At 50.3% G+C, this 50,302-nt stretch carries 47 protein-coding genes and 1 pseudogene; 29 read left to right on the top strand and 19 right to left on the bottom strand.

What is annotated here, in order from left to right; translation table 11 throughout:
• Window positions 1–1,567: acetolactate synthase large subunit (locus ACY430_RS00675; protein ID WP_462136985.1), on the bottom strand; the 1,567-nt coding region annotated here is incomplete at its 3' end.
• A 24-nt stretch (window positions 1,568–1,591) separates the two neighbouring features.
• On the opposite strand from ACY430_RS00675, the gene ACY430_RS00670 reads away from it, so the two are divergent.
• From ACY430_RS00670 to ACY430_RS00655, 4 genes are read left to right on the top strand one after another with little or no spacing between them, the layout of a single operon-like run.
• A complete protein-coding gene (locus tag ACY430_RS00670; protein WP_462136984.1) occupies window positions 1,592–2,461 on the top strand; it encodes a DUF547 domain-containing protein in 870 nt (289 codons plus the stop codon).
• A complete protein-coding gene (locus ACY430_RS00665) occupies window positions 2,461–2,913 on the top strand; it encodes a hypothetical protein (RefSeq protein ID WP_462136983.1) in 453 nt (150 codons plus the stop codon). Before ACY430_RS00670 ends, ACY430_RS00665 begins: the two co-directional genes overlap by 1 nt.
• A 58-nt stretch (window positions 2,914–2,971) precedes the next feature.
• Window positions 2,972–3,958 (top strand): beta-ketoacyl-ACP synthase III, encoded by a 987-nt coding sequence (locus ACY430_RS00660; RefSeq protein ID WP_462136982.1) that lies wholly within the window; start codon window positions 2,972–2,974, stop codon window positions 3,956–3,958.
• Window positions 3,958–4,869, top strand: coding sequence for an AEC family transporter (locus ACY430_RS00655; RefSeq protein ID WP_462136981.1), 912 nt, complete (start codon window positions 3,958–3,960; stop codon window positions 4,867–4,869). The genes ACY430_RS00660 and ACY430_RS00655 overlap by 1 nt, the downstream gene beginning before the upstream one ends.
• 56 nt (window positions 4,870–4,925) lie before the next feature.
• Here the strand turns inward: ACY430_RS00655 and rpmB are convergent, their stop codons facing one another.
• Together rpmB and rpmG are read right to left on the bottom strand one after the other, a co-directional pair.
• Window positions 4,926–5,168, bottom strand: coding sequence for a 50S ribosomal protein L28 (gene rpmB, locus ACY430_RS00650; protein ID WP_462136980.1), 243 nt, complete (start codon window positions 5,166–5,168; stop codon window positions 4,926–4,928).
• On the bottom strand, window positions 5,168–5,329 hold the full coding sequence (gene rpmG / locus ACY430_RS00645) for a 50S ribosomal protein L33 (protein ID WP_462136979.1): 162 nt from the start codon (window positions 5,327–5,329) through the stop codon (window positions 5,168–5,170). Before rpmG ends, rpmB begins: the two co-directional genes overlap by 1 nt.
• Window positions 5,330–5,435: 106 nt before the next feature.
• Here rpmG and ACY430_RS00640 point away from each other — a divergent pair, with 106 nt between their 5' ends.
• Window positions 5,436–6,299 carry a hypothetical protein gene (locus tag ACY430_RS00640; RefSeq protein ID WP_462136978.1) on the top strand — a complete coding sequence of 288 codons (864 nt, stop codon included), beginning with the start codon at window positions 5,436–5,438 and terminating at the stop codon, window positions 6,297–6,299.
• 146 nt (window positions 6,300–6,445) lie between these two features.
• Here the strand turns inward: ACY430_RS00640 and ACY430_RS00635 are convergent, their stop codons facing one another.
• Window positions 6,446–6,880, bottom strand: a complete 435-nt coding sequence (locus ACY430_RS00635) for an Hsp20/alpha crystallin family protein (RefSeq protein ID WP_462136977.1) — start codon at window positions 6,878–6,880, stop codon at window positions 6,446–6,448.
• Window positions 6,881–7,008: 128 nt separating this feature from the next.
• On the opposite strand from ACY430_RS00635, the gene ACY430_RS00630 reads away from it, so the two are divergent.
• Both ACY430_RS00630 and ACY430_RS00625 read left to right on the top strand, forming a co-directional pair.
• Entirely contained in the window at window positions 7,009–8,712 is a 1,704-nt protein-coding gene (locus ACY430_RS00630; RefSeq protein ID WP_462136976.1) for a thiamine pyrophosphate-binding protein, read from the top strand.
• Window positions 8,709–9,719 (top strand): DUF3644 domain-containing protein, encoded by a 1,011-nt coding sequence (locus ACY430_RS00625; RefSeq protein WP_462136975.1) that lies wholly within the window; start codon window positions 8,709–8,711, stop codon window positions 9,717–9,719. Before ACY430_RS00630 ends, ACY430_RS00625 begins: the two co-directional genes overlap by 4 nt.
• On the opposite strand, the gene ACY430_RS00620 is transcribed toward ACY430_RS00625, so the two are convergent.
• Genes ACY430_RS00620 through ACY430_RS00600 form a run of 5 tightly spaced genes read right to left on the bottom strand, consistent with a single transcriptional unit; the run spans window position 9,706 to window position 15,116 of the window.
• A complete protein-coding gene (locus ACY430_RS00620) occupies window positions 9,706–10,392 on the bottom strand; it encodes an NADAR family protein (RefSeq protein ID WP_462136974.1) in 687 nt (228 codons plus the stop codon). The two genes, ACY430_RS00625 and ACY430_RS00620, sit on opposite strands and share 14 nt — an antisense overlap.
• Window positions 10,379–11,428, bottom strand: coding sequence for a phosphoribosyltransferase-like protein (locus tag ACY430_RS00615; protein WP_462136973.1), 1,050 nt, complete (start codon window positions 11,426–11,428; stop codon window positions 10,379–10,381). Before ACY430_RS00615 ends, ACY430_RS00620 begins: the two co-directional genes overlap by 14 nt.
• Window positions 11,429–11,468: 40 nt before the next feature.
• Window positions 11,469–13,262: a translation elongation factor 4 gene (lepA, locus tag ACY430_RS00610; protein ID WP_462136987.1), complete on the bottom strand. Its 1,794-nt coding sequence runs from the start codon at window positions 13,260–13,262 to the stop codon at window positions 11,469–11,471.
• A 16-nt stretch (window positions 13,263–13,278) separates the two neighbouring features.
• Window positions 13,279–14,487 carry a DUF1015 domain-containing protein gene (locus ACY430_RS00605; RefSeq protein ID WP_462136972.1) on the bottom strand — a complete coding sequence of 403 codons (1,209 nt, stop codon included), beginning with the start codon at window positions 14,485–14,487 and terminating at the stop codon, window positions 13,279–13,281.
• Window positions 14,475–15,116: an L-threonylcarbamoyladenylate synthase gene (locus tag ACY430_RS00600; protein WP_462136971.1), complete on the bottom strand. Its 642-nt coding sequence runs from the start codon at window positions 15,114–15,116 to the stop codon at window positions 14,475–14,477. Before ACY430_RS00600 ends, ACY430_RS00605 begins: the two co-directional genes overlap by 13 nt.
• A 50-nt stretch (window positions 15,117–15,166) precedes the next feature.
• Here ACY430_RS00600 and ACY430_RS00595 point away from each other — a divergent pair, with 50 nt between their 5' ends.
• Complete coding sequence (locus tag ACY430_RS00595) at window positions 15,167–15,940, top strand: DUF3891 family protein (protein ID WP_462136970.1); 774 nt, start codon at window positions 15,167–15,169, stop codon at window positions 15,938–15,940.
• A gap of 67 nt (window positions 15,941–16,007) precedes the next feature.
• On the opposite strand, the gene ACY430_RS00590 is transcribed toward ACY430_RS00595, so the two are convergent.
• Entirely contained in the window at window positions 16,008–16,283 is a 276-nt protein-coding gene (locus tag ACY430_RS00590; RefSeq protein ID WP_462136969.1) for an HU family DNA-binding protein, read from the bottom strand.
• Between the two features lie 161 nt (window positions 16,284–16,444).
• On the opposite strand from ACY430_RS00590, the gene ACY430_RS00585 reads away from it, so the two are divergent.
• Both ACY430_RS00585 and ACY430_RS00580 read left to right on the top strand, forming a co-directional pair.
• Entirely contained in the window at window positions 16,445–17,581 is a 1,137-nt protein-coding gene (locus tag ACY430_RS00585; RefSeq protein WP_462136968.1) for an efflux RND transporter periplasmic adaptor subunit, read from the top strand.
• A gap of 1 nt (window position 17,582) precedes the next feature.
• On the top strand, window positions 17,583–20,678 hold the full coding sequence (locus tag ACY430_RS00580; RefSeq protein WP_462136967.1) for an efflux RND transporter permease subunit: 3,096 nt from the start codon (window positions 17,583–17,585) through the stop codon (window positions 20,676–20,678).
• Between the two features lie 4 nt (window positions 20,679–20,682).
• Here ACY430_RS00580 and ACY430_RS00575 read toward each other — a convergent pair whose 3' ends face one another.
• Window positions 20,683–21,822: a cysteine desulfurase family protein gene (locus tag ACY430_RS00575; protein ID WP_462136966.1), complete on the bottom strand. Its 1,140-nt coding sequence runs from the start codon at window positions 21,820–21,822 to the stop codon at window positions 20,683–20,685.
• 67 nt (window positions 21,823–21,889) lie between these two features.
• Between ACY430_RS00575 and ACY430_RS00570 the strand changes: the two genes are divergently transcribed.
• Genes ACY430_RS00570 through ACY430_RS00560 form a run of 3 tightly spaced genes read left to right on the top strand, consistent with a single transcriptional unit; the run spans window position 21,890 to window position 24,258 of the window.
• The gene (locus ACY430_RS00570; RefSeq protein WP_462136965.1) at window positions 21,890–22,297 is read left to right on the top strand and encodes a hypothetical protein; all 408 of its coding nucleotides are present in this window, start codon (window positions 21,890–21,892) and stop codon (window positions 22,295–22,297) included.
• Window positions 22,298–22,331: 34 nt separating this feature from the next.
• Window positions 22,332–23,120 (top strand): coenzyme F420-0:L-glutamate ligase, encoded by a 789-nt coding sequence (gene cofE, locus ACY430_RS00565; protein ID WP_462136964.1) that lies wholly within the window; start codon window positions 22,332–22,334, stop codon window positions 23,118–23,120.
• A gap of 1 nt (window position 23,121) precedes the next feature.
• A complete protein-coding gene (locus ACY430_RS00560; RefSeq protein WP_462136963.1) occupies window positions 23,122–24,258 on the top strand; it encodes a cysteine desulfurase family protein in 1,137 nt (378 codons plus the stop codon).
• Between the two features lie 80 nt (window positions 24,259–24,338).
• Here ACY430_RS00560 and argC read toward each other — a convergent pair whose 3' ends face one another.
• Window positions 24,339–25,373 carry an N-acetyl-gamma-glutamyl-phosphate reductase gene (gene argC, locus ACY430_RS00555; protein ID WP_462136962.1) on the bottom strand — a complete coding sequence of 345 codons (1,035 nt, stop codon included), beginning with the start codon at window positions 25,371–25,373 and terminating at the stop codon, window positions 24,339–24,341.
• A gap of 114 nt (window positions 25,374–25,487) precedes the next feature.
• Between argC and gap the strand changes: the two genes are divergently transcribed.
• The 7 genes from gap to ACY430_RS00520 all read left to right on the top strand — a co-directional run bounded on the left by gap (window position 25,488) and on the right by ACY430_RS00520 (window position 32,327).
• Window positions 25,488–26,498, top strand: coding sequence for a type I glyceraldehyde-3-phosphate dehydrogenase (gap, locus tag ACY430_RS00550; protein WP_462136961.1), 1,011 nt, complete (start codon window positions 25,488–25,490; stop codon window positions 26,496–26,498).
• An 8-nt stretch (window positions 26,499–26,506) separates the two neighbouring features.
• On the top strand, window positions 26,507–27,697 hold the full coding sequence (locus tag ACY430_RS00545) for a phosphoglycerate kinase (RefSeq protein WP_462136986.1): 1,191 nt from the start codon (window positions 26,507–26,509) through the stop codon (window positions 27,695–27,697).
• A 37-nt stretch (window positions 27,698–27,734) separates the two neighbouring features.
• Entirely contained in the window at window positions 27,735–28,793 is a 1,059-nt protein-coding gene (locus tag ACY430_RS00540) for a class I fructose-bisphosphate aldolase (protein WP_462136960.1), read from the top strand.
• A 34-nt stretch (window positions 28,794–28,827) separates the two neighbouring features.
• Window positions 28,828–29,460 carry a peroxiredoxin gene (locus ACY430_RS00535; protein ID WP_462136959.1) on the top strand — a complete coding sequence of 211 codons (633 nt, stop codon included), beginning with the start codon at window positions 28,828–28,830 and terminating at the stop codon, window positions 29,458–29,460.
• Window positions 29,461–29,556: 96 nt separating this feature from the next.
• Complete coding sequence (gene msrA / locus ACY430_RS00530) at window positions 29,557–30,123, top strand: peptide-methionine (S)-S-oxide reductase MsrA (RefSeq protein ID WP_462136958.1); 567 nt, start codon at window positions 29,557–29,559, stop codon at window positions 30,121–30,123.
• A gap of 3 nt (window positions 30,124–30,126) precedes the next feature.
• Window positions 30,127–31,629: a hypothetical protein gene (locus ACY430_RS00525; protein ID WP_462136957.1), complete on the top strand. Its 1,503-nt coding sequence runs from the start codon at window positions 30,127–30,129 to the stop codon at window positions 31,627–31,629.
• A gap of 65 nt (window positions 31,630–31,694) precedes the next feature.
• Window positions 31,695–32,327, top strand: coding sequence for an MBL fold metallo-hydrolase (locus tag ACY430_RS00520; RefSeq protein ID WP_462136956.1), 633 nt, complete (start codon window positions 31,695–31,697; stop codon window positions 32,325–32,327).
• A gap of 27 nt (window positions 32,328–32,354) precedes the next feature.
• On the opposite strand, the gene gmd is transcribed toward ACY430_RS00520, so the two are convergent.
• Window positions 32,355–33,368 carry a GDP-mannose 4,6-dehydratase gene (gene gmd, locus ACY430_RS00515; protein ID WP_462136955.1) on the bottom strand — a complete coding sequence of 338 codons (1,014 nt, stop codon included), beginning with the start codon at window positions 33,366–33,368 and terminating at the stop codon, window positions 32,355–32,357.
• Window positions 33,369–33,484: 116 nt separating this feature from the next.
• On the opposite strand from gmd, the gene ACY430_RS00510 reads away from it, so the two are divergent.
• The 4 genes and pseudogenes from ACY430_RS00510 to rho form a co-directional block, all read left to right on the top strand.
• Window positions 33,485–33,817 (top strand): FtsB family cell division protein, encoded by a 333-nt coding sequence (locus ACY430_RS00510; protein WP_462136954.1) that lies wholly within the window; start codon window positions 33,485–33,487, stop codon window positions 33,815–33,817.
• 1 nt (window position 33,818) lies between these two features.
• Window positions 33,819–34,634, top strand: a complete 816-nt coding sequence (gene rsmA, locus ACY430_RS00505) for a 16S rRNA (adenine(1518)-N(6)/adenine(1519)-N(6))-dimethyltransferase RsmA (RefSeq protein ID WP_462136953.1) — start codon at window positions 33,819–33,821, stop codon at window positions 34,632–34,634.
• A 327-nt stretch (window positions 34,635–34,961) separates the two neighbouring features.
• On the top strand, window positions 34,962–36,704 hold the full coding sequence (locus ACY430_RS00500) for an autotransporter outer membrane beta-barrel domain-containing protein (protein WP_462136952.1): 1,743 nt from the start codon (window positions 34,962–34,964) through the stop codon (window positions 36,702–36,704).
• A gap of 187 nt (window positions 36,705–36,891) precedes the next feature.
• Window positions 36,892–38,217 (top strand): annotated as a pseudogene (rho, locus tag ACY430_RS00495) (transcription termination factor Rho); the annotation flags it as partial.
• Between the two features lie 17 nt (window positions 38,218–38,234).
• Here rho and ACY430_RS00490 read toward each other — a convergent pair.
• The 6 genes from ACY430_RS00490 to cofD are packed head-to-tail and all read right to left on the bottom strand — an operon-like array spanning window position 38,235 to window position 43,490.
• On the bottom strand, window positions 38,235–38,537 hold the full coding sequence (locus tag ACY430_RS00490; protein ID WP_462136951.1) for a non-heme iron oxygenase ferredoxin subunit: 303 nt from the start codon (window positions 38,535–38,537) through the stop codon (window positions 38,235–38,237).
• Between the two features lies 1 nt (window position 38,538).
• Entirely contained in the window at window positions 38,539–39,852 is a 1,314-nt protein-coding gene (gene sufD, locus ACY430_RS00485; protein ID WP_462136950.1) for a Fe-S cluster assembly protein SufD, read from the bottom strand.
• A 6-nt stretch (window positions 39,853–39,858) separates the two neighbouring features.
• Complete coding sequence (gene sufC, locus ACY430_RS00480; protein ID WP_462136949.1) at window positions 39,859–40,608, bottom strand: Fe-S cluster assembly ATPase SufC; 750 nt, start codon at window positions 40,606–40,608, stop codon at window positions 39,859–39,861.
• Window positions 40,609–40,646: 38 nt separating this feature from the next.
• Window positions 40,647–42,098 carry a Fe-S cluster assembly protein SufB gene (gene sufB / locus ACY430_RS00475; RefSeq protein ID WP_462136948.1) on the bottom strand — a complete coding sequence of 484 codons (1,452 nt, stop codon included), beginning with the start codon at window positions 42,096–42,098 and terminating at the stop codon, window positions 40,647–40,649.
• Window positions 42,095–42,505, bottom strand: coding sequence for an RrF2 family transcriptional regulator (locus tag ACY430_RS00470; protein WP_462136947.1), 411 nt, complete (start codon window positions 42,503–42,505; stop codon window positions 42,095–42,097). The genes sufB and ACY430_RS00470 overlap by 4 nt, the downstream gene beginning before the upstream one ends.
• Before the next feature lie 37 nt (window positions 42,506–42,542).
• Window positions 42,543–43,490, bottom strand: a complete 948-nt coding sequence (gene cofD / locus ACY430_RS00465) for a 2-phospho-L-lactate transferase (protein ID WP_462136946.1) — start codon at window positions 43,488–43,490, stop codon at window positions 42,543–42,545.
• 112 nt (window positions 43,491–43,602) lie between these two features.
• Here cofD and ACY430_RS00460 point away from each other — a divergent pair, with 112 nt between their 5' ends.
• The 5 genes from ACY430_RS00460 to ACY430_RS00440 all read left to right on the top strand — a co-directional run.
• Entirely contained in the window at window positions 43,603–44,571 is a 969-nt protein-coding gene (locus tag ACY430_RS00460) for a SurA N-terminal domain-containing protein (protein ID WP_462136945.1), read from the top strand.
• The gene (gene smc, locus ACY430_RS00455; RefSeq protein WP_462136944.1) at window positions 44,568–48,083 is read left to right on the top strand and encodes a chromosome segregation protein SMC; all 3,516 of its coding nucleotides are present in this window, start codon (window positions 44,568–44,570) and stop codon (window positions 48,081–48,083) included. The genes ACY430_RS00460 and smc overlap by 4 nt, the downstream gene beginning before the upstream one ends.
• Before the next feature lie 23 nt (window positions 48,084–48,106).
• Entirely contained in the window at window positions 48,107–48,295 is a 189-nt protein-coding gene (locus tag ACY430_RS00450; protein ID WP_462136943.1) for a type II toxin-antitoxin system HicA family toxin, read from the top strand.
• Complete coding sequence (locus tag ACY430_RS00445; RefSeq protein ID WP_462136942.1) at window positions 48,292–48,504, top strand: type II toxin-antitoxin system HicB family antitoxin; 213 nt, start codon at window positions 48,292–48,294, stop codon at window positions 48,502–48,504. The genes ACY430_RS00450 and ACY430_RS00445 overlap by 4 nt, the downstream gene beginning before the upstream one ends.
• Window positions 48,505–48,716: 212 nt before the next feature.
• The coding region (locus ACY430_RS00440; protein WP_462136941.1) for an HsdM family class I SAM-dependent methyltransferase at window positions 48,717–50,302 on the top strand (1,586 nt) is incomplete at its 3' end.

Raw genomic sequence — 50,302 nt, 5'->3', positions numbered from 1 at the left:
CAATAAGGTGAACGCCGGGTTCCGAGGCGCATTTTTTGACAAGCGGAGCAAACTCCGCCGCGCTTGAAACCCTGTGTCCCGCCGCGCCGTATGACTCGGCATACTTCACAAAGTCCGGATTGCCGTAGTCAAGCCCCCAGTTCGGCAGCCCCATGTTGCTCTGCTTCCACTTGATCATTCCGTAAGCGTCATCACGCAGGACTAAAACGGTGATGTTGATTCCGAGTCGCACGGCGGTTTCAAGTTCCTGAGAGTTCATCATAAACCCGCCGTCTCCGCAGACCGCAACGACCTGCCGTTGCGGAAAAATCAGTTTTGTTGCAATAGCGGATGGAAGCCCCGCGCCCATTGTCGCGAGCGCGTTGTCGAGCAGAACCGTGTTCGGCTCATGAGCGCGGTAGTTTCGCGCGAACCATATCTTGTAAACCCCGTTGTCAAGCGTGATTATGCCGTCATCGGGCATTGTTTTGCGCAGTTCGCTCACGAGAAACTGCGGATAGACCGGAAACCTCCCGTCATCGGTCCCTTCGGTCAAATGGGCGTCAACCCGTTCCTTTATCCCCATGATTTCCGAAAAATCCCAATGTTTTTGCGGCTCCAGTTTCTCCATCATCTGCCAGAAACTGTTCGCTATGTCGCCCGTAACCTCAACTTGCGGAAAATAGACCGAATCCACTTTCGCGGTTTCAAAATTGATATGGATAACCTCAAAACCCCCCTCGCGCATAAAAAACGGCGGTTTTTCCACAACATCATGCCCGGCGTTTATAATGAGGTCGGCTTTGTCTATCGCGCGGTGAACAAAATCGCCGTTTGAAAGCGCGGTGTTGCCGATAAAAAGCGGATGCCTTTCGTCAATCACTCCCTTGCCCATTTGCGTGCTTATGAAGGGAACTCCGTATTTGTCCACAAACTGGCGTAGCATTTTTGAGGTCAGTTTTCTGTTCGCGCCCGAGCCAATCAGAAGCATCGGGCTTTTCGCGGCGGCTATCATTTCCACCGCTTTGTTCACGGCTTTTTCCTCGGCAATTGCCCGCCGGAACACGCTTGAATTGATGGGCGCTCCGGTAACTTCCTCGCGGGCTATGTCTTCCGGCAGTTCAAGATGAACCGCGCCCGGCCGCTCCTCTTCGGCAAGCCGAACCGCTTCGCGCACTTTGGAAGGGACATTGTCCCCGCTCACTATCTGGTGGCTGAACTTGGTGAGCGGCTCCATCATTCTCACCACGTCAACGATTTGAAACTGCCCCTGTTTGCTGGATTTGACCGGCTTCTGACCCGTAATCATAAGCATCGGCATCGCGCCCAGTTGCGCGTAAGCGGCGGCGGTAACGAAGTTTGTCGCTCCGGGTCCCAGCGTTGACATGCAGACCCCCGCCTTGCCGGTCAGTCGCCCGTATGTTGCCGCCATAAAGCCGGCTCCCTGCTCATGCCTTGTCAAAATCAGTTTGATTTTTGAGGCGCGGATGGATTCCAGCATGTCAAGATTTTCCTCGCCCGGCACGGCGAAGATGTATTCAACGCCCTCATTTTCAAGGCATTGTATGAAAAGATCGGACGCTTTCATATTCCAAACAATACACAATCGCCCGTGTTTTCATCAAACCGGATTTGTCAATCCGTGCGGCCATCGCGCATAATTAAAGCCGTGAGAGCCAACCTGAAACTGCTTGTGGCGTTGTTTTTCCTCTGCCTGTTTCCGCTCACAGCGGACGCCCGGAGAGATATGGAGGATTTGCGCCGCGCGCACAACCCCCGCAGTTCCGAAATCGTTTCCCATAAGGCGTGGGACGATTTTCTGCGCGCTTACATCCATATCCGGCGCGGCGCGAATCTGGTTGATTACAGAGGCGTAACGCATGCGGATGCCCGTGCGCTTGACGATTACATTTCCGCTCTGGGGCGCGTGAAGGTGTCCGGCTTGAACCGCGCGGAGCAGAAGGCGTTTTGGATAAATCTCTACAACGCGCTGACCGTGCAAACGATTTTGAGGGCCTATCCGGTTTCAAGCATTCTTGATATTGACACCTCGCCCCCGGGCACGGACGGGCCGTGGGGCAAAAAGATTTTTCCCGTTGAGGGCGTGCGGCTTTCGCTTGACGACATTGAGCACGGGATTTTGCGCCCCGTGTGGAAAGACGCGCGAATTCATTACGCGGTGAACTGCGCTTCAATCGGCTGTCCCGACCTCGCGCGAGCCGCCTACACAGCCGAAAACACCGAACAACTTCTTGAAAACGGCGCGAGCGATTTTGTAAACCACCCTCGCGGGGCGGCGGTCAGGGACGGAAAACTTGTTGTTTCTTCCATATATTTCTGGTTCGCTGAAGACTTCGGCGGCAAGCGCGGCGTGCGTGAGCACATAGCAAAATACGCCGCCCCGGAACTTGCGGCGGCGATGAAACGGGCGTCCAAACTGGTTGAGGGCGATTACGACTGGTCTCTCAATGAGAAAAGGTGATGGCGGAAAGCGAAAAAATCACGCGCGCCCTGGAGATTGATTCCGAAACCGCGATGGCTCTTTCGGTTGTGGATGCGGGTTGCTTTGCGTTTTCGGGTTTGGACGGCGTTGTTTTTGCCGTCAAGGATTTAGCTCTCGCTTTTTTGTTTGAAAACGATTTTGAGCCGTCCGTGAATTTTCAGTTTGAGTTTATTGACAAGGAGGAGTTTCCCGCCGTTTGCGCGTTTGTGTTTATTGACGCGGGCGGCAGTGGATTCAGTTACGAATATTTTTTCTCTCTGCAATCGGAAGAGGATATGAAAAACCTCGCCCGCCTTGAACGGGAGCGCCGCGCCGAGATCTGGTTCACAGACCGCGATGAGCGCGTCCGCGCGGGATTAAGCGCGTTTTTTGATTCAAATGAAAAGGCGCGAATTGAGAGCGCTTACAAATCGGCTGTGAGCCGCGCGTAGCCAAAGCCGCCATCTGCAAAAGACAGGGTGTTTGACATCGCTATTTTTTGAAATGATAATGGCACAAATGAGTTTTGTCAGGATTACGGGAATCGGCTCATACTCTCCCGAGAAAGTTCTTTCCAATCAAGACATTGAAAAAATTGTTGACACCTCCGATGAGTGGATAGTTACCAGAACGGGCATAAGAGAGAGAAGAATTGCGGCGGAGGGCGAGGCTTCATCGGACATGGCAATTGTTGCCGCACGGCAGGCTCTGGAAGCGGCAAAGGTTTCACCCAAAGATGTTGACGTCATAATTGTAGCCACCGTTACTCCCGACTATCTTTTTCCGTCAACCGCGTGCATTCTGCAAAGCAAACTCAAAGCGAAAAAAGCCACCGCTTTTGACATTCTCGCGGGCTGTTCGGGCTTTTTATACGCAATTCACATAGCGCGGGACATGATAGACGCCGGGCGTTGCCAAACGGTGCTCGCCGTGGGGGTGGAAAGTCTTTCAAAAGTGGTCGATTACGAAGATCGGGCAACCTGCATTCTTTTTGGAGATGGAGCGGGCGCGGCGGTTTTACAGAAATCCGACACTCCCGGAGTGCTTTCCTCGCAGTTGGGTTCTGACGGCGACAAATGGAATCTTCTCTATATGCCGGGCGGAGGGTCCCGAATTCCCGCAACCGAACAAAGTGTTAAAGACAGAAGCCACTTCCTGAAGATGGAAGGCAACGAGGTTTTTAAAGAGGCGGTCAAGGCGATGGAGACGGCTTCCGAGCAAGCCGTGAAACTCGCCGGGATCACGCCCGAAGATATAGACCTTTTCATTCCGCATCAGGCGAATTACAGAATTATTGAGGCCACCAGAAAAAGGATGAATTTCCCTGAAGAGAAAGTTGTGGTAAACCTGGACAAATACGGAAACACCTCTTCGGCTTCCATACCGATAGCTCTACACGAAGCGATCAGGGAAGGCAGGGTTTGCGAGGGAAGCACATTGCTTCTTGCCGCCTTCGGCGCCGGCTTCGCGTGGGGTTCCTGTGTAGTGAGGTTTTAATGCCCGACCTCCATTTCCCGTTCAGGATTGAAATGGCGGACGCGGGAATTGCGCATATTATTCTGCCTGTTTTCCTGGTTGTTGCGGTTGGTTTTCTATTCGGAAAAATCAAACGCGTTGATATTTCCCCCATCAACGATCTTGTTCTTTATATTGCCGCGCCGTGTCTGATTTTCTGGTCTTTTTCCTCGCCGCCAATGGATTTTCATTTTGTGGTGCGGATTTTCGGGTTTTTCGCCGCGGTGTCCGCTCTGTGCCTTATCGCGGGGCTGTTTCTCACAAAAATCCTCAAACTTTCGCGCCCCGCATATTTGCCGACAATCATATTTGCCAACAACGGCAATATGGGGCTGCCGCTGATTTTGTTTGCGTTCGGCGAGGAGGGTTTTCAGATTGCCGTTGTGTGCATGGTGGCGATGGCTTTTATTCACTACACGGTTGGCGTCGCTCTTGTGAGTCCGCGCGGGGCGGTGTCTGAGATTTTAAAACTGCCGCTTATCTACTCCGCGATTGGCGGAATGTGGATGAACTTCGGCGGATATGAAACACCGGTTTTTCTGGACAGGGCTATTTCGCTTCTTGCGGACATCGCGGTTCCGGGAATGATGTTTGTTCTCGGATACCGGCTTTCAGAGATTTCCATTTCAAGTTTCTGGGTTTCGTCAATTTTCGGGTGCTCGCGGATTGTGCTCGGATTTTTCGCCGCTGTCGCACTGGTTCCGTTTTTCAGTGTCTCCGATCTTTCCTCCAAAGTGATGATTCTCCAGTCCACAATGCCAACGGCCGTTACGTGCCTTGTGCTTGCCGAAAAATACGGCGCCGAGCCGGAAAAAGTCGCTTCGGTAATCGCCGTTGGCACGGCGGTTTCGTTTATCGTTCTGCCGAGTATGATTTTTTATCTGATTGGGTAGCCGTCAGTATGGGATGCGAACCTTCCGAACCTTTTTGGACTGCGCCCGGGCAATCTCTAAATAATAACGTCTTTCAGCGAAAGCCCTTCGCTTTTGAGGAACGGAATAAGCCCTTTCTTGTCAATCGTGCGCAGAGCGCGGGTGGACAGTTTGATTTTCACAAACTTGTCGAGTTCGGGAACGAAAATCCTTTTGGTTTGAAGGTTGGGCAATTGACGCCGTCTGACCTTGTTGTTCGCGTGCGAAACATGATTTCCGGCCAGGGGACCTTTGCCCGTGATTGAGCATCTGCGTGCCATCACTTGGTCTCCTTGTAGAGAACGTGTTTTCTCACAACAGGATCGAACTTTTTGAGTTCAAGGCGGTCTTCAGTATTCACCTTGTTTTTTTCCGTGTAGTAGATGTGATGGCTCTCGGTGCTTTTAATTTTGACCATAAGCCGGTTTCCCTGTTTTCCCATTGTTTCACCCTTTCCCTTCTGGCGGGAACGGCAATATAACAGCAAAGCGGTGAAACTTCAAGAAATCCATCGGTTATCATAACCCCGTATGCGCGCACTGTTTTTCGTGCTTGTTTTTGCCTTCGCCGCGGCGGGTCCGCGCGCCTTCGCCGCACAGTTTGACGACTACTGGTATTCGGGCAGGGCGGAAATCACAAGTTACGAACTGAGTCAGGCGCGCTACGGCGCTAAACACCCCGGATATGCGGTTCTGATTTTTGTTACCGAAGATTTTTCGCGCTCAAAACACGTGAAACTTGATGACCCCGCCCTTGCCGGACGGGACTCCGTGAAGGTTCTCAAACTGAACCTTGTGAAGAAGTTCAACACCGGAATCTACAGGTATTCAACAATGTCATCGGTGTTTGCGCCGGTTTCAGGCGCGGATTTGCGCCCCCTCAAAGTTACGCTTTCGTCTCAGGAGTGGTGCGGGCATGTTTTCACTCAACTCAATCTCAAGGGGCGGTATTACGAGGGAAAACTTTTTTCATACTTTGAGAATGAGGGAGACGAAAACTTCAAGGTGGAAAGCGTTTTTCTTGAAGATGAAATCTGGACGCGCGCACGGATTAACCCCAAATCCCTTCCTACCGGAAGAATCTCTATCGTTCCGGGACTTCTGATAACAAGGCTTCTCCACACACCGACCGGAATTGAGCGGGCGGACGCGAAAATCTCAAGCCCGGACGCGGGAATTACACGGTACTCACTGTCTTTTCCGAAAACGGAGAGGGTTTTCGAGATGGATTTTGAAACTGATTTTCCGCATAAAATTGTCTCGTGGCGCGAGGTTTACAAAAGTGGATGGGGGGCGGGCGCGAAACGGATTGAGACTGCGGCGCGGCGGAAGAAAACAATTTTTTCAGACTACTGGAACAAAAACAGCCCGCCGGACGTGCGAATGAGAAGGGAGCTGGGCATAGAGCGGTGAAGTTCCCGGGCGGGCAACCGCTCAATCCGCCGTAAAACCGGTTTTTTTCATCTCATAGTTCCGTCTTCAAGGTTCGCCCTCAAAAAAAAGCGCGGATTCCGCTCATTCGAGGGAAACCGCGCTTTTATTTACCTCTTTGCGGGCTTCTAACTCACTTCAATCTTCAGAGGTTTTTCCTCTTCAACTTCAGTTTTTGGAAGCATCACGGTCAGGATGCCGTTTTTGCAGTCGGCTTTTATCCCTTTTTTGTCCGTGTTTTCCGGGAGACTGAAACTGCGGGAAAACTTTCCGTAGCGTCTTTCAACGGTTATGTATTCTTTCCCGTCTTCCTTCTTTTCCTCAAACTTCCTTTCGCCTGTGATGGAAAGAACATCGTCCTTTACTTCAAGGGTCAGGTCTTTCGCGTCAATGCCCGAAACTTCAAGAGAAATTTCGTATGCGTTGTCCGTCTCGGCGATGTCAGTTCTCGGAAGCAAAGCTTTTTCAGCCCTTGTCGGAGAGTTCAGGACGCCGAAATTCTTCAACGCGTCGTCAAACTCCCTGAGCATACTGAATGGTTCCCAAAGTCTTACTGTGTTCATTGCCATTTACCTCCTTTTTTGTTTTTGGCACTTTCAAGATAAAAACGGTTTTCCGCCGTTCAAGGGTTTTTTCGCGTTTTTTTTGAAAAATTCGCCTATTTGCGTGCGTTGCCAGTAAAATTATTAGCATGGCGAAGAAACAGGGCGGCTTTTTACTTGCCCAAACCTTGAAAAAAATGGGCGTGAAAGACGTGTTCACGCTTGGTGGCGGGCATATAAATCCGGTTTACAAGGCGTGTTCGGAACTCGGAATACGCCTTATTGACACTCACAACGAGCAGGGAGCGGCAATGGCGGCGGACTCCTACGCACGTTCAACGGGGGCGCCGGCGGTGTGCCTTGTAACCGCAGGACCCGGATTCACGAACACTTTGACGGCAATGGCGGTTTCTTTTCTGGCAAATTCGCCGCTGATTATTATTTCCGGCAGGTCGGGAATTGAGGAGAATGACCGGCTTTCATTGCAGGAAATTGATCAGGAGTCCATCGCACGCCCGGTGGCGAAATGGGTCAGAACGGTTTATGAAACTTCAAGAATTCCGCGTTACGTGACGGATGCGTGGCGTGCGGCAAAAACGGGAAGACCGGGACCTGTTTATCTCGGAATGTCGTATGAGGTTCTTTATCCGTTTTGTGCGGAGAGCGAAATTGAAAAAGCGGATTTTTCGGAAATTAAAAATCCCGAAGCCTCCGATGAGGATGTGAAGGAAATTGCGGAAAATATTCGCCGCGCGAAAAAACCGGTTTTTATCGCGGGAAGCGGAACGTATTATTCCGGTGCGGGCGATGAACTCGCAAAATTTTCAAAAACCGTTCGCGCTCCGTTTTTCACCCTTCACCTTGGCAGGGGAATAATTCCCGACTCCTCGCAATTCTGTTTCGGTTCCGCAGGCCCGTCTTCGCCTTTCGGTTTTTCAGATGCGACTGAAAAAGCGGATTTTATTTTGCTTGCGGGAGTTCGCATGGGCGTTTTTATGGGCTTTGGAAAAACATTTAATAAAAAAGCAAAAATAGCGCAGATTGACATAGAGCCGACCGAGATAGGCAGAAACAGAAACGTTGATATTCCCGTTGCGGCTGATGTTACGGCTGTTTTGAAAAAATTAAATCGCGAATTGAAAAAATCCCCTCCGGTTTTTGACAAATGGACGGCGCAATTAAAAAAGATTTCCGATAAAAAATCCCGCGCGTTTTTCGCGGAGAAAAACGCTTCTTCAAAAAAAGGCGCAATTCATCCGGTTTCAGTTGTTGAGGCGGTTAATAAAATTGCTCCGCCCCAAACAATTTTTGTTCCTGACGGCGGAGACTGCCAGGCGTGGACTGACGTTTCGTGCCGCGTGGAAATTCCGGGCGGATATGTAAAAGGCGGTCCGCTCGGTTGCATGGGTGTCGGGCTTCCATTTGCGCTCGGAGTGAAGGCGGCGCGTCCGAAAAATCCTGTTGTGTTAATAACCGGGGACGGCGCGCTTGGAATGAATTTTATGGAGTTTGAAACCGCCGTAAAACACAATTTGCCCTTAGTAATTGTAGTCTGTAACGATTCTTCGTGGGGAATGACGAGAAATCAAATCCGCATTACATACGGCGAAAAAGCGCCGCTTGACGGCGTTATGCTCGGAGAGGTGGATTTCCATAAAATTGCCGAAGCGATGGGCGGCAGGGGCGAGTTTGTTTCGGAATTGAGAGAACTTGAACCCGCGATTAAACGCGCTCTTAATTCCAAAAAACCGTATGTCGTGAACGTCCGCACCGATCCGGACGCGATAAGCCCCGCGACTTATTTTATTACCGAGCCGATGCGGGAGAAGATGGAAATGAGGAGGGGGAAATGAGATCTCGTTCTAGAACTTTGGCAGACAAGTCAATTAGTTCCATGATTGCAGCTATTGAAATATACAACAAACCTAGTTTTGAATATCGTGAGGAATCTTTTTCAATACTTGCCATAAATGCTTGGGAAATTCTCCTTAAGGCACGAATTCTTCTTATAGAGCAAAATCGCCTTTCATCTGTGTTTCGTCACGAGAGGCATACACTTCAAAGTGGCAAGCCTTCAAAAAAGTTGTATGTTGCAAAAAACCATTCAGGTTCAAATCAGACCATAGGACTTTTCGAATCCTTCGATCGATTGGTCAATCAGTACAGAGAGCCCATGCCTCAGGAAGTTCGTAAAAATCTGGAACTAATATACGAAATAAGGAATAATGCAGTCCATTTTATTAACAAAGGTCCAGAAATATCTAAAGTAGTTCAAGGACTCGGTGCTGCCTGTTTGAAGAACTACATGAATCTTATCCGCAAATGGTTTGGCACCGACTTGTCTATTTATAATTTTTTTATTATGCCACTATCTTTTTTTAGTCTTAATGGGGAAGCCAATTCTATCATTTTGAGTTCTGACGAGAAGAAAGTGTTTGATTTTGTCAAAAAAGAGATAAAAGATAGTGTTAGCGAAGGTGAAGAGGGTGAAGAGTACAAGCCAGAGAGTTATAACGTTTCTTTGAAAGTAGAACTGAAATTTTTTCGGTCGAAAGAAAAAAACATTGATGGTTTAGTTGTTTCCCAACAAAAATCAGGCACCCCAGTTACAGTAACGGAAGAGGATTTAAGCGAGAAATATCCTTGGAATTATCAAAACTTGACAGCCCATCTCAAGAAGAGATATTCAAATTTTATTCAGAACAAAGAATACCATCAAATTAGACAATCTCTCGAAAGCAATGAACAGTTTTGTAAAACACGCTATTTAGATATACGAAAACAACAAGGGTTAAGTAGAAAATTTTATAATTCAAACATAGTCAAAGAATTTGACAATCATTATGTTAAAAAAGAGTAGGAGAGAAACTTTCTGTTCGAGGTGTTGCGTTTGAATCTTTTCCATTTTTAACTTGATGTTCTATAATTTCCTTTTTGACCACGGTCTCTATTGGTTTTGCGAGTAAGAAGAAGTTTGAAATGTCGAGTGGTTCAGTACTTTTTAATTTTTCAAAGTTCTTTTTTTTCAGTTCTTCACGCAGTTCCATAAGCAAACGGCCAAGGACATTCATACCATGTAATATTTTGCCCTTTTCGTCTGCTTTTGCCCCCCAAAATGAATCTCTTCTGGATTGTTCAACTATAGAGGAATCTCCAGTTTTGAGTAGCAAATCGCGAAAATCATCCCAATTTTGTGCCAATTTTACGCGCAGGCACCAACTCATAATTTTAATCCGGACATTATCCCAGTCTTTTCGAGTTTCTTGTCTAAAGGGCTTGCCCAGCATTTTTGCAGTCATTGGACTATATGCATCTATGATTTTTTGTTGCAAATCTGACCTATCTGGAAAACGGCATGCTTGGTATAGTGCTTCTGATGTGCGTATGTTAATGCCATTAACTTTTAATGGAAATCCGGCTGCCATATTGGACAGACCGCCAAATTTCTCTTTGGTTTTGAGAAACACTACGCTCTTTGAGCGCTGATAAGTTCTTATATTCTTGTTTTGTTCTTTAAAACTAGAAGTTTTCAAGGACTTCTCCTGAGTCATAGGTTTTCCTTGGGAATAAAGGATACCACTTGCTGAGTGGACTATTCAATGGTTGGCTTTGATCTCCCCACCATAGCGCGAGTGGGTTGTTGTTAGGACAGTTCCTAAAAGTTACTATAGTTGAGCCAAAACCCGGACCGTTCAACGTGCTGAAGCCCAGAGGTCTCATTATTACTGAAGGGTTTTCGCACATAGAACGGATTTTGAGTCCTGCAAAGAAGAATTCTTTTTCTAGCAATTGCCTGCCTTCTTCGGATGAAAATGGCTGGCAATTCTTGGAAGATTCTTCTCTGGGCGCAAAAGGGTATTTTGAGTTTTCTAAGTACTTAGAAAACTCTTTGTCTCTGCATAGAGAATCTGTGGGCCACAATACATTTGATGAATTCTTAAATGCTTTCCTGTTTTCAAGATGGGGGTTTTTGGGGTACCAAATAAGAGCAATCTTTTTCCCAGATTTTTCTATTGTATCTTCAATTCTCTTTTCTATCCAATAACTACCAGAGTGTCGTCCTATGGTAACTATATAAAGACTTGCATGCGAAGGGGATTCGTTTTTAATCCAATGCTCTATGTCTCGTTTCGCTCTGTTGCCACTGAATATTATGTCATCAAGATAGACAAAAGTGTTTGTGCTGTCAGCACTACAATCTATGATTTCAAGTCCGCATTTTTTCTGTAATGCTTCATCAAATACTTTTAACATTTCTTTTTGACTGTTACCGCCCAGTTGAATATCAAGAAATTCTACTTTCTGCCAAAATTTTTCAGCGTCACCTTTTGTTAAATACTTATCTTTTAGCATGCTTTCAATCCATTTCGAAACTCTTGTTTTGGAGAAGTATGTTTTCTTTAAAAGACTGTCCATTTCTTTGAGCATGGGTAGTTGAACAGTTAAGTCGAACTGAGAAACCCACTTGTCAACATGTTTAGGTGTAGTTTCTCCCAAATCGCTTTTGCGGTAGTCAGAAGTGGTTTCTGCTATGGATTCTACTAAGCTGTTTCGTTCTTTTATGGACATTTCTCCATCGTTGATTTTAACGAATAGTAACTCTAACCCCTCAAGTTTTCAAAACCGCCAGAAATGCTTCCTGAGGGATTTCCACGCTGCCGACTTGCTTCATGCGTTTTTTCCCCTCTTTTTGTTTTTCAAGCAGTTTTCTTTTTCTCGTAACATCGCCGCCGTAGCATTTTGAGGTTACGTCCTTTCTCATGGCGCGGACGGTTTCCCTCGCAATTACACGACTTCCAATCGCCGCCTGTATTGCAACTTCGTATAGCTGGCGCGGAATTAATTCCTTTAATTTTTCAATCAAATCCCGTCCGCGCTCGTACGCTTTGTCTTTATGAACAATCAGGGAAAGGGCGTCAACGGGGTCGCCGTTCACGAGAATATCAAGCCGCATGAGGTTTGACTGCGCATATCCCGCGGGTTCATAGTCCATTGAGGCGTAGCCGCGTGAAACTGATTTCAGACGGTCGTAAAAATCAAAAACTATTTCCGAAAGCGGCAAACTGTATTCAAGAATAAGCCGTTCAGGCGTGATATATCTCATATTTTTCTGAACCCCGCGCCTTTTTTCACACAAATCTATAACCTGCCCCAGAGATTCCGAGGGCATGTGTATTGAAACCAGAACAAGCGGCTCTTCAACCGATATTCTTTTGTCTCCCATAGGAAAATCGGCGGGATTATCTATGAATTTTTCTTCCCCCGAAACATGAACGGTTTTATAAATCACGGTCGGTGCGGTCGTAATTAATTCAAGGTCAAACTCCCTTTCAAGGCGCTCTTTTATTATTTCCATATGAAGCAGTCCGAGAAATCCGCAACGGAAACCGAAACCGAGCGCGGCGGAGGTTTCCGGCTCGTAAACAAAAGAGGAGTCGTTAAGTATGAGTTTTTCAAGCGCCTCGCGCAATTTTTCATACTCTCCCGTATTTGTGGGATAAAGACCGCTGAAAACCATGGGTTTCATCACCTTAAAACCCTCAAGAGGCCCCGAAGCCGGATTTTCCGCGTCCGTTATCGTGTCTCCGACGTGGGCTTCGTTAATTTCCCTCACCGCAGCGGTTACAAAACCCACTTCGCCGGTTGTTAATTTTTCGGTTTCAATTAAATTCGGACTGAATACGCCGAGTTTTTTCACAGAATACTGCTTGCCGGTTGACATCAGTTTTATCCGCCCGCCAATCCGGAGTTTCCCCTCAAACACCCTGACGAGCATCGCCACGCCCTCATACGAACTGAACCAGCTGTCAAAAATCAGCGCTTTAAGAGAATTGTCGCTTTTTCCCGCCGGATGGGGAATTCTTTTTATAACCGCTTCAAGAATTTCCTTTACGCCCGTTCCGTCTTTCGCGCTCGCCCGAATCGCGCCGCTTGTGTCAATTCCCAGAACATCCTCTATTTCCGCCTCCACTCTTCCGGGCTCGGCGGAAGGAAGGTCAATTTTGTTTATCACCGGAAGAATTTCAAGCCCCGAATCCGCCGCGAGGTATGTGTGGGCGACCGTCTGCGCCTCAACTCCCTGTGAAGCGTCAACTACGAGAAGCGCCCCCTCGCACGCCATCAAGCTTCTGGAAACCTCGTAACTGAAATCAACATGTCCGGGGGTGTCTATCAAATTTAATTCGTAGGTTTCACCGTCATCGGCGGTGTAATTGATTTTGACCGCCTGAGCCTTGATTGTGATCCCGCGCTCGCGCTCAAGCTCCATTTGGTCAAGAAACTGGTCTTTTTTTTCGCGTTCGCTCAAGGTCCCCGTAAATTCAAGTATGCGGTCGGCGAGCGTGGATTTGCCGTGGTCCACATGCGCTATTATTGAGAAGTTACGGATGTTTCGCGGATCCATTTCTCCAACCGGCATTTTAGTTCCACAGGGGATTTATCGCAATCCCGGAAAGGATTTTAGGATAAAAATAGGTGGTTTTCTGCGGCATTCTGACTCCCTGTTCCGCCGCGTCCATAACGTCTTTTATCAACGGGTCGGGCATAATAAAACCCGCTTCACATTCTCCGGTTTTGACAAGTTTAAGAATTTCCCCGCGCGATTTTGCGAAAATAATTTGTGGTGCGGGAGCGTTCATTTCCTTTTTAATAATTTTTTCAATCACAATATTTTGCAAGGTTGCAACTCCCATTGTCTGATAGGTTTCGTTTCTGTTTTCAGGTGAAAAAACAAGGGCCTTTTCGCATTTGTCATAGACAAAAATAATTTGGTCGCGTTGCAGTTTTTCTTCGCTCATCGCTGATATTTCCGCGCATTCAAACTCTTTTTTCAAACTCAAAGCGAGTTCCGCTCCCGATATTCCGTTAAGGTGTTTCACCGCCCTGTGAGTTGGTCCCACGATAAGTCCGTCCCCTTCGGCGCGGCAGAGAAACATCATCACATAGTCATGCGGCCCGCTCCCCCCACGCTTGTTTCTGTAATTAATTGCGGTTTCATAGCGGTGGTGTCCGTCCGCTATAAGCAGTTTTTTGTCCGCCATTAAATCCGAAACCCGGGCGAGCGTTTTTTCATCGTTCACTTTCCGGACGGTATTTTTTATTCCCTCAAAATCTATTTCCGCGAATGGCTCCGGCGCCGAATTTTCAATTGTTTTTTCAACCAAACCTTCGGGGTCGGAATAAATTGAAAAAACCTGACTCAAGTTTGCCTCGCACGCCTCAGTCAGTTTGAGGCGGTCGTCTTTGTGTTTTTTAAAGGTTTTTTCGTGCGGAAGAATCACCTTGTTTTCAAAATCCTCTATTTTTACCGCCGCTATGAAACCCTTTCTCGTAAAGTGGCTTCCTTCAAATTCAAAGTCCTGAAAATACTGAAAAATCGCCGGGCTTTCCTCCCGTTGAAGAATTTTTTCGTTAAGCCATTTTTGAAAGGTTTCCGCCGCCGCGCTATAGCGTTTTTCACCCGATTCTTTTGAAAGAATCAACCTCACAAAATTGAGCGGATGTTTTTCATAAAGGGATTCTTGCTCTGCGGAGTCAATAACATCATACGGTGGAGCGACAATTTCGGACAAGTCGCCCGTTTTTTCAGAATTGTAGAGAATTGCGCGAAAACCTTTTACGACAGCCATTGCAGAAAATCTTTTAGTTGCTCCGGTTCAAGGTCGCCATCGCGCAGAATTTTCGGTGTTTCCTCTGCGAGACTCACTATCGCGGAGCCTTGAGACGACGGTAGATTACCGTAATCAACTATTAGTTCAACTTTGCCGCTGAAAATCCGCGCCGCTTCGGAGCCGGAGAGCGGATTTTCAGAGCCGCTTATGTTCGCGCTGGACGATATCAACGGCTCTTTGAGAATCTCAAAAAGCCGCCGCGCGAATTCTCCGCCCGATATTCTCACGGCGGTTTGCCCGTCTTTTGAAACTTCGGGCGGGAACATGCCCGCTTTTTTCTCGCGAAGCACAAGGGTCAGGGGCAGGGGCAGCATCTTCCGGTAGGCGTCCGCCTGTTTTTCCGAAATGACAAAATGGCGGCGAAGCGTTTCCATGTCGCCCACGAGAACGGAAAAAGGTTTGCCCTCCGGTCTTTGCTTGACCTCCGACACCCTTCGCGCCACGGCGCTCTTGAGGGCGAGCCCGCCGATTCCGTAAAGGGTTTCGGTCGGATAGACGATTATTCCGCCCGAAAGAACGACTTCGGCGGCTTTTCGCGCGGTGTCGGGGTCAGACGCCTTAACAATTTCGGTCTCAACACGCTCCACAGTAGCACCTATTATGCCCGCTTCGGCGCAAAGGTGCGGAAGCGTTTGTTGTGTTATCCTTGGAGGTTGTGATCCGTAAAAAAAGCGGCGGAGACTGGCTTTTATTCACACAGGACGACCACGCCCGGCTTTCCGCTGAAATAATGAGTTTGTGGGGCGGCGGTTTTTTCTTTCCCTCTCCGCCCGATGATTTGCTTTTCGCCATTTCCGAGCATGACTGCGGATGGAAAGAGGCGGACCTTTCTCCCGTTCTCAATCCGGATGGCGTGCCCGAATCCTTTACCGAAGTTCCGCCGCAAAAACAGTGTGATATATGGAGGCGGTCTTTCAACGCCCACAGTAACTCGCGCCCCGAAGCGTGCGCTCTTATCGCGCTTCATTTCAAAAAATTCAATGACAGGGTGCTGTCGCGCGGAGACAACAAGTGGTCTCCCGCCCTGGGGCGGGAGATAGATGAGTTTGTTGCCCGCGCGCTTGGTGTGGAGAGTACCGAAGCCGTTCCCGCACGTGTGGAGAGGGATTTGAGGCTGCTTCAAACCGGAGACGCGCTTTCGCTTGTTTTGTGCCACGGATGGGAAAGTTTTGAGATGAACGGCGTGCCGCTTGAAAACGGCGGAGAGGAAACAGTTCGTCTTAAAATAAAGGGTGAAAACAGTTATTCGGCAATCCCATGGCCATTCTCGCGGGACGGGGATTTGAGTTTTGAAATCGGTTTTACACGGACAAACGGGGAAAAGTTTGACTCAAACGCTCAACTGCTCAAACAGGTGAGGGGGCGCGCCAAAGAGAAGATGGTTTTCCGCCTTTCTCCTGAAAACGCCTGAAAATAAAAAAACCGGAGCATTGGAAATCTCCGGTTTTTTTCAGTCTTGTCTGATGTGGAAGCGACTGTTAGCCGACGACCGCATCTTTGCAGGCTTTCGCCACCTTAAACTTCACAACGTTCTTGGCGGGGATTTTTATTGTGGCTCCCGTTGCGGGATTGCGCCCCATGCGCGCGGCGCGTTTGCCAACAACAAACTTTCCAAGTCCCGGCAAGGTGAACTCTTTGGATTTCTTCGTTTCCTTGTAAACAACAGACGCGAGTTCATCAAGGACCTCACCGGCCGCTTTCTTGGAAATGTCACATTTCATTGCGATGTGAGACGCTATATCAGACTTTGTCATAGTAAACCTCCTGTTAACTATGGTGATTTTCGGTCATTGTATTAAAAATAAATCTTTATTTCAACCCTGCTTTATGGGTGTAGAATAATAAAATCTTCAGAGCGGTTTTGAGGTGTCTGAAGATTTGCCTGACGGGTCTCCATCTGCGTCAAAGGTTTCTTATGAGTGAAAAGAGCAGAGATTTCAGGGTTCAGTGGAAAAAATTCTTCTGGATAGTTGGGATTTTTCTCGCCCTTATGCTGTTGCTTTATTTCAGATTCACTTCGTCGCGGCAGGCGGAAGGAATTGCTGAAATCCCGCTGCCGGTAAAGGTTATCCCCATCCGTGCCGAACGGATTAAACTGTATGACACCGTTATCGGCAGGATTAAGGGGGGACAGAACGTAAAGGTTCTTTCGGGCGCGGCGGGCTTTGTTGTTGACATCAAAAAGTCGCGCGGAGACGGTGTGGAAAAGGGTGAAGTGATTATGGTTCTTGAAGACAGCGGGCGTCTTTACGAACTCAAGGAGGCGCAGGGGCGGCGCTCTCTGGCGCGTGCGGAATTTGACGAGACGCACAGAAAACACTCCCAATACAAAAGACTTTTTGACAAAGGCGTGGTTTCGCGGGACGAACTTGATTCCGCGCTCAGTGCGATGAACAGAGCGCAGGCACAACTGGAAGCGCTTGAGGCGGCATACAAAAAGACGAAATGGTATTACGACCGGCTCAAAATCCGCTCGCCTCTTTCGGGAACGATTACCGAAATTCCGCCGGACACCGGGCAGGAGGTTCTGAAGGGCGAGACGGTCGCCAGAGTTGCGGGCAACCGCAAAAACAGTGTGGTTGCGGGTGTTGACTCTTCAATCGCAAAAAGGACAAAGCGCGGCGCGAAGGTTGTTGTTGAATACAAAACCCCGGACGGAGTGCGCTCCGCCGTGGGAACGGTTGTGGGTGTCAGCAAGGAAACCGATGCGTTTTCAACCACCTATTCACTTGAGGTTTCCGTGGACGATGATGATGTGTGGAGGGAGTTGTGGTCGGGAGAGTTCGTGAATTTGAAGGTTGAGGCGGGCTCGCTTGCGGATGTTGTCCGCATACCGATAACTGCGGTGTTTTATAAAGACAGAAAGCCGTTAATTTTCGTCGCACGGGAAGGTAGGGCCGTAAAAATTTCCCTCAAATCCAAGCCTGTTAGAGTGGATTCAGGCACGGTTGCCATTCCGGTTTCGCTGTTTTCCGGCGGCTCACAAGTCATAATAGAGGGCGGCTCACGCCTTGAAGAAGGGCGCGCCGTGCAAATCCTGAAAGACCGTTAGCATGAACTTGATAGGTTTTTCAATCAGGAATCCTGTCTTCTCCAACCTGTTGATGGTCGGAGTGATTATTTCGGGATTTCTCATCTACCTCTCTCTTCCGCTTGAAACCTTTCCCTCGGTGGGGCTTGAAATCGTTACAGTCCGCACTTCCTATCAGGGCGCGACCGCCGAGGATGTTGAACGTCTTGTAACTATTCCAATTGAGGAGGAGATAAGCGACCTGTCCGCGATAGACAAGGTGCGCTCGGTTTCTTCGGAGGGTTCTTCGGTAATAGTGATTGAGCTGCGCCCCGGCGAAGACCCCGTGAAGGTCGCACAGGATGTTGACTCCCGCGTTTCGCGGGTGCGCTCGCGGCTTCCCGAAGACATTGAGGAGCCGGTTGTTAAAGAGTTTGAACCGAACTTCCCGCTCATTAACGTCTCAATAGGCGGCACGGTTGACCCTCTTATTCTGCGCGCCGAGGCCCTGAAACTCAGAGACAAAATCCGCCTCGTCAAGGGAGTTGGCTCGCTCACCACTTCGGGCATGAGCGACCCCGTTTTCTGGGTTGAAATAGATCCCCTGAAACTGCGCCAGCACAACCTTTCAATAAGAGAGGTCAAAGAGGCGGTGGAGGGAAGAAACATAGACCTGCCCGGCGGCAAAATGCGTCAGGGCGAGTTTGAGTATCTGATAAGAACAAAGGGGAAATTGCGCTCAGAGGGCGAAATCCTCTCCATTCCAATCCCGACCGGAGACGGGCAGGTGCCCATGAGCAGCATCGCCGCGGTGAGGCTTGGAACGGAAAAAGAGGTTACGCGCTCGCGCATCAACGGCCTGCCGGCGGTCTCCTTTCTTATTAACAAGCAGAAGAACGCCCACGCCGTTGAGACCGTCAAACGGATTCACAAAGAGATAGATGCCGTGCGCGGCGAGTTTCCCGAAGGCATTGATGTTTTCATCACAAATGACAAGTCGGTGGTCGCGCAGAAACGGTTTTCCACGATGCTCAAAAGCGGTTCCATAGGGCTCGCCCTTGTGCTTGTAGTGCTCGCGCTTTTTCTCAATCCGCGCGCCGCTGCCATTACCGCCGCCGGCATACCGATTTCATTTTTCGGCGCTTTGATACTTATGAAAATGTTCGGCTTGACGCTCAACCTCATCTCAATGTTCGGCATGGTTCTTGTCATAGGGATAGTGGTTGATGATGCGGTTGTGGTGGTCGAAAACGTGCAGAGGTACGTAACCTCCGGCATGGAAGCGGGTAAATCCGCGCTCATAGGAACGCGCGAAGTGGCGGTTCCGGTTATGGCAACCGTGCTGACCAACCTTGCGGCGTTTCTGCCGCTTCTTATCGCCGGCGGACTCATAGGCAAGTTTCTCTCCATAATTCCGCAGGTGGCGATTTTCGCCCTCCTGGTTTCAATGATAGAGGCGTTTTTGATAATGCCTTCGCACTGCGCGGAGTTTCTCAAGCCGGTTACGAGAAACACATCACGGAAATGGGTTATAGCGCTTCGTGCCTCCTATATCAAAGCGCTTGTTTTCGTTCTCAGAAAACGCTACGCGGTAATGACCGTGATGTTCGCGGTTCTGTTTGTGTCTCTCGCGGTGGCGGCGAGGATGCCGGTTGTCATTTTCTATCTGCGCGACACGGTGGAGTTCATTGTACGTGTCAGGATGCCCGCGCAGTCAAGCCTTGATTACACCGAAAGTTCGGTAAAGCAGATTGAGGAAATCACAAAAAATGAGACGCCGCCACATGTTCTCAAGAACATTTTGTCTGTTGTGGGGGTGGATTCGGGCGGAGGAGATGAAGTAACAACCACGGGCGACCACGTGGCGACTCTTTTTGTTGAATACGAGGATTTTGAGAAACGCTCCGAAAACGGCAAGGAGATTATGAACAAGGTCAGAGATCGGGTCGCGCGCTCGGTTTCCGCGCCGGAAATTACAGACTTCGTGGCGGAGGTGGGTCCACCCGTGGGCAAGCCCGTCAATGTGCGGATAATGGGTGGGGATTCAAGGGTTCTGGAAGAAATCTCCACGCGGCTGGAGAGGTTTCTTGTGGATATTCCGGGCGTTTACGGTATCAGCAGTGACCTTGTTTGGGGCAAGAGTGAGGTCAATCTCAATGTGGATGAAAAGAAAGCTTCCGAACTGGGACTTAACACGGTGAAGATAGCGAGAGAGGTCAGGGCGCTTGGAGACGGTGTTGACGCCGCCCTCACGCGCGTGGGAAAAGAGGAGGCGAGTATCCGCCTCAAATACAGGAGCCCGCCGGCGGATGTTGTGTCCTTGCTGAACACCCATCAGATAAAAACCGCGCAGGGAGGCAGGATAACCCTCGGTAGCGTTGCGGACATTGAGGTTCAACCCGCGCTTCTTGACATAAGAAGGGTGGATTACAGACGAACCGCAACCGTTACCGCCGAAGTGGATCAGGCGATTACAACTTCAAACAAAGCCAACTCCGAAGCCGGAAAATTTCTTTCGGGCGTAATCGGCGGCTATCCCGGATACTCGTTTGAATTCGGCGGAGAGGAAGAGGATTTCGCCGCCGCCCTGCAAGACATTGTCCGGGCTTCCATCATCGCTTTTATGCTCATATACATCGTCCTCGCCTCCATTCTCAACTCATACGCTCAGCCGCTCATAATCATGAGCGTTATGCCTTTCGCACTTATCGGGGTTTTAATCGGAGTGTTGATCAGAGCCGAGCCGTTCACGCTTCCGGCTATAATCGGAACGGTTGCGCTTATGGGCGTGGTCGTCAATGACAGTCTTGTTCTGATGGATTTCATAAACCGCCGCCGGCGCGATATGAAAAGGATTTTTGCGGTTGCCGTGGCGGCGAAATACCGTTTCAGGCCCATCATCATAACCTCGCTGACCACCTTCGGCGGTCTGTCTTCGCTCATGTATCAGACACGGGGGGAGACCTCTTTCCTGGCCCCGATGGCGATTGCGCTCGGCTTCGGACTGCTTTTCGGCACGGTCATTCTGCTGTTTATAGTGCCGGTGCTTTACATCCTTCTTGATGACGCGAAAAAATTCGTTATGAGTGTTTCGGTGAGTTCCGTGATTCGCTCCGTGCGCCGCCGCGCGGGCCGGTGAGGGTTTACGCGCATTTGCCGCAGGCTTCAATTACGATTTCCACCGCGCGCCGTGTTTCAGCCATTGAGTTGCCCACGCCGAAACTGAACCGGATGCTTGAATGCGCCTGTTCCGGAGAAATTCCCATCTCCGTAAGCACATAGGACGGGGAAGGGTCTGAAGTTGTGCACGCGGAACTTTGAGAACATTTGACGCCCTTTGAGTTAAGAACGGCGGTCAGGTTCGCGCCGTCCACTCCGCCGAACATTATGTTTGAGGTGTTGCAGACACGCCTTTCCGTATCTCCGTTGACTGCGGTGTCCGGAATGGCGGACAGAATTTCGTTTTCAAAAAAATCCCTCATTTCCGCGAGCCGTTTCGTATCCGCGGCAAGAGAGCGTCTTCTTATTTCGGCCGCCGCGCCCATTCCCGCGATTCCCGCTATGTTCTCCGTTCCGGGTCTGAAACCGCCCTCCTGAAACCCTCCGAACAGCATCTGGTTGAGCGTGAGCATGTCTTTGGCGAAAACCGCGCCGCAGCCCGGCGGAGCGTTGAATTTGTGTCCGGTAAAAGTGGCAAAGTCAACGCCGAGAGCGCTTACATCAACCGCCATTTTGCCCGGCGCCTGCGCCGCGTCCGTATGGAGAAGAACCCCGTTTTCTCCGCACAATGCGGAGATTTTTTCAATGTCCTGAATAACTCCTGTTTCGTTGTTGACCCACTGAACCGAAACCAAATCCGCGCCGTTTTCTATCAGTTTTTCAAGTTCCCGCATATCAACAAGCCCGCCGCCGTCAACCCGCGCCAAAGCGATTTCCGCGCCGCCAATTTCCAGATTCGCGCACATTTTCTTCACCGATGAATGCTCAACCGGTGTTGTTACAATTCTTGTTTTTTCGTGTGCGGGGTTTTCTTTCCGCACGGTTAGAGCCATGTTGTTTGCTTCGGTGCCGGAGCTTGTGAACACAACGGATTCTGTCTTCGCGCCCACAAACGCCGCGAAACTGCCGCGCGCGTCTTCAATGGTTTTTCTGATGTTTTTTCCGCAGGAATGGGGGCTTGAAGGGTTGCCCGCGAGTTTCAAAACCTCAACCATCTTTTCCACAACTTCGGGCAAAGCGGGGGAAGACGCATTGTTATCAAGATATATATCGCCGTTTTCCATCAGTCACCCTTTATTTTTTCCGTTAAAATGCTACCATTATAAAAGATTTTTATCAGGAGGTTTCCAGATGAACGGGTTTTCTGCTTTCTCCAGAATGGCGGCGCTTTTGATTGCCGTTATTTTTATCGCTTCCTGTTCCTTTAAAATCCCTTTTCTGGGAAAAGAGGAATCCTCCGGACTTGAAGGTCTGGCTCCGCTGTCTTCTTCGGGGCTGACAACCACAAAGGACGTGCGCGCAGACGTTGTGAAACTCCTTATGAATTCAGACGACACTTCGTTTCTCAGAAACAAAATAATCAGTCTGGAAAAGGGAGATGAAGCGAACTGGACAAACAAAAAAACCGGCAATGCCTTTACTGTCCGGGCTATCAGTTCCAAGCCCGAAGGCGAAGGCGGCTCACGCAAGGTTGTAATATGGGGCAGGAAAAAAGGCGACAGAGAGACTGTGGTCAAAACCTACAGATACTACTACTGACCTTTCTCTCCGGACGCGCCGCCGGTTCCCGCAATTGTCTTCTGAAAAAGTTGTTTTGTCCGCCCTTGAGGGCATGCCTGAGGTCAAATCCGGCGATTGTGTTGCGGGTTTGATAACACAATCTCTTAAACAGTCGGGCGAGAGTCCCCAAAACGGCAATGTTTTTGTCATTGCCCAGAAAATAGTTTCAAAATCCGAAGGGCGCGCCGTCAACCTGCGCGAAGTCACGCCGTCCGCCGCCGCCGAAGAACTCGCGCACGAAGTTGACAAAGACCCGCGTCTTGTGGAAATCATACTTCGTGAGGCGCGAAGGGTTGTGCGCAAAGGTATTGTGCGCGGCGGAAACAGGGAGCCGGGCAAGGGCAGGCTTATAACCGAAACCGCTTCGGGAATGGTTATGGCAAATTCGGGTGTGGATCTTTCAAACACCGGTGGCGAGGATGTCGTTACCCTTCTGCCCGTTGATTCGGACGCTTCGGCGGATTCCATCTCATCAAAACTGCGTGAGACCATCGGCGTTCGCTCTGCGGTAATCATTTCCGACACCGCCGGCAGACCGTGGAGGGAAGGGCTTGTTGACATAGCGATAGGGTGTTCGGGCATCAAAGCGCTTGAGGATTACAGGGGCAAAAGCGACATGCGCGGCGCGACCCTCGTGGCGACCGAAATGGCTGTCGCAGACCAGATTGCGGCGGCGGCGGGCATACTGATGAAAAAGGATTCGGGACTGCCGGTTGTTATTGTGAGAGGGCTTGAATTCAATCCCGAGGGCTCCGGCGCGGGCGAGCTTTTGAGGAAGCCGTCCGAAGACCTGTTCAGATAAAATGGACTCCGTATATCTTGATTACAACGCGACCACTCCGCTTGACCCGTGCGCACGGGAGGAGATGGAAATTTTTTTCGCGCAATCTTTCGGCAACCCGTCAAGCGTTCACTCGCACGGGCGTGAGGCGAGAGCCGCTCTTGACGCCGCGCGGGAGAGGGTGGGGGATTTCCTCGGCGCTGCGCCGTCGGATTTGGTGTTCACAAGCGGTGGTAGCGAGAGCAACAATTTTGCCGTAAAAGGCGCGGCTTTCGCCCGCGAAGACCGGCGGCATATCGTAACCACTGCGGTTGAGCATTCGTCCTGTCGCGAGGTGTTTGAGTTTCTGCGCGCACGCGGGTTTGAGGTAACCGTTGTTCCGGTTGATTCGGACGGCGTTGCCGATATGGATGTGCTCAAAAACTGCGTCAGCAAACGGACTGCGCTTGTTTCGTGTATGCATGTGAACAACGAAACCGGGGTTGTTATGCCGATTGAGAGCGCGGCGGAAATCGCGAAAGAATGCGGCGCTTTTTTTCATGCCGACATCGTTCAGGCGGCCGGAAAAATACCGATTGATTTGGCGTCCCTGCCCGTTGATTTAGCGTCGGTGTCTTCCCACAAAATTTACGGTCCCAAGGGAGCGGGCGCGGTTTTTGCGAGAAAGGGAACCGCGCCGGAACCGCTCATTCACGGCGGCGGGCAGGAAAGGGGCAGGCGCAGCGGCACGGAAAATGTGGCGGCAATCGCGGGCTTCGGCAAGGCGTGTGAGATAGCGTGCGGCGAAAGCACGGCGGATATGGAAAGAGCCGCGAAGATGAGGGACGATTTTGAAAGTTTTGTTCTCTCCCGGATTGAAGGGAGTTGGATAAACGGCGGTTCGGCGGAGCGGGTCGCCAACACTTCAAACTTCGGAATTGACGGGATTGACGGCGAGGCGCTTGTTATCGCTCTTGATATTGAGGGCGTTTCGGTTTCAAACGGCTCGGCGTGCTCCGAGGGCAACGTTGACCCGTCCAAGGTTCTGCTCGCGATGGGACTCGGAGAGGAAAAAGCCGCTTCGTGTCTGCGCGTCAGCGTGGGAAGATTTACGAAAAGCGCCGATATTGAAAAACTCAAGGATGCGCTTGAAAAATGTTTGGCAAGAATGCGGGTGTGAAATTTCAGGGCGGGATGTTTCTACTCCTGAATTAAACGGATAACCCCCATTGCAAAACTCTTTGCCTTTGGAATAAAAACTTACGGAAAAACCGGCGCGGCTTTGAGCCCCTCGTCTTCGTCAAAACCGAACATCAGGTTCATATTCTGAATTGCCTGCCCCGCCGCGCCTTTCACGAGGTTGTCTATGGCGGATATTACGGTCGCGGTTTTGCCGTCACGCGACACCGCGACCCCAATGTCGCAGTAGTTTGATGCCCGCACAGCGGCGGTTGAAGGGTATTTGCCCGCCGGACAGACCCTTACAAAACGGCTGTTTTTGTAAAACTTTTCCGCCGCAGACGCAAGCGCGGTCGCGGTGGTTTTGTTTTTGAGCCGGATATACGCGGTCGTGAGAATTCCCCTGTCCATCGGGATAAGATGCGGAGTGAAGTCCACAACCGTTTTCTTTCCGCGCAAGGCCGAAAGGGTTTCCTCAATTTCGGGCATATGCCTGTGGAAGTTCACTTTGTAGGGTGTTACGGATTCGTTCACTTCTCCAAACATAAGTCCGGGCTGAGGCGTTCTGCCCGCTCCGCTCACTCCGGATTTTGAATCTATAATTACGCGGTCTCCGGTCATCATTTTCACAAACGGCGCGAGAGCGAGAGCCGCGCCCGTCGGGTAGCAGCCCGGATTTGCCACAAAGCGCGCGCGTGCGATTTTTTCTCCGTTGATCTCCGCCATTCCGTAGTGCGCGGTTTTTATGAGTTCGGGGCATGGGTGCGAGCCATACCATTTTTTGTAGCTCGCGGGCGAAATCCTGAAATCCGCGCCGAGGTCAACAACCTTCGCGCCGGTTTTCAAAAGCCGTTTCATTATCCGCGATGAATTTCCGTGCGGAAGCGCGGTGAAGATCACATCAATTCCGTCCGGCAGAAGTTTCGGGTCCGAAGGGCGCAGTTTGAGGTCAGCCGCGCCCGCAAGAGATGGAAATATCTCCGAAACGCGCCTGCCTGCGTTTTTATCCGCAGTCGCCCACACGGTTTTCGCGCCTGTGTGTCCGGCGAGCAGGCGCAACAGTTCGCCTCCCGTGTATCCGCTCGCTCCGAAAACCGCCGCTTTTACTGTTTTCATAAGAGCAGATACTACACGAGGAAGCCCGAAGTGAAAAACCTCCGCGCACCCGTTATTTGAGAGTTTGCGCGACGGGTGATATTATAGAGAACTTCACAGGTCTGAATACTTTCAATGAAAGCCAAGGTGGGAATAAACGGATTCGGCAGAATAGGCCGTAGCGTTCTGAAAGCGGGTCTGCGCGGCGGAAATCTTGATTTTGTCGCCGTCAACGACATCGCCCCGCCGGAAACGCTGGCGCATCTTTTCAAATACGACTCGGTTTTCGGCACTTATCCCGGCGAAGTAACGGCGCGGGACGGCGGAATGGAGGTGGACGGAAAATTCATAAGGATTTTTTCAGAAAAAAACCCGTCCGACATAGATTGGAGCGGGTGCGAAGCAAATATCGTGGTTGAATCAACGGGCATATTCCGAAGCCGTTCCGAAGCCGCCGCACATCTCGGCGGAACCGTTGGCAAGGTTGTGATAACCGCTCCGGCAAAGGGCGAGGTTGACCTCACAACCGTGCTCGGAGTCAACGGCGACAGTTACGACCCCGAAAAACACCACATTATCTCAAACGCCTCATGCACAACAAACTGCTTCAGTATGCTCGTGAAAGTTATTCACGAAAATTTCACCATCAAAAAAGGGGCGATGACGACCGTCCATTCATACACAAGCGACCAGCGCCTACACGACGCCCCGCACTCTGATTTGAGGCGTGCGCGCGCGGCGGCGCAATCCATCATTCCAACCTCAACGGGAGCGGCGGAAGTGATTCAGGTGGTTTTCCCCGAACTCAAAGGCAAACTGTCCGCGGTGGCGATAAGGGTTCCCACCCCGAACGTTTCACTTGTGGATTTTTCATGCGAAGTGAAAAACCCAACCACCGTCGGGGAAGTGAACGGCGCGTTCAAAAAAGCGTCCGGGAGTGAACTTGCGGGGTTTGTCGGCTATCTTGAGCACGAACTTGTTTCAACGGATTTGGTCGGGAGCACGGAGTCTGCGGTTTTTGACCCCTACCTCACATCCGTTACGGACGGAAATCTGGTCAAGGTTATTGCGTGGTATGACAATGAGTACGGCTATTCTTCAAGAGTGGCGGACCTTGTAGCCCTTATCGCGGAGCGCGGAAATTGAAGTCAAAAATGGTCGTTTCCGACCTGTCCGATTCCGAAATACGCGGGAAGAGATTTTTCGTCAGGGTTGATTTCAATGTTCCCATAAAAGGCGGAAAAATCAGCGAGGATTACAGGATCAGGCGCTCTCTGCCGACCATTGACTACCTGATTGAGCGCGGGGCGAAAGTTATTCTCGCGTCTCATCTGGGGCGTCCGGCGGGCAGATTTTCGCAATCCCTTTCGCTTTCGCCGGTGGCGGAGTTGCTTGGCGAGTTGCTCGGCAAGTCCGTGAAGTTTCCGGGCAAGGTTGTCAATGGCGAAGTGGAAAAGCAGGTCGCGTCTCTGGGAGAGGGCGAGGTTCTTTTTCTTGAAAACCTGAGGTTCCACCCCGAAGAAAAACAGTGCACTCAGGAGTTCTGCCGCAAACTTGCCGGACTTGCCGACATCTATGTCAATGACGCATTCGGCACTTCCCACCGCAGACACGCTTCAACCTACGGGGTCGCCGAATATTTTGAGAGAAAACTCGCCGGTTTCGTCGTGGAAAAGGAAGTGGATTTTTTCAACACGCTGATTGAAAATCCCGCAAGACCCTATCTGGTTATTGTGGGCGGGGTGAAAATCAAGGACAAGATAAGAGCGCTTGAAGACCTGCTTGAGAAAGCCGACCAGATTATTATCGGCGGCGGAGTCGCCTACACTTTTCTCAAAGCGCAGGGCATCGGCATCGGGCAGTCAATTGTTGAGGACGAAATGGTTGACTGGGCGCGGAGCACCATGAAGGATTTTGGCGGCAAGATAGTTCTTCCGTGCGACCATGTCGCCGCCGAGGACACGGAGATTTCAAAAAACCCCATTCTTGTTGAGGGCGATATTCCGGACCATCTCAAAGGCTTTGACATCGGTCCCAAGACAATCGTCCAATTCATTTCGCATATAAAGGATAAAAAAACCATATTCTGGAACGGGCCCATGGGGGTTTTTGAGTTTGACGGATTTTCAAACGGCACAACTCAAGTGGCGCGTGCGATGGCGCTGGCAACATGGCGCGGAGCAACAACCGTTGCGGGCGGCGGCGAAAGCATAGCCGCAATACGCAAAGCCGAGGTTCTCGGCAGCGAACTCAGCCACATATCCACCGGCGGCGGAGCATCTCTCACCTTCCTCGGCGGCGAAAGCCTGCCGGGCATCTCCATTCTGGATGAAAAAGAGGGGTGATTGTGGTAATCTCTGCCCAGTCTCCGAACTTATCCCGATGTCGCAAATAGACCGTATAACAGAACTTCTCGGCTCCGAAGCGGACGCGCTTCTCACTCACGAATGCAAGGTTCCGCAAGCCGGTTTGCATTTGCCCGGTCCCGATTACATTGACAGGATTTTCTCGCATACCGACCGCTCGCCCGCGGTTATGAGGAACCTGTCGCAGATTCTCAGGCACGGACGGCTCGGCGGCACGGGCTATGTGTCAATCCTGCCGGTTGACCAGGGGGTTGAGCACTCCGCCGGAGCGTCTTTCGCGCCCGCGCCGGAATATTTTGACCCTGAAAACATCGTGCGTCTCGCCATTGAGGGCGGTTGCAACGCGGTCGCTTCAACTCTCGGCGTTCTGGGCGCGGTGGCAAGAACATACGCGCACAAGATTCCCTTTATAGTCAAAATCAACCACAACGAACTTCTCACCTATCCCGAAAAATACGACCAGACGCTTTTCGGGAGCGTTGAGCAGGCTTTTGACATGGGCGCGGTCGCGGTTGGCGCGACCATTTATTACGGCTCGGACGAAAGCGCGCGGCAGATTGAAGAGATTTCCGGCGCGTTCGCGCGCGCTCACGAACTCGGGCTTGTTACGGTTTTGTGGGCGTATTTGAGAAACTCCGCGTTCAAAAAAGACAAAACCGACTACCATCTTGCCGCCGACCTTACGGGGCAGGCGAACCACCTCGCCGCCACCATACAGGCGGACATCGTTAAGCAGAAGCAGCCCGAAAACAACGGCGGCTTCACGGCTTTGAAATTTGGCAAAACAAGTTCCAGGGTGTATTCGCGGCTCACTTCGGAAAACCCCATAGACCTCACCCGCTATCAGGTTATGAACTGCTACATGGGCAGGATAGGGCTCATAAATTCGGGTGGCGCGTCATCGGGCGGGGACGATTTGCAACAGGCGGTCAGAACCGCCGTTATAAACAAAAGAGCGGGCGGAATGGGTCTTATAACCGGCAGAAAAGCATTTCAGAAACCGATGAAAGAAGGCATCGCCCTTCTTCGCGCGGTTCAGGATGTCTATCTTGAAAAAAGCGTAACAATCGCTTAACATTTCCAGAATTACACAGAGGGGGGCTTGTATTATGTCACTGCAACTTGGCGATGTTGCGCCTGATTTTACTCAGGAATCAACAGAGGGAACAATCAATTTTCACGAATGGCTCGGGGACAGCTGGGGGGTTTTATTTTCGCATCCCAAAGACTTCACTCCGGTCTGCACGACCGAGCTTGGCGAAGTCGCGCGCATAAAAATGGAGTTTGACCGGAGAGGGGTCAAAGTTATGGGGCTTTCCGTGGACAGCGTTGAAGACCATGAAAATTGGAAGTCCGACATTGAGGAAACTCAAGGTTCGGCGGTTGATTTCCCGATGCTTGCGGATGCGGACAAACAGGTTGCGGACCTTTACGGAATGATCCACCCGTCCGCCGATAACACGATGACCGTGCGTAGCGTTTTCATCATAGACCCGAACAAGAAAATCCGTTTGACTCTGACCTATCCGGCAAGCACCGGAAGAAACTTTGATGAGATTTTGCGCGTTCTTGACAGCATGCAGATGACAGACAAAAGCAAGGTGGCGACTCCGGCAAACTGGAAACAGGGGGACGATGTCATCATAATTCCCGCCGTTTCAGACGAAGAGGCGAAAAACCTGTTTCCGAACGGCTGGGACGCGAAAAAGCCGTATCTGCGCTACACCAAGCAACCAGGATAGAGGGGGGAGATTTTGAGAAACTTTGTTTTCAGCACGTTTCTCATTTCCTCTGTCTTCCTGCTTATTTCCTGTGGCGCGGGTCGCGAGGAGCAAGAAATGGGAGTGGAAAAAACTCAAAGTGAATTAGCCGCGCTTTCCGAGCAGTATTCCACCGCGTCTTTCGCGGGCGGGTGCTTCTGGTGCATGGAGCCGCCGTTTGAACGCGCCGACGGAGTGATTTACGTCCATTCCGGCTATCAGGGCGGCGATGAGGAAAATCCCACATACGAACAGGTCTCATACGGGCTTACGGGGCACACCGAAACGGTTGAGGTTTTCTACGACCCGGAAAAGATTTCGTATGAAGAGTTGCTTCAGATTTTCTGGATTAACATAGACCCCACAGACCCGTCCGGACAGTTTGCCGACAAGGGAAAGCAATACAGAACGGCTATTTTCCACCACAACGGCGAGCAGAAGCGCCTCGCGGAAAAATCAAAACAGGAACTTGCCGATTCGGGCAAGTTTTCACAGCCCATAGCGACTCAAATTGTTCCCGCGACCCGTTTCTGGCGCGCCGAGGAATATCATCAGGATTACTACAAGAAAAACCCAATCCATTACGGGAGATATAAAAAAGGGTCGGGCAGGGAAGACTATTTGAAAAAAACATGGGGCAATTAGACATTGCCTGATTCGGGTTTCAGATCCGCATTCTCGCCCGCCCGCGAAGGGCTGAAAGATTTCCGCATTTTTGTTTTTGTTCTTCTGGCGTTCCACCTTGCGCTTGTGTGGTTGCCGGAATTTCCGCCGCTTCAGGACTACCCGATGAGGCTGTTCATCGGTTTTACCGCCTCAACTTTTGACAATCCCGCTTACAACTGGGCTGATTTTTTTGAACTCCGCAACAACTACGGTCCGTATTCTCTCACCTTCTGGTTTCTCCGCTTTTTTGAGCCGTATGTCGGCATAGAGGCGGCGGGGCGGCTGTTTCTCTCGCTCTACGTGTGTCTGGTCGCCGCATTCACGCTGTCCGAATCCCGCGTGCGGGAAAATGTTCCGTGGGTTTTGCTCGCGCTTTTCCCTCTTGCCTTCAACCAGATGTACATAATCGGGCTGATGGGATATTTCATTTCCATTCCGGTTCTTATGCTGGCGCTGAGGCATTTTGAATTCGCCACGGAAAAACCGCTCACTCCGCGCAATTTTTTCACCCATCTACTTTTTCAAGCGGTGATTTTCTTCTGTCATCCGCTTGCCTGCGCAATTTACATCGTTTTTTCGGGAGTGATTTGCCTGTTTAAGCGCGGGTGGCCGTTTTTGCGCGCCATTATTATCACGGGCGGCTTCACGCTGTTTTTCGCGTTTTGGTATATGTCTTCAACTTCACGGGGCTTTGAGTTTGAGCCGCTCTGGTGGCCTTTTTCCATGACCGTGGAATTTTTTCTTCTTATGTTCACCGGAATGAAAATCACGAACGGGCCCGACTGGATTTCCGTTGCCCTGTGGGGCGCAGTGGGGGGTTTTCTTGCGTATGCCGCCGTGCGCGGCGCGAAAACGCGCTTTTCACGGCTTGACCTCACGCTTTTTCTGATTGCCTTGGTGGGCTTTCTCGCGCTTCCGTTCAGCCCCGGCGCGCCTTACACATACTTCAACATACGCCTGGTCGCGGTTGTTTATTTTCTCGGCGCGGTCGTTCTTTCAAGTCTGCCGATGTGCCGTTTCGCGGGGAGGATTTTCGCCGTGTTAATTGTTGCGGCGGCTTTGTGGCAGGGCGTGTTACACAACAAGCTGTCAAACGAAATCGCCGAGGCCCGCCCCGTTATTTCGCGCATGCAGAAAAACTCCGCCGTGCTTCCCGTTGTTGAAGACGGGAAAAGCGCCCACCTTGACCCCGTCTATTTCTATCAGTTTCACGACCATATTCCCGAATACTACCACTTCCTCATCGGCGGCGGCGCGTTCCCGTATTTTATAGACAATTTGCCGGCGTTTCCCATTCACTACAACGGCTCGGAGCGGACGCGGAAAATGCTTGCGGTTCTCGGCTCGGAAAACCCGGCGGATTACGGATGCTGTTACAGATACGTGCTCACACGGGGAGAGAATATAAGCCGTTTTCAGTCTCTGGGGCCGTTCCGCAGGGTCGTCCGCAACGGCAAGTGGGCTCTTTTTGAGATTTCGCCCTGACGCCCCGTAGTTTTTGACGCGCCCCGCCCGCAAGTGTAGTCTATGACCTCAAACGGAGTGGTTATATGATAGTAAAATGCGTACCCGGCGGGATGTTTCTCACAAACTGTTACATACTTGGCGATGAGAATTCGCGCGAGGGTATTTTAATAGACCCCGGCGAGCAGATAGTTGAAATAATGGCGGAAGTTGAGAGCACCGGTCTTAAAATAAACCGCATAATCAACACACACACGCACATAGACCATGTTGCCGGAGTGCAGACCGCGAAGAACATTCTCGGCGTTTCTTTCAGCATTCACGAAAAAGAGCAGCCCGTTCTGGACATTCTTCCCGAGGCGTGCCAAAGGTATCCCGCATTCGGCGATGTTGAGACGCCCGAAGTTGAGGAGTATGTGGAGGAGGGGCAAAAAATCGCCATAGGCGGACTCCAGGCCGAAGTGCTTCTTGTGCCGGGGCACACATGGGGGAGCATCTGCTTTGTTGTGGAGGATGTGATTATTTCGGGCGACACTCTTTTCGCGGGAAGCGTGGGAAGAGTTGACCTGACCGGCGGAACGACAATGGGGGAACTTGTGGGCTCAATAAATGAAAAATTGCTCGTCTATCCGGATTCATACAGGGTTCTTTCCGGACACGGTCCCGAAACGACAATAGGCATTGAAAGAGAGTCAAACCCGTTTTTGAATTTTTCTTAGTGTCTTTCCGGAGTCCGCAATAATTTTCTAAGGATTTCTCCGCAGTTCACTGACGCACATAATTTCCACCAGTTTTTCAAAAGAAATTTTTGGTTCCCAGCCCAGTTCCGATTTTGCCTTGCCCGCGTCGCCCAGAAGTTCAAAGACTTCGGCGGGACGGAAAAATTCCGGATTTACCCTGACGATTTCCCGACCGGTTTTTTTGTCAATCGCTTTTTCTTCGGTGTTTTCCCCTTCCCAGACAATATCAAACCCGAAATACGGCGCGGCCATGTTCACAAAATCTCTCACCGAATAGTGTTTGCCGGTGGCAAGCACATAGTCCTCCGGTGTTTGCCGTTGCATCATAAGCCACATTCCCTCAACATAGTCTCCGGCAAAACCCCAGTCTCTTTTTGTGTTGAGATTGCCGAGTTCAAGCGCCTTTCCGCCGTTTTTTGTTTCCGCCATTCCGGAGGTGATTTTGCGGCTTACAAACTCTTTGCCTCTCAGAGGGGATTCGTGATTGAAAAGTATTCCCGACACTGCAAAAATTCCGTATGACTCACGGTAATTTACCGTTGTCCAGTGTCCGAAAAGTTTTGCCACCCCATAGGGACTGCGCGGATAAAACGGGGTTTTTTCCGTCTGCGGAGACTGCCGTACTTTGCCGAACATTTCGGAAGTTGATGCCTGATAAAACTTTATTTCGGGGTTTATCTGTCTTATGGCTTCCAGCATTCGTAAGACCGACACGCCGGTTACTTCGGATGTTAAAAGCGGCAGTTCAAATGATGCGGCGACAAAAGATTGCGCGGCGAGGTTGTATATTTCAGATAATTCAAACTTCTCAATCGTTCTGTAGATATTTGTGAGTTCCCCCATTTCAAGATAAATGATTTCAACCTTATCCAGAATGCCGAGCTCTTCCAGCCGCCACAAAGAGCCGCGTGAGTTTCTACGGTCTCCGCCGATAACGCGGTAACCTTTTTCCAGCAGAAGTTTCGCCAGATAAGCGCCGTCTTGTCCGGCTATTCCTGTTACGAGGGCGGTTTTTTTCATTTTGACAATGCCTTACGGAATTCTCCGTGCGGACACGGAATACAAATCCATAATACAACAGGCGGTTTTATTTGACAATCGGGGCGGCGGGTTTCCGTGTCTTTGGTTTTCAAACCGTGAACAAGTATCATAAGAAAAAATCGGTTTCCACCATGAAAAACCACCGCATTTTTATAGTTTCCGTTCTTTCAGCCGTTACGGTTTCCGCGCTGTTTTTCGCCCTTGAATTCAAACAGTTTCTTGATTTGAAGCGCGAAAGAACCGAAGTGGAAAAAAGAATAGAGCGGCTCGCCGCGCGCAGAGACCGTTTGAACGCCCTTTCGCTCACCCGGCTGCCAAACTCCACACAAACGGGCGGAGCGGACGAGAAGCACGCCGAACGGCTCATAAGGGAAAAACTTGGTCTTATAAAGAGGGGCGAAAAGATTTTTATTTTCCGCCGTCAGTGATATGCAGCCGGACTTCAAACCGAAAAAAAAACTCGGGCAGAACTTTCTTCGTCATGGAAAAACCCTTGAAAAAATCTGCGCCGCCGCGCGTCTTGATAACTCGGACGAGGTTATTGAAATCGGTCCGGGGCACGGAGACCTGACCCGTTTCATTCTTGCGGCCGGCGCAAAAGTCCGCGCCGTTGAAAAAGACCGGCGGCTTGTTGAAGCGTTCCCGACCGACATAATTTCCAATCCAAACTTTGAACTCACACACGGAGATGCGATGAAAATCGGCATTGAGGATTTTTATCGGGGGCGTTCTCTGAAAATGGTAAGTAATCTGCCCTACGGAATATCTTCGGGAGTTTTGCGAATACTCACGGAAAACCGCGCGCTTTTTTCACTCGCGGTTATTATGCTCCAGAAGGAAGTCGCCATGCGCCTTGTTGCCCCTCCGGGCGGAAAATCCTACGGCGCGCTGTCTGCGGTTATTCAGATGGCGTTTGAGGCGGAAAAACTTTTTGATGTTTCTCCCGCGCTTTTCAATCCACGCCCCGCCGTTACTTCGTCGGTTGTGCGCCTTGTTCCTTTCAAAGGAACCCGGTTGCCGCTCAAAAGCGGGGAGTTTTACCGCAAAACTGTCCGTGCCGCATTCTCGGAGCGCAGAAAAATGGTAAAAAACTCACTGTTTTCAGCGTTCCCGTCCCGTGATGTCTTACGCGCCCTTGAAGGCGCGGGAGTTGACGGCTCGCGCAGGGCTGAAACACTCAGTCTTGAAGAATTCCGCGCGATTTCGGATGAATTGTTTGAATTGCTTGGAAATAAAGACGGCTAACGGGGTTTCTTGACCGCGCCGCCGCCGTTGGGGTAGAATGCCTGTCGGTTCCGGAATTTTTTTTGATGCGAGGAGAAGATTTTTGCGTGTTACCTTTATTAAGGATATTAAGAACTTTTTTGGGGGGGGGGTAGAGCCCCTCTCCGCTGTCTAATTATTGCTTTTTTTCTGCTTTGCGTTCCCGCGCAGGCGTGGGCGCAGGTTGTTGCCGCGTATGACATAACGCTTACCCCCAACGAAATACAATCTTCCGCTTTTGCAGATGGTAGTGTAACCATCACGATTGATCTTCCGGCTGCCGTCCGCTTCAGCGGACAAAATAAAGATTTGGGCGACCGGGCGGGGCTTGTCTGGACACTGGAAGGAACTGACATGGTGAGAGTGGCGAATCTTGCCCTGTTGCCTAACCATGCGGAGTTTTTGACTCTTCCTGCGGGGATTACCATTACTGATTTAAGGGTAATCACCCAGAGGCGCGGGCAATTCACACTTTCAGGCGATCCAACCGCGATTACTGAGACAACTGAAGTAATGATTAGAATTGGCGGCGCTTTAATTACTGCAGGCATGTCTGGTAACTCTACTTGTACTCAGGCTCGTAGTCTCTCCCAAAACAGCAGCGCCTGCGCTGCGTCAAATGTCGCGGTTCTGACTCTTGTTTTTGTTCCCCCGCCGGAACTGCAAGAAGAGCAACGCAAAGATTTCCACGAGATAACTCTGGGAACATTGTCCAAAAACTTTGTCGGCTCAAATATGAGAATGATAGAAGCAAGAATGGGTTCTTCGCGGTCGCACTCACCGCGCATTAAGGTCGGCGGAAACGAAGTAAAGGGCATTGAGCAGTTTATAGCCAAAACCCTTTACGACGGCGTGAGCCATTTGGGAGAAGGCAATTACAAACTTCAGGTGCCCGATTTAATGGAAAGTTTGAATGACGGCAGTTTTGAAATGCCGATAGGAACGGACTCATCATTCTGGATTGGCGGCGGCGTGCAGTTTTTTGAAGGCGACCCAACCCGGAGCGGAATAACGAGCGATTACAAAGGCAGTACAAAAAGCACTTTGTTCGGAATTGACAGAAGAACGGAACTTTTCACAACCGGGATTTCTCTGGGGTTCAACTTTGGCAGTACGGACTACACCTTCACAACGGGCGCAGTGAACGGAGATGGCGGCGTGGAAACCTTCGGCGGAAGCATTTATCCGTATTTCGCAGTGCATCCATACAAGGGGATGACATTCTGGGCGCTCGGCGGAATCGGGTTTGGCAAGCACACGATAGAGGAAAACTACGCGGCTTCGGACATTTTCAACAGCTGGGATGTAACGTCACTTGACTGGGTTACGGCCGGGGGGTTGGAACAGGCGGTAGCGTTTGGCGCTCTGGACTTCACGGCGCGTGCGAAAGCCATGTGGTATGGCATAAAGATTTCGGAAGCAGTGTCTGATTCCGGCTCCAAATTTTCCGATTTAACTTCCCTTAACCAGCGTTTCCGTTTTGAAGGCGAAGCGGGATATACATTCAATTTCAGCGACCACCTCTCCGTGCGTCCCTACGGTCTCGGAAGTGTGCGGTATGACACCGGAGACGCATCTGTAAATGACAACTTTTTTGTTGATGCGGGAGGCGGATTTGAACTCAACGCATATAACGCAATCGGTCTAAATTTTGGCGGTTCCGCGCAGGTGCTGGGAGACGAGACAAAAGAGTATTCCGGTGTGATTGTGGCGGCATTTTCCTACGACAGAGGCCTTGACGGTCGCGGTATGGAAGTGTCAATCAAGAGAGCATTAGAAAGCGGTGATTTAATTTCGCGGATTGCCCCGGGAACACAGTTCAACGATGTGAAACAGGAAATACGCTCCACGGTTATGCAAGCGAAGATTGCTTATAACTGGAACGATACAAACGCCTACGCCCGTTCGCAGATAAATGAATTGGACGGACGGCACAACCACGCGCTTGGCGCAGAGTTTGGTTTTAAAAGAGTGAACATAGGCGTTGAGACCGGATATTCATCCGGCAACGATGATTTAAACGCGCTCGCCCGCGCAAGCCTACGGCTTTAAGCGCGGGAAATTGCGGTTTTCTTGACATACCCGTTTTTTTCTATACACTTTCAGCCGTTCGGAGAATTTCAGGTCCGATTTCCGTTTCGCCCATCCAACGGGCGGTTACCGTTTACAGATTGGTTTCAGGATTGTTTCGTTAGCGGAGTTCTCTAAAAATATCATCACGGATTTTTAACACCGAATGTCAAAAGACGAAGAGCAGATAGAGGAAACTCCAAGTCCTTCACGCAAGCGCAAAAGCGGCGCGGGCGAAGAAGAATTTACTCTGGAGACACTTCGCAAAAAAGCCAACAGTGAGTTAGCGCAACTCGCCGCGGATTCCGGCATTGGCGACACAACCGTTATGTCGCGTCAGGATATGATTTACGCCATAATGCGCACCAACAGCGCGCGCGATGACGGCTCCATTGAAGCGGAGGGTGTGCTTGAAGTTCTATCGGAGGGATACGGCTTTTTGCGGTCGTCCTCAAATTCCTACCTTTTCGGCCCCGATGACATTTATGTATCCAAGTCGCAAATTCGCTCGGTCAGCCTTAAAACCGGAGACACAATCAGGGGGCGGGTGCGGCTTCCCAGAGATGGCGAGAAAAATCTCGCGCTTCTCAAAATTGAAGCCGTGAACGGCGAAGATCCCGCGAAATGCAATGAAAGAATGCCTTTTGAAAATTTTGTTCCGCTTCATCCCGAAAAGCGATTGGAGCTTGAATACGATGCGAAGGAGTTCAGCACAAGGATTTTGAATCTTTTTGTTCCCGTCGGGCTGGGACAGCGTGCGATGATTGTCGCGCCGCCGAGAACGGGAAAAACAATTCTTTTGCAGAGAATAGCCAACGGAATTACGAACAATCACCCCGATGTGAAGTTAATAGTTCTGCTTATAGACGAGCGTCCCGAAGAGGTTACCGATATGGAGAGGTCGGTTATCGGTGAGGTTGTGAGTTCCACTTTTGACGAGCCGCCCAAACGGCACATTCAGGTTGCCGACATGGTTCTGGAAAAAGCAAAACGCTCCGTGGAGCAGGGTATGGACGTGGTTATTCTTCTTGACAGTCTCACGCGTCTGGCGCGAGCGAGCAACACCGTAACCCCCGCGAGCGGCAGGGTTCTTTCGGGCGGAATTGAGGCGAATGCGCTTCAAAAACCGAAAAGGTTTTTCGGCGCGGCGCGAAACACCGAAGAGGGCGGCAGTTTGACCATCATCGCCACCGCGCTTATAGACACGGGCAGCAGAATGGACGAAGTGATTTTTGAAGAATTCAAAGGCACCGGCAATATGGAATGTCATCTTGACAGAAAACTCGCCGACCGGCGCATCTTTCCCGCGTTTGAACTCCAGCGCTCCGGCACACGAAAAGAGGAACTGCTTCTGACCGAAGAGGAGTTAAACAGGGTTTGGCTTCTGCGCAAAATTCTGAACCCCATGAACACGGTTGAAGCGATGGAGTTCCTGCTGGACAAAATGCGCGGAACTAAAAACAACAAAGAGTTTTTGAGCGGAATGAATCAGTAGGGTTTCGCTTTCCGAAATCAGTCCGCATCCACAAAGATTTCGTCCCCTTCCATTTTTATTGGAAAAATCTCTATCGGCTCGCTTGCGGGCATACACAGCGCTTTGCCGGTTTTTACATTGAACTCCGCGCCGTGGTAGGCGCAGGTAACCACTTCGCCGTTGAGCTCGCCGTCTGAAAGCGGAAGCTCCTGATGGCTGCACTTGTCGCGGAAGGCGTAAAATGTGCCGTCCACATTGCAGATTGCCACGGTGTCAAATCCGACCGTGAAGGATTTAATCTCTCCGGGCGCAATTTCAGAGGTTTTTGCGACTTTTTTCATTTCAGGTTCCGAGCGCGGCGGCAAACCAGCGTTCAGACTCTTTTTCAAGAAAATCGCGCACGGGCTCAACGGTCATAAGCGCGATGCTTTCGCGAGTGAACCCTCTCAAAATTACCGCGCGCGCCTCGGCTTCGGGAATTCCGCGCGAGCGCAGATAGAAAACGGCGTCTTCTTCCATTTGCCCGATTGTCGCGCCGTGCGTGCATTTGACGTCATCGTTGTAGATTTCAAGCTGCGGTTTTGTGTCTATCTGAGCGGTGTTTGAAAGCAGCAGGTTGCGGTTTGTCTGTTTGGCGTCCGTTTTGATTGCGCCTTCGTGAACGATAATCCTTCCGTGAAAAACCCCGCGCCCTTTTTCATTGAGAATGCCGTTGTAAATCTGGCGGCTGTCGCAATGCGGGGCGGCGTGCTCAACCTTCATAAAATTGTCCATATGCTGGCGTCCGGTCGGCATAAAAAGCCCGTTTATGAGGCAGTCTCCGCCGGTTCCCGCGAGTTTGGGATGAACGTTGTTTCTCACAATTGCCCCGCCAATGAGAACGGAATGGGAAAGGGTGTTTGCGTCTTTTTCCTGAACCAGATTGAGGGTTGAGATGTTGACCACGCTTTTGCTTTCAAACTCAAGGCGGTAATGCTCAACGCGCGCGCCTTCGCCGACCGAGATTTCGGTGAGCGGATTTGAAAGGCAGTTTTCCTCCGATGTTGAGATGTGATGCTCAACAATTTTTACGCCGCAGTTTTTCTCAGCCACAATCAGGTTTCGCGGGCCGGAAACCCGCCCGCCGTCCGTGGAGGCGTAGATGATGTAAACGGGCTCTTTAATTTCCGCGCCCGCCGCAATGTGAATAAACGCGCCGTCTTCAAAAAGCGCGGTGTTGAGAGCGGTGAAGAACTCGTTTTTAGTGTCGGACATTTTCCCCAGATGAGCCGCAACAATATCCGCGTGGGTTTTCGCCGCTTCCAAAAGCGGGAGAACAACGGGCATTTTCGTTTCAGGGGGTTTTGACAGCGCGGGCGCGTAAATGCCGTTTATAAATACGAGCGCGGGAGCGCCAAGTCCTCTAATCGCGCGCGCGGCGATGTCTTTTTTCGTTACTTTCGCTTTTCCGTTCGCCGCCGAGTATGAAACCGCCGCGACCGGAGCAAGGTTTGTAAATCTCCAGTCCTCATGGCGCACGGTCGGAAACTCCAGTTTCCCGACCGCTTTCGCCGCATCCGCTTTTTCGCCGTCAAGAACCGCGACTCCGGTTTTTCGCGCGTTTTCGCACAAATCCATAAGCCCGCCCGCGTCGTTTTTGTTTTTTTTAGCGGACATTTTTTCTCACGCGGATTTTTTTTCAGTCCAGCCGTAGCCCTTGCTTTCCAATTCAATGGCGAGATTTTTATCGCCGGATTTGACGATTTTTCCGTCCGCCATAACGTGGACAAAATCCGGAACGATGTATTCAAGAAGCCGCTGGTAGTGGGTGATGATGATGAAAGAACGCTCTTTTGACCGCATTGCGTTCACCCCTTTTGCCACGATTTTGAGCGCGTCAATGTCAAGACCGGAATCGGTTTCGTCAAGTATGGCGAGTTTTGGCTCCAGAATTTGCATCTGAAAAATTTCGTTCCTTTTTTTCTCGCCGCCCGAAAATCCCTGATTGACCGGACGCGAAAGAAAGGAGTCGTCCATGTTCAGATTTTTCATTTTTTGCTTCGCGAGTTTTGAAAAATCCACATGCTTTACGGGTTTTTCACCGCGCCGTTTTCTGATTGAGTTCAGCCCCTCGCGCAACAGGTAGGAGTTTGAAACGCCCGCGATTTCTATCGGGTATTGAAACGCCATAAAAACGCCGGCCGTGGCGCGCTCTTCGGGTTCCATTTCAAGAAGGTCTTCCCCCCCGAACTCTACCGAGCCCTTTGTTGCCTCGTAGGTGTTATGCCCGGCGAGCACCTGTGAAAGCGTGCTTTTGCCCGAACCGTTGGGGCCCATTATGGAATGGATTTCCCCCTTGCCCACTTTGAGGTTCAGACCTTTCAGAATTTCCTTGCCGTCAACCGCGGCGTGCAGGTTTTTTATTTCAAGCATTTTGTTCTCCCTTTGGATTTTTCCGGCCGGGGCGCGGTTTATCCCACGCTGCCCTCAAGACTTACGCTCAAAAGTTTTTCCGCCTCAACGGCGAATTCAAAAGGCAGTTCCTTGAAAACTTCCTTGCAAAATCCGTTCACAATCAGCGAAACGGCGTCTTCGGCGGACAAACCTCTTTGCTGGCAGTAGAAAATCTGGTCTTCGCCGATCTTTGAGGTTGACGCCTCGTGCTCCATGTGAGCGGTTGAGTTTTTCACTTCAATATACGGAAAGGTGTGCGCTCCGCACAAATCGCCTATGAGCATTGAGTCGCACTGCGTGTAGTTGCGCGCCCCTGAAGCCGGTTTTGCGATTTCAACAAGCCCTCTGTAAGTGTTCTGCCCCTTGCCCGCGCTGATGCCCTTTGAAATGATTGTGCTGCTTGTGTTTTTGCCGATATGCACCATTTTTGTTCCCGTGTCCGCCTGCTGCATTCTGTTTGTCAGTGCGACCGAGTAAAACTCTCCGACCGAGTTGTCCCCCTCAAGCACACAGCTGGGATATTTCCATGTAATTGCCGAGCCGGTTTCCACCTGAGTCCACGATATGTGCGAGTTGTCTCCGATGCATCTGCCGCGCTTTGTTACGAAGTTGTAAATCCCGCCTTTGCCATTTTTGTCTCCGGGATACCAGTTCTGAATTGTGGAGTATTTTATTGTCGCGTCTTCAAGCGCAACGAGTTCCACCACCGCCGCATGAAGCTGGTTTTCGTCCCTCATCGGAGCCGTGCAGCCCTCCAGGTAACTAACGTAACTTCCCTTTTCGGCGATTATGAGGGTTCTCTCAAACTGCCCCGTGTTTTCGGCGTTTATTCTGAAATAGGTTGAGAGCTCCATCGGGCAGCGCACGCCTTCGGGTATGTAAACGAAAGAGCCGTCGCTGAAAACGGCGGAATTAAGGGTCGCGAAAAAGTTGTCAGACGCGGGCACGACCGAGCCGAGATATTTTTTCACAAGTTCGGGATGCTCTCTGACGGCGTCTGACATTGAGCAGAAAATCACTCCCTCTTCGGCGAGTTTTTCCTTGAAGGTGGTTACCAGCGAAACGCTGTCAAAAACCACATCCACCGCAACCGCTTCGGTTTTCACGCCCGCGAGCATTTTCTGCTCTTCAAGCGGTATTCCCAGTTTTTCGTATGTTTCCCTGATTTCCGGGTCTATGTCGTCCAGACTTTCGGGGCGGTCGCCGCTTTTGGGCGCGGCGTAGTAGCTTATGGCGTTGTAGTCTATGGACGGATATTTGATGTTTGCCCATTTCGGCTCTTTCATTGTGAGCCAGTGTTTGTAGGCTTTGAGCCGCCAGTCAAGCAGCCACTTCGGCTCCTCTTTTTTCGCCGAGATAAAGCGGATTACATCTTCGTTGAGCCCCTTCGGAGCGATATCCTGCTCAACATCGGTTGTGAAACCGTATTTGTATTCCTGTCGGGCAAGGTCTTCAAAATCAATGCTCATTGTCTTGCTCCTTTGTCGGTCAGGCTCGCGATGGTTATTTTTTCAAGCATTTCAATCATTGAGAGCTGCAATTTATCCCAGATGGCAAGTTGCGTACAGTTTTCATAAAGCGCGCAGGGTCCGTCCTCATCAATGCAGTCAATTATGTGAATGTCCCCTTCAATTGCCTCATAAACATTGCGCAAGTTCAGTTTTTTCGGCTCTTTGGCGAGTATGTAGCCGCCCGACGGGCCGCGCACCGAAATTACTATTCCGCTTTTTACAAGCCGCCCCAGTATCTTCGCCAGATATTTGTTCGGTACGTGCTGGTTTTCGGAGATTTCCTTCATCCCGCACCTTCTGCCCGGGTTGTTGCCCAAATAAGTCAACGAACGTATTGCGTAATCAAGTGCTTTACTTACTTGCATTTCAGCCTTCTTTGCGCGGCAACGCCACACTGACAGACTAACGCAGAGAGTCCATTTTTTCAAGCACGGCGCGAGCAAGCGCGCGAGCGGTTTGCGTGTTTGAGATTACGGTGTCCGTAACAAGTGTTTCAAGCCCCGCGGACTTGATTTTTTCCGCCTCGTGGCTGTCGCTGTTGTCAATAACCATAAGATTGAGAAAGTCCGAATACATGCGGGCGATTTGAAATGACGAAACCTCAAGCCCCAGCGATTTCATCAGCCGGTCCGCCGGACCTTTGAGAGGCCTTCCGCCCACAAGCGGGCTTACGGCGGCAATAACCGCCTTTGACTCGCGCAAAGCGTTTCTTACTCCCGCCACTTCAAGAATGGGTCCTATGCTTATCACCGGATTGCTCGGACACAGCACAATTTTGTCCGCGCCGTTTATCGCTTCAAGAACACCCGGAGCCGGAGTTGCGGCTTCAATTCCCCTGAAACTCACGCCCGACACTTGCGGCTCCATTTTTCTGCGGACGTAATACTCCTGAAAATGCATCTCTCCGAGGTCCGTGCGCACCCAGGTCCGGACTTCGCAGTCGGTCATGGGTATGATGTCCGCCCTGTCCGCCGCGCCGAGCCGCCGTGCGATTTCGCGCGTGGCGTCCGAAAGCGTGAGCCCGCTTTTAATCATTTCCGTTCTGGTGATGTGGGTCGCGAGGTCGCGGTCGCCGATTCTGAACCAGTTTTCGTTCCCAAGCGCGCCCGCCGCGTCAATGAAATTGAAGGTGTCGCCGTCAATTCCCCAGCCCTTTTTTTTATCCACAATGCCCGAAAGCCAGTAGGTAATTGTGTCTATGTCCGGCGAGATGTGAAGCCCTGAAAGATTTATATCGTCCGCGCTGTTGACAATGACCGAAAGCCGCTCCGAATCCGCGCCTTCGGCTTCCAACGACAACCCTTTGAGAAACTTGCCCGCTCCGACTCCGCCTCCGAGACTGGTTATCATTTCAGCAAAGCATATACAAAAAATGCCTTTATTGTTTGGACATTTTCCGCCGTTTAGGTGTAAAATAGAACGGCTTGTTTAAGGTTTTTGAGGTTGGGCTTGAGCTGATTATATGGGCACAGGCCTGAAAGAAAATAGAAATTCGTGGCTCGCGAGAGTCATTGTCATTGTTCTTGCTCTCACTTTCATCGTGGGACTGGGCTATACGGGCGGTTTTTCCGGTAGCGGGGTTTCCTCCGGAGTCGCGCTGGAGGTTGACGGCGATGCCGTTTCCATTTCGTATTACCAACTTGTAAGAAAACAGATTTACAACTCGCAAACCGCCGGTATGGACAAGGTTCCGGTTGAAATTCAGGACGCGATAGACCGCATAACCGTTAATTTTCTCATCCAGCGCAAACTTCTCGCCCGCAAGGCGCGCGCGCTGGGCTTGCGCGTTTCCGATGAGGAAATACGCCAAACCATCAACAGTGACCCGGCTTTTGTTCGTGAAGGCGGGTTTGTCGGCGCGGATTACTACAAGTTTTACATAACGGAGAATCTCCGGTTGACCGTCTCGCAGTTTGAGGACTCAATCAGGGACGAAAACCTTACTTTGAAAATGGCTTCGCTGTCCCGCATTTCAGAGGCGCGGACGCTTGAAGAGATGGAAAACCTTTTCATGGTAACGGGCGAAAAAATCAAGGTTGAATACATATCGTTTGACACAAATGCCGAAGCGCAGAGCGCGCTTGATGAACTAACCTCATCGGGCGACATTTCCGAAGCGGCAAAAAAATTCGGCAAAAAGACCACGCGCACGGGGTTTTTTACGCGGTTTGAGACTCCCTCTCCGCTTGGGCATGAGATGTTTGCCCTCACGCTTTCAAATCCGGTCGCGCCGCAGGTGTTTTCTTCGGGCGGCGTTCACACGGTCGCCGTTTTGAAGGACAGAAAGAGCGAAGACCCCGCCCTTGTGCGCGACAAAACGCGTGTAGCCGCGGGCGGCGCGCCCGGCGAGGGGGTTGCCGTTCTCAACAACTGGATTCAGATGCTTTTTGCGGCGGCGGATGTAAAAACCAGCAAGGAGATTTTAAGATGAGAATCTCCGCGATTGAACTTTCCGGCTTCAAATCATTTCACAGAAAAACGAGAATAGAGTTTCACAAGGGGGCGAACGGCATTGTGGGACCGAACGGCTGCGGCAAATCAAACGTTGTGGACGCCGTGCGCTGGGTTATCGGCGAGCAGAATCCCAGAATGCTGCGCGCCGAAGTGATGGAGGACTTAATCTCGGACGGAACGGTTTCGCTCAAACCCGTCGGCATGGCCGAGGTTACGCTTGTGCTGTCCGAAGTGCGGGGGAGCGGCTTTGACGATATTTCCATAACGCGCAGATACTTCCGCGGCGGCGAGAGCGAATACTCAATCAACGGCGCGCAGTGCCGCCTCAAAGACATCGTTGACATTTTCCTGGACACCGGCGCGGGCGCGCGCTCGCACTCAATCATCGGTCAGGGCGAAGTGGAGGGCTTCATAACGGCAAAGCCCGAAGAAAAACGCCGCCTCATAGACGAGGTCGCCGGAATTGTGAAATTCAAGGCGAGAAAAAAGGAAACTCAGAGCCGCCTGAAACAAACTGAAGAAAATCTGGAAAAAATCAGGGGCATTAGCAGGGACGCGAACCGGCGCAAAGAGAGTTTGAGGCGGCAGGCGGAGCAGGCGCAAAAACTGAACGAACTTTCCGGCGGCGCGGCGCGGCTTGAATTGCTTATGCTCGGCGCGCAGAGACTTGAGAGCGAAGAAAAAATGCGCGAAGCGTTGCGCGGCAAAACCGAAATTGAAAAATCCACAGGCGAACTTGAGACCGGAAAAAGCGGCATCGTGAGCAGTCTTAAAGAGTTTGAGCAAAAAGCCCGCGCGCTTGAAACCGAAGCCGGGTCCGCGGATGCGGAAATACTCGCCGTTCGGGAGAAAATCAACGCCGAAAACTCCTCAAAAGATCTTTCCGCCGGAAGAACGGCGGACATTGAAGCGTTTACGGCGCGGCTTGAAAGCGAAAAACTCATCGTTGAACAACAGGGGCGCGACATCAAGGACGAAGCCGCGAAAATGCGCTCCGAAGCCGAAAACGCGAACGCGGAAATGGAGCGGCTTAAAACCGATATTGAGACTGTTTCTTCCGAACTTTCCGCGCTCAAAGACGGCACGCGGGGCGACAGAGACGGACTTGAAGAAGTCAGAGACGGTTTTTTCAGCGCGGTTGAGCGGTGCGACAGCGCTGAGGAGGAATACAGAAACCTCACCGCCGAAATTGAACGGCTGTCGGTCGGAAGCGGATACCTGTCCGAGCAGAAAGAGGCGTTACTTGACGAGAAGCGGAAAATTTCCGACCAGCGCGAGCAGTTTTTGTCTCAAATTGAGGAGATAAGCGGCGCGCAGGAACGGTCGGAAAAAGAGAAAAAGGGGTTTGAAGATGGGCTTTCGTCCTTCGGCGGCGAGCACGGCAGACTGCTTGATGAAATAAATTCACTCAAAGAGCGCCGCACACGTGCGGCATCGCGGTTGGAGGAGCTTGTAAATATACGCAAATCGTTTGAATGGCTTCCTGAATCGTCCCGCAGTTTTCTTATGGGGAACAAAACGGGCGGCGTGCTCGGCGTTTTGTCGGACTACGTTGCCGTTCCCCCAAAATACGCGAAAGCTTTTGAGGCGGCGCTCGGCGAGCGTTTGGGCTGGATTGTGGTCGGCACGGGCGATGACGCTTCGGCGGCGATAGCGAAACTGCGCGAAAACGAGGCGGGACGGGCAACCTTTATGCCGGCCGGCGCGGCGGACACGCCCGGAAAAACTTTTTCCGTTCCGGCGGGAGCGCGCCCGGTCGCGGAGATTGTGCGCGTAAAAGGCGAGGGCGGAGCGGTTGTGAAAAAAGTCCTTGCGGGAATTTGCGTTGTGGACACGCTCCGGGACGCTTTTGAGTGCGCGGCGCACGCGCCGGAACTTTCCTTCGCCACGCTTGAGGGCGATTTTCTTGACAGTTCGGGAGCCGTTTCGGGCGGCTGGACGACCGGCGGGGTTTTTGAGCGCGATTCGGAGATTGAGTCGCTCACGGATGAGGTCGCCCGCCTTGATAAACAGATAAAAACTTCGCTTGAAGAATCGGGCAATTTTGAGATTCGCATAGACGATTTGAAGGAGAAAATGACCTCGCTTGACGAGAACATTCGCGCGGACAGGGCGAAACTTGGCTCGCTTGAGCGCGACCTTGAAGGGTTTAATTTCTCACTTGAAGGAAAAGAGACAAAACTCACCGGACTTGAGACGGAGATCGCCGCCGCGGGCGCTGAACTTGAGGAAAAGAACGCCCGGCTCGCCGATTGCCGTTCACGGCTTGAGGGCTTGCGCGGGAAGAGAGAGGTTCTCAAAGAGCGGCTTTCGGATTTTGAGGAGAAAAACTCGGAGGTTGAGTCGCGTGAAACCGAACTTGCCGACCGGCTCGGCTCGCTGAAAGTCAGCATCGCTTCGTTGGAGCAGAACAAAGCCGGAGCCCTGCGCTCCGTTGAAGGGCTTGTTTTGAGGGAAAAAGACATCGCGGCGCGCTCAGAGGAAATTGCCGCCGAAATTACCGTCAAACAGAACGAGAAAAAAGGGTTGCTTGAGTCTTCCGGCTCTGCGGAGCGCATAATAGAGGCGCTTGAGGCGGAGTTGGAGCAAAAACGGCACGGCGGCGGAAAAATCCGTGAAAACCGTTCGGAAATTCTGGAGCAAATTCAGACTTTACGCGAAAAGGTTGACGGGCTGGACAGGCGTATTGAGGAGGTCAGAGCGCGGCGCGGCGATGTTGAGGTCAGTATTAAAACGATGGAAAACAACATTGAGTATATAGACGGGAAAATAACCGAAGTTGCGGAAAAAACGGGCGCGCAAATGCCGGGTGAGGAGGAAATTCGTGCCGCCGATGTTGAGGAGGCAAAAACAGAGTTCTCAAACCTGAGAGCGAAAATTGACGGGCTGGGGCTTGTTAATCTTCTCGCGCCTGATGAATACGAGGTGGCGGAGAAAGAATACGATTTTCTGGAAAGCCAGATAGAAGATCTGGAAAAATCCGTGATTTCTCTCAAAAAATCCATTTCTCATCTTGACCGTGAAAGCGCGGAGAAATTCGCCGATGCGTATGAAAAGGTTGATAAAAAATTCCGCGAATTGCTGCCCACGCTTTTCAAGGGCGGGGAAGGGCGGCTTGTTATGACAAATCCGGACGACCCCATTGAGACGGGAATAGATATTTTTGTAAAACCCGGCGGCAAAAAATCACAAAGTATGAGTTTGCTCTCCGGCGGCGAAAAAGCGCTTTCGGCAATCGCGTTCATAATTGCCTCGTGCCTTGTGCGCCCGCTTCCGTTCATAATTCTTGACGAGATAGACGCCCCGCTTGACGATTCAAACACGGGCAGATTTGCGTCTCTCGTGAAAGATATTTCGCAAAACTCGCAAACGCTTGTCGTTACGCACAATAAAACCACCATTTCAAGCGTGGACGCGCTTATCGGCATAACCGCAAGCAAAGCGGCGAATTCGGCGGTTGTTTCAGTTGATTTGGCGAAAGCGGTATGAGGGTGTAGTGCGGCGATATTTCCGTGAAAGTAAAAGAGGCCATAAAATTGATTGAAAAAAACGGTTGGTACCAAGACCGTATGCGCGGAAGCCATCGGCAGTTCAAACATCAAAGAAAACAGGGCTTGGTTACGATTTCAGGAAAGCAGAATGATGAAATTGCAAAGGGCACTCAAAACAGTATCTTTAAACAGGCGGGTATTAAGAAATGAAGTATCTAATTGTTTACGAAAAAACAAAGACGGGTTTTTCGGCTTATTCTCCTGACATTCAGGGGTGTGTTGCTGCGGGCAAGACAAAAAAAGAAGTCGAGAAAAACATGCAAAATGCCATTGAATTTCATCTGGAAGGGCTGGAATTGGAAAAAATGAAAATCCCTAAACCAACCGCATATTCAAATTATTTGGAAATTGGCGGTTGATTTAGCGAAAGCGGTTTAGGTATTAATGGCAAACGAAAGAAAAACAGAGGCATGGGTTCGCAAGCATTTTGAAAAGTTTAAAAAACACATTGATACAGAAGAACAAAAGTCTGACTTTCCAAAAATTGACAAATTATTAAAATCTGCCTCAAAAACGAACTCGGGGAGCAGGGTATCCAGAGTTTATCATTACTTTTAAGAACAATTCCGATTTGTTAATTGTTGTTGAGTGTAAGGCGGATACAAAAAAACACGCAAGTAGACAGCTTAATAGATATTCAGAATATGCTGTTGATGGTGCGTTGCTTTATGCTTCTTATCTGTCGAAAGAGTTTGATGTGTTGGCTATTGGTGCTAGCGGAGAAACAAATAGAGAAGCAAAAGTTTCTCACTACCTACACTTGAAAGGCAAGAAAACATCAACTCCTATTTTTGGAGACAAACTCCTAAGTGTTAAAAATTATCTAGATGGATACTTAAAAAGTCCAGAGAAATTTAGACAGGATTACGATAAACTCTTGAGTTTTGCAAACAAATTAAACAAAAATCTGCACCACAAAAAAATTCGGGAAAATAAAAGAGGTTTGTTAATTAGCGCCATTCTTATTGCGCTAGAGGAACCAGCCTTTAAAGGATCTTACGCTTTGCACTCATCGCCTAAAAATCTTGCGAAATCCCTTGTCCGAACAGTTTCAAGTCAGTTGGAAAGTGCAAATCTTACCCAAGAAAAATTAGACAGTCTTAATGTTGAATTTAATTTTATTAAAACTGATACATCTCTATCAAAAGGTCCACAGGTTTTGAAAGAAATTATTGATGAAATCAATGAAAATATTAATGGTTTTGTTAAAACACACCAATATGTTGATGTGTTGGGACGACTTTATGTTGAATTTTTAAGGTACACAAACAGCGATAAAGGGCTTGGTATTGTTTTAACTCCTCCACATATTACAGAGTTTTGTGCTGACTTGGCTCAAGTGAATGAAAACTCCACCATTTATGATAACTGTGCTGGAACAGGAGGGTTTTTAATCAGTGCGATGAAGAAAATGATTACTTCTGCACAAGACAATGAAGAAGTGATTAAACGAATAAAATCCAAACAGTTGATTGGAACAGAATATCAAGCAGATATCTTTTCTTTATTAATTTCTAATATGTTCGTTCATCAAGATGGAAAGACCAATGTAGTTAAAGCGGATTGTTTTGATGAAGATGTTGTCAGAAAAGTTAAGAGACAAAAACCAAACGTTGGGTTTTTAAATCCGCCGTACAAATCGGAAGAAACAGATGTAGAAGAATTAGAGTATGTCTTGAACAATTTGGAATGTTTAACCACTGGAGGAATTTGTATAGCGATAGTGCCAATGCATTGCGCATTGGCACAGAAAGGCAAAACCTTAGAACTGAAAAAGAAGATTTTAGAAAAACATACTCTTGAAGCAGTGTTTTCAATGCCAGATGAATTGTTTGCTGAATCAGCTAATGTTGTTACTTGCATTATGGTTTTTACTGCACACAGCCCCCATTCCTCCCATAAAGAAACTTATCTTGCTTATTATAAAGATGATGGTTTCAAGAAGATTAAAAACAAAGGAAGAATTGATGCTTTTGATAAATGGAAGGATATTAAAAAAGAGTGGGTGTCAACTTTTATAAACAGAAAGAGAAAATCAGGTGTTAGCCTTAAGAAAAAGCTTGTTGCGGACATGGAGTGGTGTGTAGAAGAATATATGAAGACAGATTATTCTATTCTTGGCTATTCGTCTTTTGAAACTGTAGTGCGTGACTACGT

It is taken from the genome of Candidatus Mycalebacterium sp., from assembly GCF_977828045.1.
The sequence above is the reverse complement of the archived record's forward strand: the minus strand, read 5'-3'. Positions and strand labels throughout refer to the sequence as shown.

What these genes read in the sequence shown, in the direction of transcription:
- msrA (WP_462136958.1), top strand. Translation starts at nt 29,557, where the DNA reads ATGGGAGTGGAAAAAACTCAAAGTGAATTAGCCGCGCTTTCCGAGCAG.
- ACY430_RS00570 (WP_462136965.1), top strand. Translation starts at nt 21,890, where the DNA reads ATGAACGGGTTTTCTGCTTTCTCCAGAATGGCGGCGCTTTTGATTGCC.
- ACY430_RS00605 (WP_462136972.1), bottom strand. Translation starts at nt 14,487, where the DNA reads ATGGCTGTCGTAAAAGGTTTTCGCGCAATTCTCTACAATTCTGAAAAA.
- argC (WP_462136962.1), bottom strand. Translation starts at nt 25,373, where the DNA reads ATGAAAACAGTAAAAGCGGCGGTTTTCGGAGCGAGCGGATACACGGGA.
- ACY430_RS00535 (WP_462136959.1), top strand. Translation starts at nt 28,828, where the DNA reads ATGTCACTGCAACTTGGCGATGTTGCGCCTGATTTTACTCAGGAATCA.
- ACY430_RS00545 (WP_462136986.1), top strand. Translation starts at nt 26,507, where the DNA reads ATGGTCGTTTCCGACCTGTCCGATTCCGAAATACGCGGGAAGAGATTT.
- sufD (WP_462136950.1), bottom strand. Translation starts at nt 39,852, where the DNA reads ATGTCCGCTAAAAAAAACAAAAACGACGCGGGCGGGCTTATGGATTTG.
- ACY430_RS00665 (WP_462136983.1), top strand. Translation starts at nt 2,461, where the DNA reads ATGGCGGAAAGCGAAAAAATCACGCGCGCCCTGGAGATTGATTCCGAA.
- ACY430_RS00560 (WP_462136963.1), top strand. Translation starts at nt 23,122, where the DNA reads ATGGACTCCGTATATCTTGATTACAACGCGACCACTCCGCTTGACCCG.
- ACY430_RS00520 (WP_462136956.1), top strand. Translation starts at nt 31,695, where the DNA reads ATGATAGTAAAATGCGTACCCGGCGGGATGTTTCTCACAAACTGTTAC.
- ACY430_RS00625 (WP_462136975.1), top strand. Translation starts at nt 8,709, where the DNA reads ATGAGATCTCGTTCTAGAACTTTGGCAGACAAGTCAATTAGTTCCATG.
- ACY430_RS00630 (WP_462136976.1), top strand. Translation starts at nt 7,009, where the DNA reads ATGGCGAAGAAACAGGGCGGCTTTTTACTTGCCCAAACCTTGAAAAAA.
- ACY430_RS00490 (WP_462136951.1), bottom strand. Translation starts at nt 38,537, where the DNA reads ATGAAAAAAGTCGCAAAAACCTCTGAAATTGCGCCCGGAGAGATTAAA.
- sufB (WP_462136948.1), bottom strand. Translation starts at nt 42,098, where the DNA reads ATGAGCATTGATTTTGAAGACCTTGCCCGACAGGAATACAAATACGGT.
- sufC (WP_462136949.1), bottom strand. Translation starts at nt 40,608, where the DNA reads ATGCTTGAAATAAAAAACCTGCACGCCGCGGTTGACGGCAAGGAAATT.
- rsmA (WP_462136953.1), top strand. Translation starts at nt 33,819, where the DNA reads ATGCAGCCGGACTTCAAACCGAAAAAAAAACTCGGGCAGAACTTTCTT.
- ACY430_RS00540 (WP_462136960.1), top strand. Translation starts at nt 27,735, where the DNA reads ATGTCGCAAATAGACCGTATAACAGAACTTCTCGGCTCCGAAGCGGAC.
- rpmB (WP_462136980.1), bottom strand. Translation starts at nt 5,168, where the DNA reads ATGGCACGCAGATGCTCAATCACGGGCAAAGGTCCCCTGGCCGGAAAT.
- gmd (WP_462136955.1), bottom strand. Translation starts at nt 33,368, where the DNA reads ATGAAAAAAACCGCCCTCGTAACAGGAATAGCCGGACAAGACGGCGCT.
- ACY430_RS00460 (WP_462136945.1), top strand. Translation starts at nt 43,603, where the DNA reads ATGGGCACAGGCCTGAAAGAAAATAGAAATTCGTGGCTCGCGAGAGTC.
- rpmG (WP_462136979.1), bottom strand. Translation starts at nt 5,329, where the DNA reads ATGGGAAAACAGGGAAACCGGCTTATGGTCAAAATTAAAAGCACCGAG.
- ACY430_RS00580 (WP_462136967.1), top strand. Translation starts at nt 17,583, where the DNA reads ATGAACTTGATAGGTTTTTCAATCAGGAATCCTGTCTTCTCCAACCTG.
- ACY430_RS00575 (WP_462136966.1), bottom strand. Translation starts at nt 21,822, where the DNA reads ATGGAAAACGGCGATATATATCTTGATAACAATGCGTCTTCCCCCGCT.
- ACY430_RS00660 (WP_462136982.1), top strand. Translation starts at nt 2,972, where the DNA reads ATGGCACAAATGAGTTTTGTCAGGATTACGGGAATCGGCTCATACTCT.
- ACY430_RS00655 (WP_462136981.1), top strand. Translation starts at nt 3,958, where the DNA reads ATGCCCGACCTCCATTTCCCGTTCAGGATTGAAATGGCGGACGCGGGA.
- smc (WP_462136944.1), top strand. Translation starts at nt 44,568, where the DNA reads ATGAGAATCTCCGCGATTGAACTTTCCGGCTTCAAATCATTTCACAGA.
- gap (WP_462136961.1), top strand. Translation starts at nt 25,488, where the DNA reads ATGAAAGCCAAGGTGGGAATAAACGGATTCGGCAGAATAGGCCGTAGC.
- ACY430_RS00615 (WP_462136973.1), bottom strand. Translation starts at nt 11,428, where the DNA reads ATGTCCATAAAAGAACGAAACAGCTTAGTAGAATCCATAGCAGAAACC.
- ACY430_RS00590 (WP_462136969.1), bottom strand. Translation starts at nt 16,283, where the DNA reads ATGACAAAGTCTGATATAGCGTCTCACATCGCAATGAAATGTGACATT.
- ACY430_RS00445 (WP_462136942.1), top strand. Translation starts at nt 48,292, where the DNA reads ATGAAGTATCTAATTGTTTACGAAAAAACAAAGACGGGTTTTTCGGCT.
- cofD (WP_462136946.1), bottom strand. Translation starts at nt 43,490, where the DNA reads ATGATAACCAGTCTCGGAGGCGGAGTCGGAGCGGGCAAGTTTCTCAAA.
- ACY430_RS00470 (WP_462136947.1), bottom strand. Translation starts at nt 42,505, where the DNA reads ATGCAAGTAAGTAAAGCACTTGATTACGCAATACGTTCGTTGACTTAT.
- ACY430_RS00585 (WP_462136968.1), top strand. Translation starts at nt 16,445, where the DNA reads ATGAGTGAAAAGAGCAGAGATTTCAGGGTTCAGTGGAAAAAATTCTTC.
- lepA (WP_462136987.1), bottom strand. Translation starts at nt 13,262, where the DNA reads ATGGATCCGCGAAACATCCGTAACTTCTCAATAATAGCGCATGTGGAC.
- ACY430_RS00635 (WP_462136977.1), bottom strand. Translation starts at nt 6,880, where the DNA reads ATGAACACAGTAAGACTTTGGGAACCATTCAGTATGCTCAGGGAGTTT.